The organism is Noviherbaspirillum aridicola, assembly GCF_019656455.1.
In the GTDB taxonomy this organism is placed as follows: Bacteria; Pseudomonadota; Gammaproteobacteria; order Burkholderiales; family Burkholderiaceae_D; genus Noviherbaspirillum; species Noviherbaspirillum aridicola.
In genome coordinates, this window is sequence record NZ_BPMK01000015.1 from 1 (window position 1) to 55850 (window position 55850).

The following is a 55850-nucleotide window of genomic DNA, read 5'->3' on the forward strand; positions in this document are numbered from 1 at the left end:
TCAGGCCGGTGCCGGTGGCCTTCTTGTATTCCTCGGCCCACTTCGCATAGATCGGGTACGGGAAGGTCGCGCCGGCGCCGGTGATGTCGGCGGCGATCGCGTTGTTGATGAAGCTTGCTCCGGCGGCGATGGCCATCGTGGCAAAGAATTTGTTCAGTCGCATTTTCACTCCAGCAGGGTCAAGAAAAGAGTGAGCGAACTGTAATGCCCGATTGTTACGTGCGCATGACGCCTGGAACAGGCGGCAAACAAAAAAGGCCTGCGAAAACGCAGGCCTTGCAGGAACGCTCAGACGCCCGTCGGTCAATAGGCGATATCGGCGCGGCGGTTCTCGGCCCAGGAAGCCTCGTCGTGGCCGGTGGCCTTCGGCTTTTCCTTGCCGAAGGACACGGCTTCCATCTGCGACTCCGCGACGCCCATCAGCGCCAGCGACTTGCGCACCGCTTCGGCACGCTTCTGGCCGAGCGCCAGGTTGTACTCGCTGCCGCCGCGCTCGTCGGTGTTGCCCTGGATGACGATCTTGCGGCCCTTGTTGGCATTCAGGTACTTGGCGTGGTTATCCACGACCGGACGGCCATCCTCGCGGACGACATAGCTGTCGTAGTCGAAATAGACGCTGCGCTTGGCCAGCGCGCCCTTCGGATCGTTCAGCGGATCGGAAGCGACGTTGAGCGGGGCGACGGAACGGGAATCGGCGGTCGCGGAAGCCGCGGCGGCGCCGGCATTGGCATCCTTGGTTTCGCTCAGCGGGGTGGAAGAACAGGCAGACAGCAGAATTGCCCCGGCGGCGACGCCGGTCAACAACAGAGAACGCATGGTTTTTTTCCTTGAGACAGTACGAAGATGAAGGCAAGGCGGGCGAATCATCCAGCCCCGACGGTGCCAACAGGCAATGATGACGCGAATGGCCGGCTCATGCAAGATTTTGCACGCCTCGCGTTGACAATCCGTCCACTCGCGCCATGCGTGGCCATCGCCGTGGCAGAACCGGATCAGCGTCTTTCATATAATATGTTTTGATTAAATGATTCGCGCCGCGACACCCGAGAACATGCCATCCACCGAATTCGATATCTCCGACCTGCAGCAAGCCGCCGGCAAGGCGAGTGGCTTGCTGAAAGTCCTGGCGAACCCGGACCGCCTGATGCTGCTGTGCCAGATGACGCAGGGCGAATTTTCCGTCGCCGAACTCGAGGCGCTGACCGGGATCCGGCAGCCCACACTTTCGCAACAGCTGACCGTCCTCCGTGAGGAAGAAATGGTCCATACGCGGCGGGAAGGCAAGCAGATCTTCTACAGCATCGCCAGCAAGGAAGCGATGGCGGTCATGCAGGTGCTCTACGAGCTGTATTGCGGCGGCAAGGGAAGCCGCAAGGGGCGCGCGAAGTAGGGTCTGCCGGCGCCCCTTCGTCAGGCGGCGCCGGCGCCTGACGATCGGGAAAGCATCCGCTTTCGCTCACTTCCTCTCGCAAGTCCGCAAGCCGAACGGCAGATACGCCGGGCAAAACCGGAACACCCCGGTCAGCAAGGGAACGACTCCCAGCCACCCCCATGCGCCGATCTGCCCCGACAAAGCGGCGAGGATCAGGCCCGCGCCCAGCACGATCCGCAACACGCGGTCGACACCACCCACATTGGCTTTCATATCTTTTCTCCACAAGCGTGACGCCGGCGTTGCATGTATCCGTCCGGCCCCCGGCGCTTCAGCCAAACGATCTATTGATTTATATATTCAATGCTTATATATTGTAAGCGTTGCCGGGATCCGGGGCGCCGCGTTCTCGCCGGCGCGAGGAGCAACGGATTCTTATCGTATCGACGCGCCGGGGACGAAAGCGGCGCAAGCCATCGGGGAGGCCGGACATGACCATCGACTGGACACACTTCACGCCATGGACCTCGCTCGCGGGAGGCCTGATGATCGGCCTCGCGGCGGCGATGTTCCTGCTCTTTAACGGACGCATCGCGGGCATCAGCGGCGTGATCGGCGGACTGTTGCGGCCCGCCGCCGGCGATGTCGGCTGGCGCCTGGCCTTCCTGGGCGGCCTGGTTGCGGCACCCCTTTTCTTTGCGCTGCTTGCGCCACTGCCGGATGCGCGGGTCGATGCGGACACGGCGACACTCGTCGTCGCCGGCCTGCTGGTCGGCATCGGGACCCGCTACGGATCGGGCTGCACCAGCGGCCACGGCGTCTGCGGGCTCTCCCGCCGCTCTCCGCGCTCGCTGGCCGCCACCGCCGCCTTCATGTCCGCGGGTTTCGTGACGGTCTATGTCACGCGCCACCTTCTTGCACAAGCCGGATAAGGGGCCGCGCATGCACATCCTGATGTCTTTTGCCGCCGGACTGGTTTTCGGGCTCGGCCTGATCCTGTCGGGAATGACCGATCCGGCCAAGGTGATCGGATTTCTCGACCTCGCCGGCGAGTGGGATCCATCGCTTGCCTTCGTCATGGGCGGCGCGGTCCTGGTCGGCGCCTTCGCATTCCATCGCGCCGGCCGCCTCACCCGCGCATGGCTGGGCGATGCCTTCCGCATGCCGGGCGCGACCAGGATCGACCGTCGCCTCGTACTCGGAAGCCTGACCTTCGGCGTCGGCTGGGGCCTGGCCGGCTACTGTCCCGGTCCGGCGCTCGTATCCGTGTCGCTGGGGGGAAAGCCACTGATCTTCCTTGCCGCGATGCTGGCGGGGATGCTGATTCACGACATCCAGGACAGGCTGGTCTCGGCCCGTTCACGCAGCATCAGCGGGTAATCGGGAAGGAGCGGATCGATGTCCACCATGCTTGCACTCGGCGCCACGGTCGGCCTGATCATGGCGCTCACGGGCGCCGGCGGCGGAATTCTTGCGGTGCCGCTGCTGGTCTTCGGCACCGGGCTCGCCATGCCGGCCGCGGCGCCGGTGGCGCTGCTCGCGGTGGGCCTGGCGGCGGCGCTTGGCGCTGTCCTCGGCCTCGGAGCGGGCATCGTGCGCTACCGCGCCGCCTTTCTGATCGCCGCCGCGGGTGCGGCATGCGCACCGCTCGGCGTGTGGCTTGCGGGCCGCGTGGACGGGACCTGGCTCGGGTTTCTGTTTGCGTTCGTGCTGTTCTTCGTCGCGTTACGCGCGTGGCGCCAGGCGTCGGCCTCGCCGGACCGGGAACCGCGGGCCGGTGCCGGCGCGCCGCCATGCGTGACAAGCGCCGCCACAGGACGTTTCCTCTGGTCGATGCGCTGCACCCGCGCGCTCGCCGGCGCGGGCTCTCTCGCGGGCCTGCTTTCCGGTCTCCTCGGTGTCGGCGGCGGCTTCGTCGTCGTGCCCGCGATGGGCCGGTACACCAGCCTTGCCATGGAATCCATCGTGGCCACATCGCTCGCCGTGATCGCGCTGGTATCCGTCAGCGGCGTGGCCTCCAGCATGGTCGCCGGCAGACTGGACTGGGGGGTCGCCCTGCCCTTCTCCGCCGGCGCGCTGGCAGGCATGCTCGCCGGGCGCCGCGCGGCCGCTCGCCTGGCCGGAGCATGGCTGCAGAAGGGTTTCGCCGCGGTGTCGGCGGTGGTGGCTGCCCGCATGCTGTTCGATGCATTCGCCTGGCGCGTGTCCAATTTTCCGACCTGACCTGAAGGAGCAAACATGCAACCGATCCAGCTTTTCGACCCGGAGTCGTCAACCTGCACCTACATCCTGCGCGCCGCGCGCGGCAACGAAGCGGTGATCATCGACCCCGTCGACCGGCAGTGGGAGCGCGACCTGCAGCAATTGCAGCGCCTCGGACTGACGCTCGTGGCGATACTGGAAACCCATGCACATGCCGATCACATCACCTCGGCCGGACAACTGCGGCAGGTCACCGGCGCGCGCGCGGCCGCGCCGGCCGCCTGCGGGATTGCGCCGGCCGACCTTCAGCTGCAGGACGGGGATGTGATTCGCTTCGGCGACGGCGAAGAAATCAGGGTGCTGCATACGCCCGGACATACCGCCGGGAGCATGTCCTATGTCTGGCGCGGCAATGCATTCACCGGCGATGCGCTGCTGATCGACGGCTGCGGACGCACCGACTTCCAGGGCGGCAGTGCCGAGGCATTGTACGACAGCGTGACCGGCAAGCTTTTCACGCTGCCGCCCGAGACCCTTGTCTGGCCGGCCCACGACTACAAGGGACGCGCAGCCTCGACCATCGGCTGGGAGCGTGAGCACAATAGCCGCCTGGCCCACCGGGACCGCGCGGATTTTGTCGACCTGATGGGCCGGCTTGACCTGCCGAAGCCCAGGCTGCTGGAGGTGGCCGTGCCGGCCAACCGGAATCTCGGCCTTCCTCAGGGCTGAGCAGGGCTGAGCGCGCCGCTCACACGCGATGCGTGAACATCGGCTGCGACACCGAGGGCGGCAGCGGACGCGATATGTAGAAACCCTGCGCCTCGTCGCAGCGCAGGGCCTTCAGCGTCTGCAGCTGCTCGCGCGACTCCACCCCTTCGGCGACCACCCTCATGCCGAGCGCATGGGCCATGGTGATGATGGCGGTGAAAAGCACCCTGCCCTCGTTCGACCGGTTCAGCTCGCGGGTGAAGGCCCGGTCGACCTTGAGCACATCGAATTCGAGCCGCTGCAGCTGCGCCAGCGACGAATAGCCGGTGCCGAAGTCGTCCACCAGCAGCGCGATCCCCATCTTCTGCAGCGCATGCATGGCGTGGATGACTTCTTCGCCGCCATCAATCACCGACGCCTCGGTGATCTCCAGCTCGACGAGGTGGGGCGGCACGCCGTGGCGGTCGATGGCTTCCTTCAGCACGCGCAGGATTCTGCTGTCGCGGAAGTGCTTGCCCGAGACATTGATCGAAACCGGCACCACCGCCTGCCCGGTGGTGGCCCAGAACGCGAGCTGGGCGCAGACCTTGTCGAGGACGAGTTCCCCCAGCTCGACGATCAGGTCCCTTTCCTCGGCAAGAGGAATGAACTCGTCCGGGCCGACGATGCCCCGGGTGGGATGCGCCCACCGGACGAGCGCCTCGAAACTGCAGGTCGTACCCGTCGCGACCTCCACCCGCGGCTGATAGTAGACGACGAACTGGTCATGCTCGATCGCGTGAACGAGTTCGAGTTCGCGGCGGTGCCTGTCGCGGATCGCGTCGGAGAAGCGCTGGTCGAAGAAGCGGTAACCGTTCTTGCCGCTGGTCTTGGCCATGTACATCGCCGCGTCCGCCGCCGCAAGCAGCGTTTCCGCGTCCCCGCCATCCTGCGGGTACATGCTGATGCCGATCGAGGCGCCGATGGTGCGCGAGCCCTTGATGGTCCTGAACGGCCGCCTGAAGGCGTCGAGCGCACGTTCGGCGACGGCGGCCGCTTCGGCGGGGCCGCCTATCCTCTCGAGCAGGACGAGGAACTCGTCGCCCCCTATCCTCGCGACCGGGTCGCGCGGGCGAACCGCATCCCTCAGGCGCCGGGCCACGTGGCGCAGCATGTCGTCTCCCGCGTCATGACCCATGGTGTCGTTGACGGCCTTGAAACCGTCGAGGTCGATGAACAGCAACGCCAGGCGCAGGCCGTGTGATGCGCAGTCCTCCGCCGCCTGCGGCAGGTAGGTATTGGCCCAATGGCGGTTGTGCAGGCCGGTGAGCACGTCCTCGTTGCCGCGCCGCTCAAGTTCCTGCAGGTGTAGCCGGGCATCGGTGACGTCGCGCATCGTGACCGCGAGGTCGCCGTCGGGCCGCACCACCCGCAAGTGGAACCACCGCTTCGCGCGCAGTCCGAGCTGCGAGGTATCGAGGTCTTCCTCGTACAGGCCGCGCTCATGCGCCGTCGTCAGCAGGGCCGTGAGCTGTTGCGCCGCGCGGGTGTGAAACAGGTCGCCGATATGGAAGCCGACGAGTTCCTCGCGGCGCAAGCCCAGCATGTCGGCGGCGCGCGCGTTGCAGTCCTCGATGCGGAAATCGCTCTGGCCGCCGGCATGCACCCGGGGACGGGCGATGAAGAAGCCGTCGGCTCCGCTTTCGGTAGCGGTGCGATAGGTGGCGCGCACCCGGTCCAGTTCGCGCTTGCGCGTATGCAGCCGCCTGCTGGCGATGCCGCCGCCGATGCCGAGCAGCATGAACGCCGCCGTCAGCGCGATCGCATTGTTGATGGCAGCGCGACGATAAGAGACGAAGCCGGCGAGCGCGGTCTCGCGGTCGAGACCCGCGACGATCGTCATGTCATAGCCGGCGGTCCGCTGCCAGCTGACGAAACGGGCACGGCCATCGGAAAACCAGCCGCCGCTTTCGACCGCGGATCCGCTGTTCTCGGAGAAGACGCGCACCGGACCGACCAGGGGCCTGTCTTCGGGAAGGAATACCTTGTCGCCGACCCGGGCGAGCCGGGTCTCGTTATCCGGCCCAAGGATGCCGAGAAACCCGTATTTTCCGAGAGCGACGTCGTCGTAGCCGGCCATGAAGTATTCCGGTTTCGCCGACAGCAGCACGACGCCCGCGAAGCGCCCGTCGGGGTCCGCGAGGCGCCGGCTGAAGGGAATCACGTGCTGGCCCGAAAAATGTCCTTCCGTCGCCAGGCCGACGAACAGTCCGCGACCGCCGGGACTCTCCGCGTGGACACGAAAGAACGGCTCGGTGCGGACATTGGCATCGCGCGGATCGGGAATGGTGCTGGTCAGGAGGCGGCCGTTGCGGCCGACGATGGTGCCGTAGAACGCCGCTTCATGCCCGCGGCCGGCCTCGAGCCCGAAACGCTCGAGCCTGAACTCCGCCGGCGACGATTCCCATCCATGCTTGATGTAGAGGGTCATCTGATCCAGCGCCTCGAGCGAGCGGTAGAGCTGGCCGGCGTAAGACCGGGCATGCAGGGCGACTTCCTGCAGCGCCACCCCGCGCGCGCGCTTCTCTTCGTCCTGCAGGTGCACTTGCAGCAGTCCCCACAGCAGGAGGCTCAGCACAAGTGCCAGCACAGGCCAGGCCAGATACGGCGTCCATGATTTCCACGCGTAACGCATGCTTCGGATGTTCCGGTGTCGGATAGAGCATTGACACCGGCATCGCCGCGAAGTTGAACGCCGGCCGCGCGTCCCTGTCGGGCGTCAAGCCTGGGCGCGGTCGCGGCCGCGTCCCGCCACCACGGCCAGCGGGCGGCTTTCGAGCGGCGGCGCGGGCGGCAGGCCGGTCACTTCCAGGATTTCCCGCTCGTCCAGCGTTTCCCGCTGCAGCAGCGCGTCCACCAGCGCGTCGAGTGCGGGCCGGTGGGTCGCGAGCAGGCGGGTTGCGTCGCGGTGGCATGCCTCGATGATGCGCTGCACTTCGAGATCGATCAGGCGCGCGGTCTCGTCGCTGAACGGCTTGTCGCCGCCGAAGCCGCCACCGCCGCCGAGGAAGGGGTTCTGGCGCGACGCCAGCTGCACCATGCCGAGCTTGTCGCTCATGCCCCAGCGGGTGACCATGCTGCGTGCGAGACCGGTGGCCTGCTCGATGTCGTTTTCGGCGCCGGTGGTACGCGTGCCGTAGACGATTTCCTCCGCCACGCGCCCGCCCAGCATGCCGACGATGCGCGCACGCAGATAGGCTTCCGGATAGTTGTAGCGGTCGGTCTGCGGTCGCTGGTAGGTGACGCCGAGCGCCTGTCCGCGCGGCACGATGGTCACGCGGTGCACCGGGTCGGCGCCCGGCACCAGCAGGCCGAGGATCGCGTGCCCGCTCTCGTGATAGGCGATGCGCTCGCGGTCCGCCTCGGACAGCAGGATCGGCCGCTCCGGACCGAGCACGATCTTTTCGAGCGCGTCGACGAAGTCCTTGTGCCGGACCTGGTCCTGCTCCCGGCGCGCGGCCAGCAGTGCGGCTTCGTTCACCAGATTGCGGAGGTCGGCGCCGGCCAGCCCGGGCGTGGCCGAGGCCAGCTCCGTCAGCCGCACGTCCGGCGCCAGCGGCACCTTGCGGGTATGGACCTTGAGGATGGCTTCGCGGCCGGTCTTGTCCGGCAGGTTGACCACCACCCTGCGGTCGAAGCGGCCGGGGCGCAGCAGGGCCTTGTCGAGCACGTCGGGCTGGTTGGTCGCGGCCAGTACGATGATGCCCTCGCGGCTGGAAAAACCGTCCATCTCGGTCAGGATCTGGTTGAGCGTCTGCTCCTGCTCGCTGGAGCCGCCGATGGCGACCTGTCCGCGCGCGCGGCCGATCGAGTCGAGCTCGTCGATGAAAATGATGGCCGGAGCGCTTTCGCGCGCCTGCCTGAACAGGTCGCGCACCCGCGCGGCGCCCACGCCCACGATCATCTCGACGAACTCGGCCGCGCTCATCGAGAAGAACGGCACCCCCGCCTCGCCCGCCACCGCGCGCGCCAGCAGCGTCTTGCCGGTGCCGGGCGAACCGACCAGCAGCACGCCCTTGGGCGCGGCGCCGCCGAGCCGGGTGTACTTGTGCGGATCCTTGAGGAAGTCGACCACTTCCACCAGTTCGTTCTCGGCCTCGTCGATGCCGGCGACGTCGTTGAAAGTTACGCGCGAGTCCTGCTCCTGGTCGTAGCGGCGCGCCTTGCTCTTGCCGATGCCGAACAGTCCGCCACCCATCGCGCCGCCGCTCTGCTGCGCCGCGCGCCGGTACAGCCAGACGTAGAAGGCGATGATCAGGATGGCCGGACCGAAGCCGAACAGCAGCGTGCCGAGCGCGCTGCCCTCCTGTATCGGCGTGGCGCTGATTTCCACCTTGTTGTCGATGAGGAATTGCTCCAGTCCCGGATCGACGAAAGCCGGCAGCGTGGTGGTAAAGGTGTTCGAGGTGCGGCTCGGCGGCGTGGCAAGCAGGCCCTTCTGCTGCGCGGGCGGCTGCGCGTCCTTGGCCTCGCCCTGCTGCTGCGGCGGCCAGGTGACCGCGTTGTTGAAGCGGCCTTCGATGCTGTCGCCCTGGCTGTAGATGGACTTGACGTTGCCCTTGGCCGCTTCCTGCTTGAAGACGGTGTACGGCACGGTCACCGGCGCGTCGGCGCCGGGAAAGAAGGTCTTCATCAACACATAGTTGACGAACAGGATGATCACGAAGATCAGCCAGGCCTTGCGGGGCGGCATCCGGCTTTGCCCGGCTTTGCCGCCGGGCAGGGCAGTCTTGTTTTGCGGCTTGGCCGCGCTGGGTCTGGTCTCGCGTTTCATCACAGTCATCCGGGGAACAAGGGTGAGACCTCGCACCGGGAGGGCTGGTTTCCGCCCTCTTGCTCGTTCGGCAAGGCATTGCCGGAACTTAAGGCGCCGGCGCCGGAAAGAACATGACCTGAGTCAAAACCCGCACAAGCGGCCGGTCGCCTTCAAGCCGCCCGCAGCTCCACGCGCGCCTGGCCGATCACGGATTTCGCCGCGCTCAGTCCGAGCAGGGCCATGATGCTCGCCACCACGATATCGGGCCAGCCGGCGCCGGTGCCGAATACGCCGAGCGCCGCCAGCATCACCGCGACGTTGCCGATCGCATCGTTGCGCGTGCATAGCCAGACCGAGCGCATGTTGGCATCGCCGTTGCGACGGCTGAAAAGCAGCACCGCCACCAGCAGATTGGCGCACAGCGCCAGGAACCCGGTGGCGCCCATGGTCACATGCTCCGGCACCGTGCCGCTGACGGCATGCCAGATTGCGGCGCCCAGCACGAACAGGCCGTAAGCGCCCATGGTGACGCCCTTCCACAACGCGGTGCGCGAACGCCAGACCGCCGCCATGCCGAGCACGAACAGCGATACCGCGTAGTTGGCCGCGTCGCCGAGGAAATCCACGGCGTCGGCCAGCAGCGAGACCGAGCCGGCCGCGACGCCGCTCACGATTTCGATGCCGAACATGGCGGCATTCACCACCAGGGCGATCCACAGGATGCGGCGATAGGCCGGGTCGACCGGCGGACGGCTGGAGGCGCAGCCCCCGGAACAGCAATCCGACATCTTTTCCTCCTTCTTCAGATACCGGCATTGGAAACCCTGTAGCCGCTACAGAGTCAAGTCCCGTCCAGCCGCAGCACCTGCACCGGGCCGCCGAGACCGGACCGGCCCAGCCAGGCGAACACCGATTCCACCGTCACCGTCTCGATCCGGTCGGTGAAGCGTTGCGCATCAGGATGGTCGTCGAAGGCGACATTGGCCGCGGCCACGCGCCCGCCGAGCCGGGTCAGCGCGCCGATCCTCAGCATCGCCGGCTGAAAATCCTGCCACTGCAGCCATGCCTGGGCGCGCTGCCGGGTGGCGCCATCCGTCATCGCCGCGGCCAGGGTCTCCGCCGCCCACTGGTTGGATTGCTGGTACTTGCGGCCCCAGGCAAAGCTGACGATGCTGTAGGGTTTGTGATGCAGCGCCAGGGCGCGCGGCTCGTCCAGCAGCAGCGCGTACAGCTTGTCCTGCACCGGCGCGGCCGGCGCCACCCAGGCCGCCTCGAATCGCCACAGGTCGTCGAGGAAGAACTCGGCCAGTCCCTGGCGATACATCGCCGACTCGGCGCTGCCGCAGTGGTTGAGCTTGTGCAGCACCCGCCAGACATGACCGCCATGCCCGTCCGGCTGCCGATACGCGAAACCGAGATGGGAATACCTCAGCCCGTAGCGGGACAGGTCCTGCCCGGCGCGTGCCAGCAGCACCACCTTGTGGCCGCTGGCATCGAGCGCATGCAGGGTGCGCTCCGCCAGCCTCAGGCCGCGCACCACCGTCTCGACCGCCGGCTTTTTCTCTTCGCAAGACCTTCCGGCGTGGGCCGGCGGCGTGCCGAGTGCGGCGAGCGCTAACATGGCGACGCCCAGAATCGAAGTGAGTCTCATCGCGGCCTCAGTCGGTCAGTCGTTCGTTATGCACCAGCGCCCGGCCGATCGCATTGGGCAGGAAGGCAATCGCTTCGCCGGCCACCGACAGCACGGTGCCGGCGCCGATCACGCTCACCGTCACCGTGCCGCCCACCGCGATCGCGGACGCGCCCACGCCCTTGCCGACGATTTCCACGCTGGCGCGGGCGCCGTCCGATGCACGCTCCAGCACCAGCACCACGCCGCGTGCGCTGCTCTCCACCGCCTTCACCACCAGGACCGCCCCGGAGACCGACAGCGCGGCCGGGACGGCGATCACGGCGCCGGCGGCGCTGGCGCCGACGACGACCGAGGCCAGCGGCAGTGCTGAGAGCGCGCTCAGCGCCGATGCGTCGCCATGTGCGGCCGCGTTGCCGGAACCGAGCAGGTGCAGGGCCAGCACCGATGCGATGAGGGATTTCTTCATGATGTCTCCTTTGCGTGAACGGCGGGCTTACAGCGTGGCGGCCGCTTCGGCGCGGTCGGCTTCATGCTTGTCGCGCAGGGTCTTGGCCAGGGTGAAGGCGGAGCTGACCAGGTAGAGCCACGCCACGCCGAGATAGGCCTTGTAGGTCTCGTTGATCGCCATGCGCATCAGTCCCCAGGCGGTCAGGGCCATGGCAAGGAAGAAGCCGGCCCAGACCACGTACTTGAACAGCGGCGTATCGCTCGTCCGGCCCTCGATGCGCGCCTGCTCGTTGTCGCGCACCAGCTTGGCCAGCACGAAGACCTTGGTCAGGCAGAAGAGGTAACCCATGATCATGAACACCCGGTCCAGGTCGGTGCCGGGCAGCCAGGCGAGTCCGGTCCCGCACATCAGGGCCGCCAGGCCGAAGGAAATCCAGACCTGCAGCTGCCAGGCACGGCTGTCGCGGTGAATCAGGGTGGTTTTCATGTTGCTCCTCACAAGAAGTGGATGAGTCTTCATTGTGAGGAGAGGGCGCGTAAAAAGCACAGGAATACTATGCCGGTCGCGCTCCGAAAGCTTATCGGTATCGTTTTGCGATACTACTTCCCGTCCAGCAAGGCGGCCACGCGCTGCTGAAGCAGTTCCGGCCGGGCCTCACCCGCGGCGACCGGGCCGCCGATATTAAGTCCGACCCGGCTGAAGATGCCGCGCCGGAACGGCCGCACCATCGCCACCCGCTCGCCGTTGACCTGTTCGATGCGGCTGAAGAAGGAGCCCCAGAGATTGGTCAGCGCCATCGGCACCACCGGCGGGTCGATGCCGTCGGCGCGCGCGCGCTCGAGGATCTTCACCACCCCGCCCTTGAACGGCTGCAACTTGCCGTCGCGGGTGATGCCGCCTTCGGGGAAGATCGCCAGCAGGTCGCCTTCCCTCAGCACCCGCGCCGCTTCCTCGAACGCACGCTCGTATGCCGCCGGGTCGTCGCCGCGCGGCGCGATCGGGATCGCCCTGGCCAGCCGGAACAGCGCGCCCAGGACCGGGATGCGGAAGATGCGGTGGTCCATGATGAAATAGATCGGCCGCGGACTGGCCGCCTTCATCAGTATCGCGTCGACGAAGCTGACATGGTTGCAGACCAGCACCGCCGGCCCGGACGCCGGGATGTTCTCGTCGCCCTGCACTTTGAAGCGGTACATGAAATGCGACATCACCCAGGCCACGAAACGGAGCAGGTATTCCGGCACCAGCAGGAAGATGTAGCCGGCGACCACCGCGTTGGCGAGGGCGACGAACAGGAACACCTGCGGAATCGTCATCCCGGCCTTGATCAGGGCGCCGACGATGACCGAGCTGGCCACCATGAACAGCGCATTGACGATATTGTTGGCGGCGATGATGCGGGCGCGGTGCGTCGGCTGGGAGCGAAGCTGGATCAGCGCATACATCGGCACGCTGTAGAGCCCGGCCGACAGGCTCAGCAGCGCCAGGTCCGCCATCACCCGCCAGTGCGCCGGCTCCGCGACGAAGCGCGCGATACCCATCACCTCGGAGGCGGGCAGGCTGCGCGAGGCGAAATACAGGTCGGTGCCGAACACGCTCATGCCGATCGCGCCGAGCGGCACCAGGCCGATTTCCACGTGGCGCCGGCCCAGGCTTTCGCACAGCAGCGAGCCGGACGCGATCCCGATCGAGAACACCACCAGCAGAAGCGACGCCACCTGCTCGTCGCCATGCAGCACCTCCTTGGCGAAGCTCGGGAACTGGCTGAGGAAGACCGCCCCGAAGAACCACATCCAGGAGATGCCGAGCACCGAGCGGAACACCACCAGGTTCTGCCGCGCCATCATCAGGTTGCGCCAGGTTTCGCTGACCGGATTCCAGTTGATTTTCAGGTCCGGGTCGGTGGCAGGCGCCTTCGGGATGAACTGCGCGGCGAGGCGGCCGAGCACCGCCACCAGCACGCAGGCCACGGCCACCTGGAGGCGGCCGATCTCCGGCACGGCGATCAGCAGGCCGCCGGCGATATTGCCGAGCAGGATGGCGACGAAGGTCCCCATCTCCACCATGCCGTTGCCCCCGGTGAGTTCGCGCTCGTTGAGCGCCTGCGGCAGATAGGCGAACTTGACCGGCCCGAACACGGTCGAGTGCAGGCCCATCAGGAACACGCAGGCCAGCAGCACCGGCACGTTCCCGGCGAGGAAGCCGTAGGCCGCCAGCGCCATGATCAGGATCTCCACATTCTTCACCAGCCGGATGATCGCGGTCTTCTCATACTTGTCGGTGATCTGGCCGCTGGTGGCCGAGAACAGCAGGAAGGGCAGGATGAACAGCGCGCCGATCGCCAGCCCGGCCAGCGCCGGCGGCAGCCAGGCGACCTGCAGCTGGTAGGTCACCATGACGGTGAAGGCGAACTTGAAGAGATTGTCGTTGGCCGCATTGGAAAACTGCGTCCAGAAGAAAGGGGCGAAGCGGCGCTGCCTCAGCAGGGCAAACTGATTCGGGTGGCCGGCTTCCGTCTCCCTGTGCTGCACGGTCTGATTCATGGTCTTTCCCGGTTCGTGGAATTGCAGCGAATATACCTTCTGTCATCCGGGCGGGAAACAATTTCTGTACCATTGGTATCCGCGGCTACCCGCAGTAGCAGGAAACGATACCAATGACCACCAGCGCCCACCTGATCGCCGCCCTGAAGGAAGAACTCAAGGACGCCCGGCTCACCTATGCCGGCCTCGCCAGAAAACTCGGCATGGCCGAGTCGAGCATCAAGCGCATGTTCGCCCGCGGCGACATGCCGCTGTCGCGCGTGGATGAGATCTGCGTCGCGCTGAAGATAGACTTCGCCGATCTCGCGCGCCGCGTCGCCGATGCGCAGCCGCTGCTGGCCGAGCTGACGCTGGCGCAGGAGAAGGCGGTGGTGGCCGACAAGAAGCTGTTGCTGGTCGCGATCTGCGTGCTCAGCCAGTGGACGCTGGAGCAGATCGTCGCGAGTTACCGCCTGGACGAAGCCGAGGCCATCAAGTATCTGGCGCAGCTCGACCGCATCGGCATCATCGAGCTGCGTCCGCTCAACCGCTACCGGCTCAAGCTGGCCAAGACCTTCAGCTGGCGTCCGCACGGGCCGGTGATGAACTTCTTCCGCGAGCACGCGCTGCATGATTATTTTTCGGGCGGCTTCGATCGCGAGGATGAAGCCCTGGTGCTGGTGCACGGATCGATCGGCAAGAGCCAGGCGCCCGCCTTCGTCGAACGCCTGCAGCGGGTCGCGCAGGACTTCGCGCAGCAGCACCAGACCGACCAGAAGCTCGCCATGCAGCACCGCGAGGGTTATACCCTGCTGCTGGCGATGCGTTCCTGGGAATTCGAAGCCTTTACCCGTTTACGCCGCTGACGGCGCCATCAGCACCCGCGGTTCGATCTGCACGCTGCGGCTGCCGTCGCCCAGCCACACCTGGCCGTCCTGTATCGTGCATTGCAGGCGCATCGTGCGCTGGGCGAGCTGCGCCAGCTCCTGGGTCGACGCCGACGGCAGGCTGACGACGGTGAGATTGCGCGCCCGCTCCAGCTTCGGCCCCGCCTGGTTCCACCACACATGGCTGGCGCCGCCATAGCAGTACACCATGACCCGCTCGGCGCGGCCGCAGGCCTTGAGAATGCGTTTTTCATCCGGCTGCCCGACCTCGATCCACAGGGAGATGGCGCCCGTCAGATCCTTCTGCCACAGGTCGGGTTCGTCATCGGTGGACAGCCCGCGCCCGAAGGCAAGTGCTTCGTCGGCATGGAGCGCGAAACAGAGCAGGCGCACCATCATCCGTTCGTCTGTCTCCGACGGATGGCGCGCGAGCGTCAGTGCGTGGTCGCCGTAGTGGTGACGGTCCATGTCGGCTACCTGGAGGTCGGCCTTGAAGATAGTCGCTTTGAGTGCCATCGTTGCTTGCGGTTTTGCGGGAGCGGCAAATGTACAGCAAAGCCCGGCGATCGGGGCGATAATCGCTGCTTTGCCCACGCGGGTCATGGCCATTCTCGAAGACAGCAAGGACACCGCCGCCATCGTCGCCGCCACCCGGCACTGGCTGGAAGCGGCGGTCATCGGACTCAATCTCTGCCCGTTCGCGAAGTCGGTGCACATCAAGGGACAGGCGCGGCACGCCGTCAGCGACGCGCGCACGCCCGAGGAATTGCTCGGCGATCTCGTCGCCGAACTGCAGCGGCTGCACGCCACGCCGGCAGAGGAGACCGACACCACGCTGTTGATTCATCCCTGGGTGCTCGGCGACTTCCTCGACTACAACGCGTTTCTCGATGTCGCCGAAGCGGCGGTGGACGAGCTGGGGCTGAGCGGCGAATTGCAGGTGGCCAGTTTCCATCCCGACTATCAGTTCGCCGACGCCGGCGCCGACGATATCGGCAATTTCACCAACCGCTCGCCGTATCCGATCCTGCACCTGCTGCGCGAAGCCAGCATCGACCGGGCGGTCGCGGCCTTTCCCGATGCCGAGGAAATCTACAGCCGCAATATCGAGACGATGCAAAGGCTCGGCCTCGATGGCTGGAAGGCCCTGATGGCGGCGCCGAAAGACGAAAAATAACTTTTCCGCAACTCAGGAACCGCCTGTCGCCACTTATGTCTGGAAGCGATGGGCAGCGTCGGGCCTGGCATCAACAAAAATGTTGCCCCGTTGGAATTTTTTAACTATATTGCAGTTGTGTAATTTGCCATTGTCGCACGGACATGTTTCGTTACATAAATGAAACATTTTTCCGGCGGCAGATGGGTTAAGCTGTACAGCAATCTTGCAATGTGGAATTATTAAGACTCTGACTATTCTTTCAGGCAATATCGACACCATGGACCAGAACGAGACAAGCCCCCGCCCCAGCACACGCCTGGCAGACCAGGTCAACTACGATCCGAACAACCTGCTCGACGCGCTGATCGAGAAGCTGAACCTGAAGAACGATGCCGCACTGTCGCGGGCGCTGGAAGTGGCGCCGCCGGTGATCAGCAAGATTCGTCACCGCCGCCTGCCGGTCGGGGCTTCGCTGCTGATCCGCATGCACGAGGTGAGCGACCTCAGCATCAAGGAACTGCGCAACCTGATGGGCGACCGCCGCGACAAGTTCCGCATCAGCGACAAGCAGTTCAAGCCCAAGGATCTGCCGGCATCCCGGCAGGACGAAGAGTAAGACGTCGCCGCACTTCCCTGTTCAGGCAGGGAAGACGCCGGTAGACAGATAGCGGTCGCCACGGTCGCAGACGATGAAGACGATCGTCGCGTTTTCGACCGTGCGCGAAATCCGCAGCGCGACTTCGCAGGCGCCGGCCGCCGAAATGCCGCAGAAAATCCCCTCTTCCACCGCCATCCGGCGCGCCATGTGCTCCGCCGTCGCCTGGCTGACGTACTCCAGCTGATCCACCGCCGACTTGTCGTAGATCTTGGGCAGGTAGGCTTCCGGCCACTTGCGGATGCCGGGAATCTGCGATCCCTCTTCCGGCTGCGCGCCGATGATGCGCACCTCGGGGTTTTTCTCCCGCAGATACTTCGACACGCCCATGATGGTCCCGGTGGTGCCCATCGCGCTCACGAAGTGCGTGACCCTTCCTTCGGTGTCGCGCCAGATCTCCGGTCCCGTCGTCTCGTAATGCGCGAGGGGATTGTCGGGATTAGCGAACTGGTCGAGGATGATGCCGCGGCCTTCGCGCTGCATCTGCTCGGCCAGGTCGCGCGCATATTCCATGCCGCCGGTCTTCGGGGTGAGAATGATCTGCGCGCCGTAGGCGGCCATGCTTTGCCGCCTTTCCTCGCTCAGGTTCTCCGGCATCAGCAGAACCATTTTGTAACCGCGCATGGCTGCCGCCATGGCGAGGGCGATGCCGGTATTGCCGCTGGTGGCTTCGATCAGGGTATCGCCGGGCTTGATCTCGCCGCGCGCTTCCGCGTGCTTGATCATCGACAGCGCCGGCCGGTCCTTGACGGAGCCGGCGGGATTGTTGCCTTCCAGCTTGCCGAGGATGACATTGTTGCGGCGCGCCGCGTCCTCGCCGGGCAGGCGCCTCAATTGCACGAGAGGCGTATTGCCGATGGTGTCTTCGATAGTCAGGTAAGGCATGTGGATCCGGCTGCGTGAGATTCAAAAAAAATACATTCTAATCGCAGTCGGCGCACCACGTACGCCACCGGAACCGTCGCTTCAGCCTTCCAGCTCTTCGCGGGTGACGGTGGCGGTTCCCAGCTTGCCGACCACGACGCCGCCGGCCCGGTTGGCGACCTCCACCGCGCGTACCATCGGCATGCCGGCGGCAAGCATGACGGCCAGGGTGGCGATCACGGTATCGCCCGCGCCGGACACATCGAACACCTCGCGCGCGAGCGTGGGAATATGCAGGGTCTCGCTGGCGGTGTAGAGAGACATGCCCTCTTCCGAGCGCGTGAGCAGCAATGCTTCCAGCCCCAGTTCTTCGCGCAGCGCATGCGCCTTGCGGCTGAGATCGTCCTCGTTCTTCCAGCCGCCCACCGCGAGCCGCAATTCGGACTTGTTGGGGGTCAGGACGCTGGCGCCGCGATAGCGGCTGAAATCCTCGCCCTTGGGATCGACCAGCACGCGCTTGCCGGCCGCACGCGCGGCATCGATCATCTGCGCCACGTTGACCAGGCTGCCCTTCGCATAATCGGACAGCACCACGAGGTCACTCGCCGGCAGCAGTGCGTTGTACTGCGTGAGCTTGTCGCGCAGGATCTCATCCGTGGGCGGCGCTTCGAAATCGACACGCAGCAACTGCTGCTGGCGCCCGATCACGCGCAGCTTGACGATGGTGGCGATGCTGGGATCGCGGTTCAGGTTTCCCTGTATGCCGGTCTCCGCCAGCAGGCGCTGCAGCGCATCGCCCGCCTCGTCCTGCCCGACCACGCCGAGCAGGCTGACCCGGGCGCCGAGCGCGACCGAGTTGCGCGCCACGTTGGCGGCGCCGCCAAGCCGGTCTTCCCGGCGCACCACCCGCACCACCGGCACGGGCGCCTCGGGCGAGATGCGATTCACATCGCCGAACCAGTAGCGGTCGAGCATGACGTCGCCGGCGATCAGCAGGCGTGGAGAGACTTCCGGCAGTTTCAGCATGGGGCGTATATATCCTTGCGAGGCGGCGGCAACCGCTCAGTTCATCACGTTGAGTTCTTCGGTGCGGCGCGGCGGGTAGGATTCCCAGCGGCTGCAGCCGGGACACTGCCAGTAGAACTGGCGCGCCTTGAAGCCGCAGTGGCTGCACTGGTAGCGCGCGAGCTTCTGCGCATAGCCATGCACCAGGTTCTTGACCAGCGACAGCTCCGAGCGCATCTCGGGCGGCGCTTCCATCAGCCGCGCCTCCAGCAGCTTGTCGAGGCCGAGCAGGGTCGGCGTGCGCCGCAATTCGTCGCTGACGAGCTGATTCGCCGCTTCCACGCCGTCAAGGTCGAGCACGGCCTTGAACACCACCTCGAGCAGGTCGATGGACGGCGCTTCGGCGAGGTAGTTCTTGAGCAGGTTGACGCCCTCCTGCGGCCGGCCGATGGCGCGGTAGCCGTCCATGAGCCGCTGCGCGACCAGCGCCGCATGCGGCAGGCTCTGCTGCTCCACCTTGCGCCAGGACGCGAGCGCGGTCTCGACATCGCCCTTGGCCAGATGCGCGTCGCCGGCCAGAATCGCGGCGCGCACATTGCTGCGGTCGGCGGCAAGCGCCTTGTCCAGCAGCGCGAGGGCGGCGTCGGGACGCGTCTGCACCAGTTCGTCCTGCGCCAGCTCGCAATAGAACTGCGCGATTTCCTTCTGGCGGGCGCCGGCGCCCGATTCCTGCAGCCCGCGCGCGGCGTCGATCGCGCGCGTCCATTCCTTCTCGCGCTGATAGATTTCCAGCAGCATGCGGCGGGCCTGGGCGCCGTACTGGGTGTCGGTGAGCAGGTTGAACGTCTCTTCGGCGCGGTCGAGCAGGCCGGCCTTCAGGTAATCCTGGCCAAGCTCGTACTGCGACTGCAGCTTGTATTCCTGCGGCAGGTCGGGGCGCGCCAGCAGGCTCTGGTGGACGCGGATCGCGCGCTCGATCTCGCCCCGGCGGCGGAACAGGTTGCCGAGCGCGAAATGCAGTTCGATGGTTTCAGGATCGAGGGTGACGATCTCGATGAAGGCGTCGAGTGCCTTGTCCGGCTGGTCGTTGAGCAGGAAATTCAGCCCGCGGAAATACCCGCGCGGCAGGCTGCGCGACTCCGACACCACGTGGCGAATGTCCACGCGGGCGGCCAGCCAGCCCAGGCCGAAGAAGAAGGGGATGGCCAGCAGCCACCAGGTTTCGAATTCCATGCGCTGTTCGTTTTATGGTCTTGTTATGAATTGATGACGCTGTCCGGCTGCGGCGGCCGGACGCGGACCTGCATCTGTGCGGCGCGCTCCTGCTCCAGGCCGGAGACCTGTCGGCGCAGGCCGGCAAGCTCGCGCCGCAGACGCACCAGGGTGGGCATGATCGCCAGGATGCCGAGCGCCGCGCCGGCGCAGAAGAACCCAAGCAGCAGCAGCACCAGCGGGCCGCGCATTTCGTAACCGAGGAAGTAGCGTAGCGCAACCTCCTGCGTGTTCTTTAGCGCAAATCCAAAGAAAAGAACGAAGAGTATGACCGCGACAATCCGGAAGACGATTTTCATTGAGCGGGTCCCAGGTCCATGCGTGCTGCGGGAAAGAATGAACCGGAATTGTACGTGAAAAGAAACGCCCGACCCGGCGGCCGGGCGTGGCGAGGCCGAAAAAAAAACGGCATCCGAAGATGCCGTTTTCGTGTCCGCAAACGATCTCAGTCGTCGCTCAAAGGCTGGCCGACCATGGCGTCGACCCGCTCCCGCAACTCCTTGCCGGGCTTGAAGTGGGGCACCCGCTTTTCGGGCACCATCACCTTGTCGCCGGACTTCGGATTGCGGCCGATGCGCGGCGGACGCCAGTTCAGGGCGAAGCTGCCAAAGCCCCGGATCTCGATGCGCTGCCCGTTGGACAGCGCATCCGCCATCGCGTCGAGTATCGTCTTGACCACGAAATCCGCATCCTTGGCTACCAGATGCGGAAAGCGCTCGGCAAGACGTGCAATCAGCTCCGACTTGGTCATTTACGGTGCCGTGCCTTATTGCTTGTTGTCGAGCTTGGCCTTCAGCAGAGCGCCCAGGCTGGTGGTGCCGGAAGCTGCGCTGGAGTCCGCGGACATCTTCTGCATGGCTTCCTGGGTCTCGGCGTTGTCCTTGGCCTTGATCGACAGCTGGATGCTGCGCGACTTGCGATCGATGTTGATGATCATCGCTTCGACCTTGTCGCCGACCTTCAGGTGGGTACCCGCATCTTCCACGCGGTCGCGGGAGATTTCGGATGCACGCAGATAGCCTTCGACTTCATCAGACAGCTGGATCACGGCGCCCTTCGGCTCGACCGACTTGACGGTGCCGGTCACGACCGCGCCCTTGTCGTTCATCGCAACGAAGTTGTTGAACGGGTCGCCTTCGAGCTGCTTGACGCCCAGCGAGACACGCTCGCGCTCGACGTCGATCGCCAGCACGACGGCTTCCAGCTCGTCGCCCTTCTTGAACTTGCGCACGGCTTCTTCGCCGGCTTCGGTCCAGGACAGGTCGGACAGGTGAACCAGGCCGTCGATGTTGCCCGGCAGGCCGATGAACACGCCGAAGTCGGTGATCGACTTGATCGCGCCGCGGACCTTGTCGCCCTTCTTGTGGTTCATCGCGAAGTCTTCCCACGGATTCGGCTTGCACTGCTTCATGCCAAGGGAGATACGGCGACGCTCTTCGTCGATTTCCAGGACCATGACTTCGACTTCGTCGCCCAGCTGGACGACCTTGTTCGGCGCCACGTTCTTGTTGGTCCAGTCCATCTCGGACACGTGCACCAGGCCTTCGATGCCCTGCTCGACTTCCACGAACGCACCGTAGTCGGTCAGGTTGGTGACCTTGCCGAACAGGCGGGTGCCCTGCGGGTAGCGACGGGACAGGCCGGTCCACGGATCGTCGCCGAGCTGCTTGACGCCCAGCGAGACGCGGTTCTTTTCCTGATCGTACTTGAGGACCTTGGCGGTGATTTCCTGGCCGACGGACAGCACTTCCGACGGGTGACGCACACGGCGCCATGCGAGGTCGGTGATGTGCAGCAGGCCGTCGATGCCGCCGAGGTCAACGAACGCGCCGTAGTCGGTGATGTTCTTGACGATACCGGTGACGATGGTGCCTTCCTTCAGGGTTTCCATCAGCTTCGCACGCTCTTCGCCCATCGATGCCTCGATGACTGCGCGGCGCGACAGCACGACGTTGTTGCGCTTGCGATCCAGCTTGATGACCTTGAATTCCAGGGTCTTGCCTTCGTACGGGGTGGTGTCCTTGACCGGACGGGTGTCGACGAGCGAACCCGGCAGGAAGGCGCGGATGCCGTTGGTCAGAACGGTCAGGCCGCCCTTGACCTTGCCGTTGACGGTACCGGTGACCAGCTCGCCGGATTCCATGGCCTTTTCGAGCGCCAGCCAGGATGCCAGGCGCTTGGCCTTGTCGCGCGACAGGATGGTGTCGCCGAAACCGTTTTCCAGCGATTCGATCGCAACGGTGACGAAGTCGCCGATCTGGACTTCGACTTCACCGTTGTCGTTCTTGAATTCTTCGATGGGGATGAATGCTTCGGACTTCAGGCCGGCGTTCACGACGACGAAGTTGTAGTCGACGCGGACGACTTCAGCCGAAATCACTTCACCGTTCCGCATGTCCTGACGAGTCAGCGACTCCTCGAACAGGGCTGCAAAGCTTTCGGAACCAGTGGATTGTTGTTGCGCAATAGACATAGATAAGAGAAGGTTTTGGCCAGCAGTGATGGTGTCTGTTCAAATCACCGGCTGGGTCAGGTTAATCAACACCCGCACAGGCTTTGCGCCGGGGCGGGCACCAATCGGACTACATCACGCCACGCTCATGCGTGCCGTTTTACTGCCGCGTACCATTTGAGCACCTGCTCGACGGCTTCATCAGCAGTCATCCGCGAAGTCTCCAAGATGTGCGCTCCTTCCGCCGGTTTCAATGGGGCGACGGCGCGTTGCGAATCACGCTCGTCACGCTCCCTCAAATCCTTGAGAAGGTTGGCCATATTAGCAGCAAAACCCTTGCCAATCAATTGCTTATAGCGTCTTTCGGCGCGCGCCTCGACGCTGGCGGTCAGAAATACCTTGAGGCTGGCGTTGGGAAAGATCACGGTGCCCATGTCGCGCCCGTCGGCGACCAGTCCGGGCGCCTGGCGGAAGCCGAGCTGCAGTCCGACCAGCGCCCGGCGCACATAGGGCAGCGCGGCGATTTTCGATGCCGTGTTGCCAACTTCCTCGGCCCGGATGGCATTGGTGACGTTTTCATTGGCCAGCCATACCTGGTCGCCGGTGAAGCGGCACGGCAGTTTCTCCGCCAGTTTCGACAGCGCATGCTCATCGTTGAGCGGCACCTCGTGGCGCAGCGCGGACAGCGCCGTCAGCCGGTACAGGGCGCCGGAATCGAGGTAATGGAAGCCGAGCTGTTCGGCCACGCGCTGGGCGACGGTGCCCTTGCCGGAAGCGGTGGGGCCGTCGATGGCGATCACGGGTATCGGGTGGTTCTGGGTCATGTCTGCATCAGGGCGGCTCGCCTACAACAGGTCGTTGCGGGCGATGCGGGTGAATGCCTCGAAGTAATCGGGGAAAGTCTTGGCGACGCACTTGGGGTCGTTGATGCGCAGCGGCGCGCCGCGGCGCAGCGCGCCATCCAGCGACGCCAGCGAAAAACACATCGCCATGCGGTGATCGTCGTAGGTATCGATTGCCGCCGGCTGGATTTGTTCTGGCGGCGTCACGCGCAGGTAGTCCGCGCCCTCCTCGACATCGGCGCCGAGCTTGCGCAGCTCGGTCGCCATCGCCGCGATGCGGTCGGTTTCCTTGACCCGCCAGCTGCCGATGTTGCGCAGCATGCTCGTGCCCTGCGCATGCAGCGCCAGCACCGCGACGGTCATCGCCGCATCGGGGATGTGGTTGAAGTCGGCGTCGATCGCCCTGAGAGGACCGTCGGCGCGCGCTTCTATCCAGTTGTCGCCCAGGGTGACGGCCGCGCCCATGGCCTGCAGCGCGTCGACGAAGCGCACGTCGCCCTGGATGCTGTCGCGCCCCACGCCCTCGACCCGCACCGGGCCGCCCGCGATCGCACCGGCCGCGAGGAAATACGACGCCGACGAGGCATCCCCTTCGACATGGATGACGCCCGGGCTGCGATAGTGCTGTCCGGCGGCGATGGTGAAGGATTGCCAGCCCTTGCGCTGCACCTCCACGCCGAAACGCTGCATCAGGTTGAGCGTGATCTCGATGTAGGGCTTGGAGATCAGCTCTCCGACCACGTCGATGCGCACCGGCTCGCGCGCGGCCATCAGCGGCGCCGCCATCAGCAATGCAGTCAGGAACTGGCTCGAGACATTGCCCCGCACCTGCAGCCGGTGCGAGTGGATGTGCCCGCGCCGGATGTGCAATGGCGGAAAGCCCGGTTCGCCGGTGTATTCGATGTCGGCGCCGATGCCATTGAGCGCATCGACGAGGTCGCCGATCGGACGCTCGTGCATGCGCGCCACGCCATGCAGGCTGAAGTCGCCGCCGAGCACTGCCAGCGCGGCCGTCAGCGGCCGTATCGCGGTGCCCGCGTTGCCCATGAACAGGTCGGCCTGATGCACCGGCAGGACGCCGGCAATGCCTTGCACTTCGTAATCCCGCGACTCGCCCCGCTGCGTCCAGTGCACGCCCAGCTTCTGCAGTGCCATCAGCATGACATGGGTATCGTCGGAGGCGAGCAGCGCGCGGATATCGGTCTTGCCCTCGGCCAGCGCGGCGAGCAGGAGCGTGCGATTGGAAATGCTTTTCGAGCCCGGCAGCTGCACGGTGCCCTGCGCATGCATGGCCGGCTGCAGGTCGAGATGATGAGGATAGTGTTTCATGGACGCATACGGCGCTCAGTCGCCGCCCTGTCTGTTCTGTTTCTCGGCCGCTTCGATGGTGCGTACCCAGTTCTGCCGCGCATGCTGGGCATTCGCGTACACCGCCTCCAGTGCCGCGCCGTCCGCGGCCGCCAGCCGCTCCCGCACGGCTCCCAGCTGAAGCATATAGGCATCCAGCTCGGCCAGCAGCGCGGCGCGGTTGGCGAGCGAGATGTCGCGCCACATTTCCGGGGACGAACCGGCGATGCGGGTGAAGTCGCGGAAGCCGCTGGCGGCATACTGGAACAGCAGGTCGGCGTGGGGCTTGCGCGCGATGTCGTCCACCAGCGCGTAGGCCAGCAGATGGGGGAGGTGGCTCACGGCGGCGAACACCTTGTCGTGCTCTTCCGCCGTGAGACGGTGAATGATGGCGCCGCAGGCGCGCCAGGCGGCGCCCACCCGTTCGACGTCTTCCGTCCGGTTTTCGGGCAGCGGCGTGAGCACCGCTTTCTTGCCGATGTACAGGTCGTCGAGCGCGGCGTCCGGTCCGTTCTGCTCCCGTCCCGCGATCGGATGGCCGGGCACGAATTGCGCGATGCGTTCGCCCAGCGCCTCGCGCGCGGCCGCCACCACGTCGCACTTGGTGCTGCCGGCATCCGTGACGACGGTGCCGGCCTCGAGGTGCGGCAGGATCGAGGACAGGATGGCTCCCGTCTGCGCCACCGGCGCCGCGATCAGCACCAGGTCGGCGCCGGCCACTGCTTCCGCGGCCGAGCCGCAGGCGCGGTCGATGATGCCGAGCGCCCGGGCCCGCGCCAGCACCGGCGCGCTGCGGCCGACACCCGCGACCTCGCGCACCGCCCCGGCCTTCTTCAGCGCGAGGGCAAAGGAGCCGCCGATCAGGCCGACACCGAAAATCGCGATCTTGTCGAACACGGTCAGGACAGCACTTTTTTCAGTGCGGCGATGAAGGCCTCGTTCTCTTCCGGCAGGCCGATGGAGATGCGCAACCACTGCGGCAGGCCGTAGCTGGCGACCGGCCGCACGATCACGCCCTGCTTGAGCAGGGCCAGATTGACGCGCGCGCCCGCGCCGTCGTCGTCGCCGACGCGCACCAGCACGAAGTTGCCGAACGACGGCACATACTCCAGGCCCATCGCTTCGAATGCCGCCGTCAGCTGGCGGTAGCCATCGGCATTGAGCCTGGCGCTGCGGGCAAGGAATTCCGTATCGTTGAGAGCGGCCACGGCCGCCGCCTGGGCCAGCGAGTTGACGTTGAAGGGCTGGCGGATGCGGTTGAGGAGGTCGGTCAGCGGCGGCTGCGCGATGGCGAAACCGACGCGCAGGCCCGCCAGGCCGTAGGCCTTGGACAGCGTGCGGGAGACGATCAGGTTCGGGTACTCGCGCACCCAGGCGATGGAGTCGTACTGCAGTTCGGGCGCCAGGTACTCGTTATAGGCCTCGTCCAGCACCACGACGACGTTCGCCGGCACGCGCGCGAGGAAGGCCGCGATCTTTTCGGCCGGCAGGAAGGTGCCGGTCGGATTGTTCGGATTGGCGATGTACACAAGGCGCGTATCGGCGGCGATCGCAGCAGCCATCGCGTCGAGGTCGTGACCGTAGTCCTTCGCCGCCACCACGATGCCGCGGCCGCCCACCGCCTGGGTCGCGAGCGGATAGACCGCAAACGAATACTGCGCGTACACCACCGATTCCCCCGGCTGCACCAGTGCATGCGCGGCGAGTTCGAGGATATCGTTGCTGCCGTTGCCAAGCGTGATCCAGTCCTGCGGCACGCCGTACCTGGCGCTGATCGCCTGCTTCAGCTCGAAGCCGTTGGCGTCCGGGTAGCGCGCCAGCTCGTCGAATGCAGCCTGCATCGCCCGCCTCGCCGATTCCGGCATGCCCAGCGGGTTCTCGTTCGACGCGAGCTTGACGATCTTCGCCTCATCGAGGCCGAACTCGCGCGCCACTTCCGAAATCGGCTTGCCAGCCTGATAGGGAGCGATTGCACGGACGTAATCGGGACCGAGTTGAATAGACATGGGCGCTTTCCAAAAAGAGTGGCGCGGGACGACGCCCGCGCGGTTTTCAATTCAGGCTGAGGGGATAGGAACCGAGGATCTTGAAGAAGGCGGAGTTCTGCCGCAGCTCGGCGAACGCGCGATCGACCTTTTCATCCTGCTGATGCCCTTCCACATCCACGTAGAAGTAGTAATCCCAGGTGCCGGTCCGGGCCGGACGCGACTCGAAACGGGTCATCGACACGCCGTGCGTGGCCAGCGGCGCCAGCAGGTTGTAGACGGCGCCGGCCTTGTTGGGTACCGCCAGCGCGAGCGACGTCTTGTCCTTGCCGCTCGCCCCCGGCTGCAGCCGGCCGATCACGACGAATCGCGTGCGGTTGTGCGGATCGTCCTGCACGTGCGCCTTGACCACGCCGAGGTTGTAGCGCTGCCCGGCGATCTCGCCGGCGATCGCGGCGGTGGTCGGATCGTCCGCCGCCATGCGCGCAGCTTCGCCGTTCGAGGCCACGGCGACGCGCTCGATGCCCGGGCAATTGAGATTGAGCCAGACCTGGCACTGGGCCAGCGTCTGTGAATGCGCGCAGATGCGCCGGATGCCGTCCATCGTGCCGCTCTTCGTCATCAGGCTGTGATGGACGGGAATCGACACCTCGCCACTGATCGACAGCGTCGTCTGCAGCAGCAGATCGAGCGTGCGGTTGATCGCGCCTTCGCTTGAATTCTCGACCGGCACCACGCCGAAATCGGCGGTGCCCGCCTCGGTCGCGCGGAACACTTCATCGATCGATGCGCAGGGCAGTCCCTCGATCGCGTGGCCGAACTGCTGGTACACCGCCTGTTCGCTGAAGGTGCCCGGCGGCCCGAGATAGGCCACCACCACGCGGCGCTCCAGCGCACGGCAGGAAGACATGATCTCGCGGAAGATGGTCTGCACGTCGGCGGCAACCAGCGGGCCGGGATTCATGTCCGCGACCTTGCGCAGGACCTGCGCCTCGCGCTCCGGCCGGAACACCGGCGCGTTGGTTTCGGCCTTCACATGTCCGACCTGCTCCGCGACCCGCGCGCGCCGGTTCAGCAGCTCGAGAATCTGCGCGTCGATCGAATCGATCTGTTCGCGCAGCGGTTTGAGTTTATCGTCGCTCATATGTCCACTGGGCCGCCTAGCCGTGCTGCTTCTCGAAATCCTTCATGTAATCGACCAGCGCCTGCACGCCTTCGATGGGCATCGCGTTGTAGATCGACGCGCGCATGCCGCCGACCGACTTGTGGCCCTTGAGCTGCAGCAGGCCGCGCGCCCTGGCGCTGGCGAGGAAGGCATCGTTGAGGCTTTCATCGGCGAGGAAGAACGGTATGTTCATCCGGGAGCGGCAATCGACGGCGACCTGGTTGCTGTAGAAACCGGTGGCATCGAGATAGTCGTACAGCAGCGCCGCCTTGGCGATGTTGCGCTTTTCCATCTCGGCCACGCCGCCCTGGCGCTTGAGCCACTGAAACACGAGGCCGGCGATATAGATCGCATAGGTCGGCGGGGTGTTGTACATCGAATTGTTGTCGGCAACCGTCTTCCAGTCGAAGGCGGACGGACAGATCGACAGCGCCTGGCCGAGCAGGTCCTCGCGCACGATCACCAGCGTCAGGCCGGCCGGCCCGATGTTCTTCTGCGCACCGCCGAATATCACGCCGTAGCGGGAGACGTCGATCTGGCGCGACAGGATGTGCGAGGACATGTCGGCCACCAGCGGCGCGCCGCCGGTTTCCCCCGCCACGTCGGGCGTGAAATGAAACTCGACGCCATGGATCGTTTCATTAGTGCAGACGTGCACATAGGCGGCGTCGCGCGAGAGCTTCCAGCTGTCCCGCGGCGGGATCGTGTGGAACTGATCGCCTTCCGACGAGGCGGCCACGTTGACGTTGCAGTATTTCTTCGCCTCCTTGATCGACTTGCCCGACCAGGAACCGGTATGGATGAAATCCACGGTGGCCGGCTGCGGCTTGCGTCCCACCAGGTTCATCGGCACCACGGCGTTTTCGCCGATGCCGCCTCCCTGCAGGAACAGGATGCGGTAATTCGCCGGGACCGCCAGCAACTCGCGCAGGTCGCGCTCGGCGGCGTCGAAGATGGACTGGAATTCCTTGCCGCGGTGGCTCATCTCCATCACCGACATGCCGCTGCCCTGCCAGTCCAGCATCTCTTCCGCCGCCTGCTTCAGGACTTCCTGCGGCAGCATGGCCGGTCCGGCCGAGAAGTTATAGACACGCGTCATTCCGCCTCCGCCACGCCGGCGTCATCGTCCACATCGGACTCGACGATGCGCTGCAGTCCGCTGAGCTTGGTGCCGTCCTCGACCGCGATCAGGGTCACGCCCTGGGTCGCCCTGCCCATCTCGCGAATTTCCGCGACACGGGTACGAATGAGCACGCCGCCCGTCGTGATCAGCATGATTTCGTCGCTCGGCTCGACGAGCGTCGCGGCGACCACCTTGCCGTTGCGTTCCGAGGTCTGGATGGCGATCATGCCCTTGGTGCCGCGGCCGTGGCGGGTGTACTCGGTGATCGGGGTGCGCTTGCCGAAGCCGTTCTCGGTCGCGGTCAGCACCGACTGCTGTTCGTTCTCCGCCACCAGCAGCGCGATCACCTGCTGCCCTTCCTCCAGGCTCATGCCGCGCACGCCGCGCGCCAGACGGCCCATCGGGCGCACATCGTTTTCATCGAAACGCACGGCCTTGCCCGCATCGGAGAACAGCATCACGTCGTGCTTGCCGTCGGTCAGCGCGGCGCCGATCAGGAAATCGCCCTCGTCGAGGTCGACCGCGATGATGCCGGCCTTGCGGGGATTGGAAAACTCCTGCAGCGGGGTCTTCTTCACGGTGCCGAGGCTGGTCGACATGAACACGTAGCGGTCTTCCGGGAAGCTGCGGTTCTCGCCCGACAGCGGCAGCACCACCGTGATCTTCTCGCCGTCCTGCAGCGGGAACATGTTGACGATCGGCTTGCCGCGCGACGCCCGCGAGCCCTGCGGCACTTCCCACACCTTCAGCCAGTACAGGCGGCCGCGGTTGGAGAAGCACAGGATGTAGTCATGCGTGTTGGCGATGAACAGCTGGTCGATCCAGTCGTCTTCCTTGGTCGCCATCGCCTGCTTGCCGCGCCCGCCGCGCTTCTGCGCACGATATTCGGACACCGGCTGCGATTTCATGTAGCCGCTGTGGGACAGCGTCACCACCATGTCCTGCGGCGTGATCAGATCTTCGGTGCCGAGGTCGGTGGCGTTGAGTTCGATCTGGGAGCGGCGCACATCCTTCGCGCCTTCGCCGTATTCGTTCTTGGCGCTGTTGAGTTCGTCCGAGATGATGGCGGTCACGCGCTCCGGCTTGGCCAGGATGTCGAGCAGGTCGGCGATCTGCGCCATCACTTCCTTGTACTCGTTGACGATCTTGTCCTGCTCGAGTCCGGTCAGCCGCTGCAGGCGCATCTGCAGGATTTCCTGGGCCTGCTCGTCGGACAGCTTGTACAGGCCGTCGGTCTGGATGCCGTAATGCTTGGGCAGGTTCTCCGGCCGGAAGGCGTCGATGCCGCCGGCATTCTCGCCGCCGGCACGCGCCAGCATCTCGCGCACCAGCGAGGAATCCCAGGCGCGCGCCATCAGCTCGGACTTCGCGATCGGCGGCGTCGGCGCCGCCTTGATGATGGCGATGAAGTCGTCGATGTTGGCGAGCGCGACAGCCAGGCCTTCCAGCACATGCCCGCGCTCCCGCGCCTTGCGCAGTTCGAACACGGTACGGCGTGTCACCACCTCGCGGCGGTGCGACAGGAAGCACTGCAGCATCTCCTTGAGGTTGAGCAGCTTGGGCTGGCCATCGACCAGCGCCACCATGTTCATGCCGAAGGTGTCCTGCAGCTGGGTCTGCTTGTAGAGATTGTTGAGCACGACTTCCGGGACTTCGCCGCGCTTGAGCTCGATCACCACGCGCATGCCCGATTTGTCGGATTCGTCGCGGATATCGGAAATGCCTTCTAGCTTCTTGTCGCGCACCAGCTCCGCGATGCGCTCGAGCAGCGACTTCTTGTTGACCTGGTATGGCAGCTCGTCGACGATGATCGCCGTCCGGTTCTCCTTGCCGAACTCCTCGAAATGGGTGCGCGCACGCATCACCACGCGTCCGCGGCCCGTGCGGTAACCGTCGCGCACGCCCGAGATGCCGTAGATGATGCCGGCGGTCGGGAAGTCCGGTGCGGGAATGATCTCGATCAGTTCGTCGATCGTGCATTCCGGGTTGCGCAGCACATGCAGCGCACCGTTGACCACCTCGGTCAGGTTGTGGGGCGGGATGTTGGTGGCCATGCCGACCGCGATGCCCGAGGAGCCGTTGATCAGCAGGTTGGGAATGCGGGTCGGCAGCACCGACGGTTCCTTCTCCTTGCCGTCGTAGTTCGGCACGAAGTCCACCGTCTCTTTTTCGATGTCGGCCAGCAGCTCGCTCGAGATCTTGTCCAGTCGGCACTCGGTGTAACGCATCGCCGCGGCGTTGTCGCCGTCGATGGAGCCGAAGTTGCCCTGCCCGTCCACCAGCGTGTAGCGCAGCGAGAAATCCTGCGCCATCCGCACCAGGGTGTCGTAGATGGCCTGGTCGCCGTGCGGGTGGTACTTACCCATCACTTCGCCGACCACGCGCGCGCACTTTACGTAGGGACGATTCCAGACGTTGTTCGTCTCGTGCATCGCATAGAGTACCCGCCGATGCACGGGCTTGAGGCCGTCGCGCACGTCGGGAAGAGCGCGTCCCACGATCACGCTCATGGCGTAATCGAGGTAACTCTTTCGCATCTCTTCTTCAAGCGAAATCGGGATAGTCTCTTTTGCGAATTGATCCATTGCGAGTCGGCTCTTCTCGGATGTCGTTGACAGGAGGGCGGGGCGCGCATATAGCAGAAAGGCGCCGCCAAACATTGGATTCTAGCATGCAGCCCCTCGCCTCCCCTCATTGGAGATCGGGCAAGGACGCCTCAACAAAAATGGGGCAAGATTCGCCGAATTATGCTTAAATAAACATTTCGCTGCGTCAATTTTTTGCGCGCCCAGTTCTCATACTCGATGAGTAAAGTTCTCGCCCTTGCGCTGCTGGCCGTTACCACAGCGCATGCACAAGAAGCATTGACCGACATTCCGGCCAGATCGCCGGCCAGCGCCTATCTGCAGGACGGGCGCGGCATCGTCGCGCGCAGCGGCACCGGCCTGTGCTGGCGAAGCGGCACGTGGACGCCTGCGGATGCCGTTCCTGGCTGCGACGGCGAACTGCTGCCGCCGATCGCCAACCCGATCGCACCGCCACTGGTCACGGCGCCGCCCGCCCCGGCCGCGCCCGTCCCGGTGGCTCCGGTGCCTTGCGATTTCTCCTACACACTGGCCGGCGACGGCGCATTCGCCTCCGGCCAAGCCAGCCTGAATGCCGCCGCCCGCGCCAGGCTCGACCGCGAGCTGATGCCGCGGCTCGCGGAATGCGGCAAGATCGCCGCCATTCTCGTTACCGGCCATACGGACAGACTGGGCAAGCGTGCGGCCAACCAGGCACTCTCCGAGCGCCGCGCCGCGGCAGTGGCCGACTATCTGAAGGCCAGCGGAGTGACTGCGCCGATCGAGCGTCGCGGGGCCGGTTCGTCGGCAGAGGTCCAGACCTGCAGCGCCCGCCAGCCATCGGCGAAGTTGCGGCAGTGCCTCGCGCCAAACCGCCGGGTCGTCATCGAGGTCCGGGGAACAAGTAAATAAACGACAAGATTGCGTCAAAACAGGGTTCTTGCAAAAACGCCAGAAATTTTTCAGGCAACGTTGCAAAAACGAGACGAAGGGCTAAAAACGCCCCACGATTGATTAGGCAGTAATAGATGTAGCACAAGCGTATGGCAAAATGTAGTTAATGAAAAGATCATTGCAGATGAACAACCTGCGAAAAAATGATCTAATAACAGTTGAAGTCATCTGTTGCGCAGTTTATCTGCGGATATATCAACCAAGAGGAAAAATATGAATAAATTAGCAAAACTCGTCTTTGCTGCGTCCGCAGTGGTGTCGTTCTCGGCTTCGGCCCAGCAGGATATCCAGGCCAGGACCCCGAACAGCGCATACCTGCAGGATTCCCGCGGTGTCGTCGCCCGCAGCCCGTTCGGCCTGTGCTGGAGGACCGGCACCTGGACCCCGGCTGACGCGGTCGGCGGCTGCGACGGCGAGATCGCCAAGCCGGTCGCTGCTCCGGTTGCCGCTCCGGCCCCGGCTCCGGCACCCGCACCGGCTCCGGCACCTGCGCCGACTTCCGAAAAAGTCACCTTCGCTGCCGACACCTTCTTCGACTTCGACAAGGCTGTGCTGAAGCCGGACGGCAAGGCCAAGCTGGATGACCTGGCATCGAAGCTGCAAGGCATGAACCTGGAAGTCGTGATCGCCGTTGGCCACACCGACTCCATCGGTTCCGACTCCTACAACCAGAAGCTGTCGGTCCGCCGCGCTGAAGCCGTCAAGGCCTACCTGGTTTCCAAGGGCGTCGAAGCCAACCGTGTCTACACCGAAGGCAAGGGCGAGAAGCAGCCGGTCGCCGACAACAAGACCGCTGCTGGCCGCGCCAAGAACCGTCGCGTGGAAATCGAAGTGGTGGGTACCCGTACCCGCTAATCGCACCACGCTGCGAACAACCCCGCTTCGGCGGGGTTTTTTTATGCGCCGCTTCGGAGCAGGGAGGCGGCAATCCTCCATTCACGCTATCATCACGGCCATGAACGCCGATCCGATCGAACTCCAGAAATTCAGCGAACTCGCCCACCGGTGGTGGGACCCCACCTCCGAATTCCGTCCTCTGCACGAAATCAATCCGCTCCGTCTCGAGTGGATCAATGCCCGTGCGCCGCTTGCGGGCAGGAACGTGCTCGACATTGGTTGCGGCGGCGGCATTCTTGCCGAATCGATGGCGAAGAAAGGGGCCAACGTCACCGGCATCGACCTGTCGGAGAAGGCGCTCAAGGTTGCCGACCTCCACAGCCTCGAGTCCGGCGTGCAGGTTCGTTACGAGCTTGTGTCCGCCGAAGACATGGCGGCGCGCGAGCCCGGCAGCTTTGATGTCGTGACCTGCATGGAGATGCTGGAGCATGTCCCCGACCCCGCCGCGGTGGTGGCCGCATGCGCCCGCCTGGTCAAACCCGGCGGCCATGTATTTTTCTCGACCATCAACCGCAATCCCAAGGCTTACCTGTTCGCGGTGATCGGTGCGGAATATCTGCTGCGGCTGCTGCCCAAGGGGACGCACGACTACGCCAAGTTCATCACCCCCGCCGAACTCTCCGGCTACGCGCGCCGCGCCGGGCTGCAGGTCGACGGGCTCAAGGGAATGACCTACAACCCCCTGACCAAGATCTATTCGCTCAACCAGGACACCGACGTCAACTACCTGGTTGCCTGCTCCCTTCCACGCTGATCGTTTCCATCAAGTGACCCTCGCATTGTCCGCGCCGCGCGCGATTCTTTTCGACCTTGACGGCACGCTCGCCGATACCGCCCCCGACCTGGGCGGCGCCATCAACCGTGTGCGCCGGGCGCGCGGCCTCGAGCCCACACCCTACGAGCGGCTGCGCCCGGTCGCGTCGGCCGGTGCACGAGGCCTGATCGGGGCCGCCTTCGGCCTGCGTCCGGAGGATGAGGGCTATGAGCTCCTGCGTACCGAATTCCTGGCGGCGTATGAGAAGGACATCGCCCTTGAGTCGCGCCTTTTCGATGGCGTCGAAGCCCTGCTTGCGCGCCTCGAGGCACTCGGCATTGCCTGGGGCATCGTGACCAACAAGGCTGCCCGACTGACGGACCGGCTGACACCGCTGATCGGACTCGGGCATGCCGCATGCACGGTGTCCGGAGATACCACGCCGCATGCGAAACCGCATCCCGCCCCTCTGCTGGAAGCAGCGCGACGGATAGCCGTGCGTCCCGAGGACTGCTGGTACGTCGGCGACGACTTGCGCGACATACAGGCCGGCAAGGCTGCAGGCATGGCGACCTTCGCCGCCGGCTGGGGTTACTGCGGCAATGTCGAGCCGGCGACCTGGGAGGCGGATGCGATTATCGCTAGTCCGCTAGATCTGCTCGAATTTATTCGTCCGGGTACTTGAAGGACTGACGAAGGGCCCTATATCGGGAGTACAATAGCGTCAGCTTTGGGGACGACCTGGTTTCGACAGGGGTTGCAAAGCAGCGCAGGGCATACCGAGGACTGGTCACCTCGTAAATCCATCCAGATAGCAATAAATGCTAACGACGAAAATTACGCTCTCGCAGCGTAAACCACTAGAAACTTAATAACTTTCTAGCTCTACACCGTCTCGTCCCTGGGGCGGGCTGGCAACAGCAGTAGAGTCATTTACAGGGAATCGCGTTACTTCGGGTCACTTGGAGTAGCGTTAAATTTAGGTGACTCGCTGTGTCGAAGCGTGTGCGTCCGCGTCGGCATGGTTAAAACCAATTGGCAGCACTAAGTATGTAGAACTGTCTGTAGAGGGCTTCTGGACGCGGGTTCGATTCCCGCCGTCTCCACCAGAATTCACATAAGCCTCCGGCAACGGAGGCTTATCCATTTGATGCCTGGCCTCCCGCAACGGAGGCTTACCTGTCTGACATCAGGCCTCCGGAAGCGGAGGCCTGTTCATTTCCACTTCAGACCTGGCGCAGTGCCTGCTCGAGGTCTTCCAGCAGATCGTCGATGTGTTCGATGCCGATGGACAGCCGCACGGTGTCTTCGGTGACGCCTGCCTTCGCCAGTTCTTCGGGATTGAGCTGACGATGGGTGGTCGATGCCGGATGGCAGGCGAGGGATTTTGCGTCGCCGATGTTGACCAGTCGCGTGAAAAGCTGGAGTGCGTCCTGGAGACGCGCCCCGCCCTCGCGGCCCCCGGTGACGCCGAAGGTCAGCACGCCTGAAGGGCGGCCGCCGAGATATTTTTGTGCGAGCGCATGGTCGCGGTGCTCGGGCAGGCCTGCATAGTTGACCCACTTCACCTTTTCATGTCCCTCCAGGAAGCGGGCAACGCGCAACGCATTCTCGGTGATGCGTTCCATGCGCAGCGCCAGCGTTTCCACGCCCTGCAGGATCAGGAAGGCGTTGAACGGCGAGATGGCGCCGCCGGTATTGCGCAAGGGGACGACCCGGGCGCGTCCGATGTAGGCGGCCGCGCCGAGCGCTTCGGTGTAGACCACGCCGTGGTACGAGACGTCGGGCTCGTTGAGGCGCGGGAAGCGCTGCTTGTGATCGGCCCAGGGGAATTTGCCGGAGTCGACGATGGCGCCGCCGATGGAGTTGCCATGGCCGCCCAGGTATTTGGTGAGCGAGTGGACGACGATGTCGGCGCCGTGCTCGAAGGGGCGCAGCAGATAGGGCGTGGCGACCGTGTTGTCGACGATCAGGGGCACACCGTGGCGGTGCGCGATGTCGGCGATGGCCTGGATGTCGGTGATGTTGCCGAGCGGGTTGCCGATGGATTCCACGTACACGGCCTTGGTGCGCTCGTCGATCAGCCGCTCGAAGGATGCGGGCTCGCGATAGTCGGCGAAGCGGGTCGTGATGCCGAACTGCGGCAGGGTATGGGCGAAGAGATTGTAGGTGCCGCCGTAGAGGGTGGCGGCGGAGACGATATTGTCGCCGGCCTCGGCGATGGTCAGGATCGCATAGGTGATCGCGGTCTGGCCGGAGGCCAGCGCAAGCGCGCCCACGCCGCCCTCGAGCGCGGCGATGCGCTGCTCGAGCACGTCCTGCGTCGGGTTCATGATGCGCGTGTAAATGTTGCCGGGCACCTTCAGGTCGAACAGGTCGGCGCCATGCTGGGTATTGTCGAAAGCATAGGACACCGTCTGATAGATCGGCACCGCGACCGCGCGCGTCGTTGGGTCGGGCTTGTAGCCCCCGTGTACTGCTATCGTCTCAAGCTTCATGCTTCCTCCCGTTTAACGCGTCGAGCATAGAGAGCCCGCCGCGAGCTGCGAAACGAATATTTTGGCATATCGCCAACTGGCCAGGCGTTATCGCGGCCGATGGAAACGGCGGCCATTACCCTCTTTCGCATCCTGCCTGGACGGCCCCCTGCATGGCACCCGCAATTCGCCATTGCTTATTGCTTCGGCGGATAAGCATCGGGACGAGTGTCAGCGACGGTCGTCGTCCGGATGCGGCAAGGGGCGCAGCAGGGCGAGGACCACGACCAGACCCGCGCCGATGGTTGTGATGATGTCGATCAGGTCCATGTCACACCTCCCTGCGCTCAGACCTGCCGCTGCATGCCCCAGCGCGCGACGGTCAGCCGCTCGAGCGTTCTGAAGACGAGTCCTTCGACCAGCAGGCCGATCAGGATGACGGCTGCCAGCCCGGCGAACACCTTGTCCGTGTACAGCTCGTTGCGGTTCTGGAAGATATACCAGCCCAGTCCGCCCTTGCCCGACGTGGCGCCGAACACCAGCTCGGCCGCGATCAGGGTGCGCCATGCGAAGGCCCATCCTATTTTTAGTCCGGATACGATGGATGGCAAGGCCGCCGGCACCAGAATCTGCAGCACGAAGCGCAGCCCGGTGAGGCCGTAGTTGCGCCCGGCCATGCGCAGGGTTTCCGGCACCGCCTGAAAGCCTGCATAGGTATTGAGCGCGAGCGGCCACAGGACGGAATGCAGCAGGACGAATACCAGGCTGCCCTTGCCGAGGCCGAACCACAGCAGCGCCAGCGGCAGCAGCGCGATCGCCGGCAAGGGATTGAACATCGACGTCAGCACTTCGAGCAGATCGCGGCCGGTGCGGGTGGCCACGGCAAGCGAAGTCAGCACGAAGGCGGCAACGACACCCGCGGCATAGCCCTGCAACAGCACGCCGAGCGACACCGCGATATTGGAGAGCAGCTCGCCGCTGCCGAGGCCCTCGATCAGTGCGAGCGCGGACTGGCTGAAACGCGGCAGCAGCAGCTCATTGTCCTGCCACCGTGCAAGCACTTCCCACAGCAGGGCGAACACGGCGAGCAGCAGCAGCTTGCGCAGCCAGGCGGCATCCGCCAGCCTGGCCCGGGCGGGAGCGGAGGCCTGTGCCGCAAAGTCGACCTCGACCGGCGGCCTTTCGAACTCCGGCCGCAGCGGTGGATGGAGCGCGCTCATCCCTCCCTCCTCATTGCCTGGGGCAACAGCTCTTCCGTTGCCTGCGCAGGGGGCTGCTCGAACAGCAGCCGGTGAATGCGTGCGGTGCTCGCCTGGAATTCATCGCTGCCCGCGCTGTGCAGTCCGAACTGGTGGCTGTTGAGTTCGGCGCGCACGCGGCCGGGATGGGGCGACAGCAGCAGGATGCGGTTGCCCACCACCAGCGCCTCCTCGATCGAATGCGTGACGAACAGCAGCGTGAAACGCACCTCTTCCCACAAGGCCTGCAATTCTTCCTGCATCTTGCGCCGGGTGAGCGCGTCGAGCGCCGCGAAGGGCTCGTCCATCAGCAGGATGTCGGGCTGCATCGCGAGCGCGCGGGCGATTGCCACGCGCTGCTTCATGCCGCCGGAGAGCGTGTGCGGATAGGCGCCGGCAAAACGGTCGAGGCCGACCTTGTCGAGCCAGTAGCGGGCACGCTCCTCCGCCTCGCGCCGGCTCGCCCTGCGGCTGGCCAGCAGCGGAAACATGACGTTTTCGCGCACGGTTTTCCAGGGCGGCAGCTGGTCGAATTCCTGGAACACGACGACGCGGTCCGGCCCCGGCCCGCGCACGGCCTGCCCGTTGAGGCTGATGCTTCCCGCCGCCGGCTTCACGAAGCCGCCTACCGCCTTGAGCAGCGTCGACTTGCCACAGCCGGACGGCCCCAGCAGCACGAAGCGGTCGGCCCGGTGCACATCGAAGCTGACTTCATGCGTGGCGCGCACCAGGCGCCGCGAGGCGCGATATTCCAGGGTCAGATCGCGCACCTGCAGCAGCGGCCGGTCGGCCGTGCCCGTCGGCAGCGGAAAGGGATGGACGTTCATGTTCAGCTTCCGTTGGCCGTGGCGGCGTCGTCGAAGAAATAGTCGCGCCAGCTCTTCGGCTGATTCTTGATGGCGCCGATGCGGTGCAGGAACTGGGCGAGCGTGAAGGTGTTCTGCGGCGCGATCTTGAACTGCACCTGCGGATCCCTGAGTATCTTGAGCAGCAGCGCGCGGTCGATATTGCTCTTGTTCACCCGCAGATAAATGTCGGCCGCCGCCTCGGGATTGGCGCCGATGAATTGCGCGGCCTCGGCGAGCGCATCGACAAAGGCGGCGTAGGTCTTCGGATTCTCGCTGCGGAATTTCTCGGTCGCGTAGAGCACGGTCGCCGAACTCGGTCCGCCCAGCACGTCGTAGGAATTCAGCACGATCTTCGCCCGCCGATTCTGCGCCAGTTCCTGGTCCTGGAAAGGCGGGTTGCCGAAGTGCGCGCTGATCTCGGTCTTGCCGGCGATGATCGCGGCCGCGGCATCCGGATGCGGAAGCGCCTGCGTCAGCTTGTCCAGACGCGCGAATTCCCTGTCGCCCCACTGTCTGGCCGCGGCCATCTGCAGGATGCGAGCCTGCACCGAGACGGTGACGGCGGGCAGCGCGATCCGGTCCTTGTCGGTGAAGTCGGCAATGGTGTTGACCGAGGGATTGTTGGTGACGAGGTAGTAAGGGAAGTTGCCGAGCGAAGCGACACCCCTGACGTTTTGCTTGCCGACCGTGCGGTCCCAGATGGTCAGCAGCGGACCGACGCCGGCGCCGGCGATGTCGATGGAGCCGGACAGCAGCGCATCGTTGACCGAGGCACCGCCGGACAGCTTGGTCCACTCGACCTGGATATCGACGCCGCGCTTCTTGCCGTGCTTTTCGATCAGCTTCTGGTCCTGTGCGACGTTGAGCAGCAGATAGACGACGCCGAACTGCTCGGCGATGCGCAGCCTGCCCTCCGCATGTGCGGTGGCGGCGCCGGCCAGCAGGCTCAGGCCGAGCGCGAGCGCAAGCAGGCGGCGCGCCGCCCCCTGTAAACGGTTGTGCATGTAATCTCCCTTGTCTTGAATCAGTAAGGCGTGTCGCCCTCGATGGTGGTGCGGTAGAGCTTGCGGCACTGATCGTCCGGGCACCCGGTGGCCAGGTGCATCAGCGAGCGGTTGTCCCAGAACACCATGTCATGCGGTTGCCAGACATGGCGATAGACATGCTCCGGACGCGTGCTGTGCTCGAACAGCTGCTGCAGCAGGTCGCGGCTTTCATCCTCCGGCAGGCCGACGATGCGGGTGGTGAAATGCTCGCTCACGAACAGGGCGGGGCGTCCGGTCTCTGGATGGATGCGCACCACCGGATGCACCACCGGCCTGACCTTGTCCACCTGCTCCTGGCTGAGCTTGGGTCGCCACGGGCTGCGTTCGCGCAGGGCTTCGTACTTGCACAGATAGCTGTGTTCCGCCCTGAGCGACCCGACCTGTTTCTTCAGGTGATCGGGCAGCGTGTCCCAGGCCAGGTGCATGTTTGCAAACAGCGTGTCGCCGCCGGTCGCCGGCAGTTCCTGCGCATGCAGCATGGAGCCCAGGCTCGGCTTGTCGACGTAGGACAGATCGGAATGCCAGTACACGCCGGCGTCGCCGAGGCCGATCGGCTGGCCGTTCTCCCGGATGTTGGAGACGATCAGAATCTCCGGGTGGCCGGGAAGCTGAAACTGGTGCAGCACATGGATCTGCAGCGGACCGAAGCGGCGGCTGAAATCGATCTGCTGCTGGGGGGTGATGCGCTGGTCGCGGAACACCAGCACATGATGGTCGAGATGCGCCCGGTGGATGCGGGCGAAATCCCGGGCGGAGAGCGGCGCCGCGAGATCGAGGCCGATCACTTCGGCACCGAGCGGCGCGTCGAGCGGACGGATCTCCAGGGCTTGTCCAGGCGCCGGAATCGCTTCAGCTGAAGGCAGGGGAACGGCCAGGGTCGTCATGATGCTTATGCGTTGTTGTCATGACGATGAGCTTAATGAATCGATATGGCGCGGAGAACGAATGATTCCGCATTTCCTTATGCGCGCGCTGATGCCGAAAGCGAACGGCACCTCATGCTTTGGAAAGCGTAGCCAGTCATGCACGCGCCCGGCGCGCCGGACGGCGTGTGCGAGAGTAAGTACTTCGCACCGCACCGTAAACAGAAACTGCGGGCCGGTGGGTTTGCCAAAGCGCATTGCTTGAAGTAATCTCAGCGAAACTACAAGCAGGTCGTATCTGGGCTACCGATAGCTTCGCCAGCGCTGCTTCGCGTGTAAGCAGTCACCCACGTGCAAGTGTCTCATTGATTGGACGGCAACCATGAATGAGCCTTTTCATTTGCTGGATCGCGTCTGCGTCACCACAGGGTCGCAGCTCTATCGCGCGAACTCCCTTGCGGACCACGCGGAGGTCCTGGTCAAGCTGTACGGCGACAGCACGCTTGCCCCGCATCCGCTGCGGGAATTTGAAACCCTGAAGAAGCTGGACCTTCCCGGCGTGGCCAAGCCGCGCACGATGGCAAAGCAGGCGGACCGCATCCTGATGGTGCTCGATCCCCTGGAGGGCACACCGCTCGAGTCGGTACTTGGCCAGGAACGCCTGCAGACATCGCTGGCATTGAATATGGCGTGCCAGCTGGCCGCCGTTCTCGGCGGCCTTCACGCCGCACACGTCGTTCATCGCGACTTCCGCCCCGCCAATCTGCTCGTCAGGGAGAACGGAACTCTGGTCCTGCTGGACGTCAGCCTCGCCGTGTCCGACGAACCGGGCACGCACGCCGACAAGAACGCGCCGCCGTGCGACTGGGCGTATGCATCGCCCGAGCAGACCGGCAGGATGCATCGCGCGGTCGACCACCGGACGGATTTCTATTCGCTTGGCGTGATGATGTACCGGATGTTGACCGGCCAGCTGCCCTTCCGGGCCGCCGATCCGCTTGAATGGTCGCACTGCCACGTGGCGCGCGTTCCGATCCCTCCGCATGCCTTGTGCCCCGACATTCCGCCGGCGCTTTCGGGCATTGTCATGAAGCTGCTGGAGAAGATGCCGGAAGACCGGTATCAGAGCGCGAAGGCACTCCTGGCCGATCTCGCACGGTGCGAGAAGCAATGGCAGACGTGGGCGCGGATTCCTCTCTTCGCCCTCGGTTCCGGCGATGCCTCGCGGCGCTTCCAGTTCCCCGCGGGGCTGTACGGGCGCGAGCGCGAAACGGCACTGCTCAAGGATGCGTACGGCAGCATGAAGCAGAAAGGGAATACCTCGCTGCTGCTCGTGTCCGGCTATTCCGGCGCGGGGAAATCGACGCTCATGATGCAGCTGCGCGAATCCGTCCTGCAGGACGGCGGCATTTATCTCTTCGGGAAATGCGAGACTCATCAGCAGCACGTCCCCTTCGCGCCCCTGGCGAGCGCCTTCCGGGAGCTGGTACAGAAAATCCTCGCGGAGAGCCAGGCGAGGGTCGCCGCCTGGAGCGAGAGCATCCTGCACGCCGTCGGCGGGAACGGCCAGCTCATCATCGACATCATTCCCCAGCTCGAACACGTGATCGGACCGCAGCACCCCCCTCCCGCGCTGCCCCCGACGGAGGCACATCACCGGCTCCTCCATGTGTTCCGGCACTTCATCGGTGCTTTCGCAGGCAAGAGCCATCCGCTGGTCCTGTGCCTGGACGATCTGCAGTGGGCGGACGCCATCACGCTCAGCCTTCTCGAATCGCTCCTGGTCGAGCCGGAAGTCGACTACCTTCTTCTCGCCGGCACCTACCGCAGCAATGAAGTGGGGCCGCTGCATGCGCTCACGGTCACGCTGGAGGCCATCCGGCGCGCGGAAACAAGGTTTCTCAACATCGAGCTTGCGCCGCTTACATCGAAGGACATGGGCGATCTCATCGCCGACGGCTTGCGCTGCGACGATGCCGAACTCATCCGCCCCCTCGCCGCCCTGGTGCATGAAAAGACCGCCGGCAACCCGTTCTTCGCCATCCAGTTCATCCGCGCGCTGGACGACGAGGGTCTGCTCAGCTTCGAGCCGGGCACCGCGACATGGGACTGGGATATCGGGGGAATCCGCGCCAGGGGTTTTACCGACAACGTGGTCGAACTCCTGGCCCTCAGGTTGGGCTGCCTCGCCGCGCCCACGCGGACAGCCCTGAATCGTCTCGCCCTGCTGGGTAGCCAGGCCAGCCTTCGGAAGCTGGCGCTGGCCTGCGACCAGTCCGAGGAGGACACGCAGGCCGCTTTGGAAGAAGCGATCCGCCTCGGCCTGGTATCCGCAAGCGGGAGCACTTACACGTTTCATCACGACAGATTTCAGGAAGCAGCGGCCAGCCTCGTGCCCGACGAGGAGCACGCACGCATTCACCTCGGCATCGCCCGGCGGCTATTCAACGGTCTGCCCGGCGCAGAGCAGAAGGATCAGGTTTTCGACCTGGTGAACCAGTTCAACCGCGCATTGATGCTCGTCGAGTCGCGTGAGGAGCGCAAGCGTGTCGCCCTCCTGAATCTCGAGGCCGGCAAGCGTGCCAGGCGCTCCACCGCATATGAAGCGGCGCTGGCCTACTTCGAACATGGCGCGGCGATCCTGCCGGCCGGGTCGTGGGCGCGGCACTATTCGCTGGCCTTCGAGCTGGCGCTCAACCGGGCGGAGTGCGCGCTGATAACCGGCAAGACAGACACGCTGCAATCGCAGCTCGCCGTGCTGTCGGAGAAGGCGGCGCGCCTGTCCGACCGCGCCGCCGTCACACGCCTCTGGGTCGCCTTCCATACCGCGCACGGCCGCCTCGACAGCGCGGTCCAGGCATGCCTGACCTATCTCGGGCAGCTCGGCATCGAGTGGTCGGCGCGCCCCTCCGATGCGGAGGTCGCCAGCGAGTATGCGTTGCTGCGCGAGCAGATGCGCAACCGGCGCATCAGCGACCTGGTTCATCTGCCGCTGCTCGCCGATCCGGACCAGCAGGCGACGATGGAAGTCCTGACCGAGCTGCTGCCGATGACGATGTCGACGCCGAACCTGGCCGCCGCGACGTCCCTTCGCATGGTCAACCTCAGCATCAGGCACGGAAACTGCGACGGTTCCTGTTTCGCATATGTGCTGATGACGACGTTCATGGGACCGCGCTTCGGCGACTACCGGGCCGGTTACGAGTTCGGCGAACTCAGCGTCGACCTCGTGGAACGGCGCGGGCTGGTGCTCTTCAAGGCGCGCGTTTTTCTGTGCTACGCAACGCTCATCATCCCGTGGGGCCGCGACATGCACGACGGCTTCGAATGGATTCGGCTCGCCGCCGACGCCGGGCGGGAATCGGGCGACTTCCGCTTTTATTCTTTCTGCGACAGCAATCTCGTGACCCTGCAACTGGCCACAGGAGAGCCACTCGACAAGGTCCAGCACGAGGCCGAGCGCGGCGTGGCCTTCGCCAGGTCGGTGCGCTTCGACTACAACGTGCTCATTCTTCAGGGCCAGCTCGCCATGATCCGCAGGCTGCGCGGCCTTGCGCCCGACTTCAGCGCAGTCACCGACGAGCCATTCGACGCACAGGATTTCGAGCAGCTGTTGGAAGGCAATGAGCAGCTTGTGATGCCCGCCTGCTGGTACTGGGTGCGCAAGCTGCAGGCCTGCTTCCTGGAGCATGACTACGCGGCCGCCCTGCATGCCGCGGGCATCGCGGGCGCGCTTCTCTGGTGTTCGCAAAGTTTCCTCGAAAGCGCGGAGTTTCACTATTATTCGGCGCTCTCCCACGCGGGCGCCTGGAACGGCGCCGGCAGCGAACAGCGGCAGCAGCATCTCGATGCAATCCACCGTCACCTGAAACAGCTCGAGACCTGGTCGCAATGCTGCGCCGACAATTTCGAGAACCGCAGGGCGCTGGTGGCGGCGGAAGCGGCGCGCATCGAAGGCCGGGAATTCGATGCGGTGCGACTGTACGAGCAGGCGATCGAGTCCGCCCGCACGAACCGCCTGATCCACAACGAGGCCATCGCGCATGAACTTGCGGCTGCCTTCTACCTCGACCGCGGCTGCACCACGGCGGCAAGAGCGCACTGGAGGGAGGCGCATCATCGCTTCGCATGCTGGAGAGCCGATGGCAAGGTCAGGCAACTGGAGGCACGCTATGCGCCGCTTCGCATCATCCCCGACCAGTCCGAAGCGACTCCCCTCGAGGGAACGGCCGTCCAGTTCGACGCCATGACGGTCGCCAAGGCGGCGCAGGCGATCTCGGGCGAGATCGTACTCCATGAACTGGTCGATACACTCCTGCGCATCATGATGGAGCATGCGGGAGCGCAGAAGGGGTATCTGCTCCTGTCGAAGAAACAGACGCTGCATCTCGCCGCCGAAGCGAATGTCGACCTCGCCACGGTGCGGGTGCATGTGTACGACGACATGCGCGACGCCACCGCACTCTTGCCCGTCGGCGTGCTCAATTATGTGATGCACAGCCACGAACCGCTCCTGCTGACCGATACCGGCGTCCCGTCTCCGTTTTCATCCGATCCCTACTTTTCCACGCGCCGTCCCAAGTCCGCGCTCTGCCTTCCCATCCTGAGGCGGAACCTCCTGATCGGATTGCTGTATCTGGAGAATGAAGACGTGTCCCATGCATTCATTCCGGAATCCGTCACGGTACTCAAACTGCTGGCATCACAGGCCGCGATCTCTCTGGAGAATGCCCGGCTTTATGACGACCTGCTGGCCGAGAGAGCGAAGACGCGCCGCCTGGCGGACGCCAACATCATCGGCGTCTGCTTCTGGGACGTCGCCACGGGCATTACCGAGGCCAACGGTGCGCTTGCGCAGTTGCTCGGATATTCGAGGCAGCAGTTGTGCGCGATGCGATGGACCGACATCACGCCGCCGGAATACCGGAGTACCGACGACGCGGCCATGACCGAGGTGCAGGAAACCGGCGTATTCGCGCCCTACGAAAAGGAGTTGCTGCGCCGGGACGGCAGCCGGGTGCCGGTCCTCGTCGGCGGTGCCGCGTTCGCGGATTCGCCGAGGCAGGGCGTGGCGTTCGTGCTGGATCTGAGCGAACGCAAGCGCGCGGCGTCGGCATTGCGCCGGGCCTATGACGAGCTTGAATCGCGCGTGCGGGAGCGCACCGACGAACTGAACAGACTCATCGAGCAACTGCAATCGGAGGTCGCCGCGCGCCGCCGCGCCGAGGAAGAGCTGGAGAAACTTTGCGCCGGTCCTGGCCGCAAGCCCATGTCCGCCGCAGACGATTGACCTGCACCTGTCGCACGGGAACGCCGCCACTGCCTTCGTTGCCCGGCATTACCGCGAACCGGGCGAAACGGATGCCCTCTGCATTGCCCTGTTTCATTGCTCCCTGCCCGAATTTCGCTTCGCACGACCTCCCCGCGCTGCGGCGGCGGGCCGGCGCAATACGGGACGCGCGCGCCTTTGCGCCGACTCAACGGCGACTCCCGCTGCTTGCGGCCAAATACGGTGTAACCATCTTTCAAAAAGGACAAGCCGTGACAGAGAGCGGGATCATGAAAATGATCAGGATGAGCGAGGTCAATCTCGACACCTCCTGGTCCAGCGTTACGCGCGAACTCGCGCGGCGCCTTGCGGCGGTCGGCGACAGGCTGACCGATGAAGAGCTGACTTCGCTGATTGAACTGGCGGCGCTGTCGTACCAGAAGGCACGCGCGGAGTACCAGGCCAGCGTCGCCTACGACCTGCTGCTGCTGCGCCTGCAGGGCAAGGCGCAGAAGAAGGATTAGCCGGACCTCATTCAGGGCCAGGGCATGGGCGCGACGTCACGGTACTGCCCGCCGCCGGCATCGCCGTCCTGGTCGGGCCGCCGGGTTTCCCCTGCGGCCAGCTTTGGTCCGAGTATGTCGGACAGCTCCTCCCGCGAGCGGTCGAAATCCGAAGCCAGCAACGGAAAATCCTTGTTCGGCCAGTTTGCGATGGCCCATTTCGTGTATTCCTCGAAACGCTGCGCAAGCTGCGCGGCGTAGCGGTCGCATTCCTCCTTGCTGGCCATGACATTCACCCCCGTCTGAGTCGTCGTCAAAATTAGAGACGGCGTCCCGGCCTTGGTTCTCCGGCCGGTCCATCGCCTACAATGCGGCTTTTCGCTCTCAACGGTGCCCGCATGGCCATTCTTCGCGTTTCGATACTTGTCCTGTCCCTGGCCGGCTGCGTGTCGGAAAGCAGGCAGCAGGAAGCGCCGGCGCAGGACGTGTTTCTCAAGGGGACGGGCGTGAGCGTCTTCGCGGCGGGCGACATTGCCGACTGCAGAAAGGCAACCCCGGCGGCAAGCGGCGCGGCGAAGACCGCGGCGCTGATGGCGCCGCTGCTGGAGGCCGACCCGAACGCGCTGGTGCTCGGCTTGGGCGACCATACCTACCCGGTGGGCTTGCCGGCGGAATTCCGGGACTGCTATGAGCCGACGTGGGGCCGCTTCAAGTCCCGCACCTGGCCGGTGCCGGGCAACCACGAATACTACAGTCCGCACGCCGCCGGCTACTACAGCTATTTCGGGGAACGCGCCGGCCCGCCGCAGCGCGGCTATTACAGCCTGCGCGCGGGCAACTGGCTGCTGATCGCGATGAACAGCTATCTCAAGCCGGAAGACCATGCGAAGCAGCTGGCATGGCTGAAGGCGGAGCTGGAAGCCAATCCAGCCCGCTGCACGCTCGCCTTCTGGCATCACCCGGTGTACAGCTCCGGCGGCCACGGCAGCGACAAGCGCATGCAGGAAGCCTGGCGCATCCTGCACGAGGCCGGCGCGGAACTGGTACTGTCCGCGCACGATCATGACTATGAGCGCTTCGCGCCGCAGGACAGTGCGGGCAGGCGCGACGACGCGCGCGGCATGCGGCAGTTCGTGGTCGGCACCGGCGGCGCCACGCTGACGCCGGTCCGCTTTCCGAAACCGAACAGCGAATACCGCAACAATCTCTCGCTGGGTGTGCTCAAACTGGTACTCAAGGACGGCGGGTATGAATGGGAATTCCTGCCGGTCGACGCGGACGGCGAGCGCGACCGCGGCGCCGCGCCCTGCCACTGAAGCCCACTCTTTGCACCCTTTGCAATGGAAGACTCATGAGCACCACATCCTCCGAAAACATGCGGCTGTTCCTCGCGCTCTGGCCGGACGACACGACGCGCAATGCGCTGACGCAACTGCAACTGCCGCTGGCTGGAAGAAAGGTGCCCTACGAGAACCTGCATCTGACGCTCGCCTTTCTCGGCCCGCAACCGCAGGGCGTGGCGGAAGCCTGCAAGGACATTCTAGCGCGGCTGCAGTCGCCGGCGATCGAGCTCAGGCTCGACAAGGTGGGGTATTTCGCGCGCAACCGGATCGCATGGGTGGGCGCGCATGCGTCTCCGCCGGACTTGCTGGCCCTGCATGAAGAACTCGGGCAGGCCCTCGCCCATCACGGCATCGAACGCGAACGGCAGCAGTTCAAACCCCACGTGACCCTGGCAAGGGATGCATCGATGCCGGTGGACATGACGTTCTCGCCGATCGTCTGGCGGGCCTCTCTGGTGACGCTGGTGCGTTCGCGGCCCACCCCGGCCGGCTCCGTCTACGAGGTCCTGGCCCAGCGCTCGCTGGACGAAGCGCTGCGGATGCCGGACGCGGGCTAGGCGGACGGCCCGTCGGCGAGCTTGCGCAGCACCTGGGCGGCGGCCGCCAGGCCGAAACTGGCGGTGACCACCATGGCCGAGCCGAAGCCGGCGCAGTTGAGGCCGGTGACGCCGGCGTCGACCGCGCAGCTGTCCCCGGTTTCGGGAAAGCGCAGCGGCTCGGTGGAGAACACGGCATCGATGCCGAACTTGCTTTTCTCGCCGCGGGGGAAGCCGTACTGCCGGCGCAGGACCTTGCGCACCTTGGCCAGCAGCGGTTCCTGCTCGGTACGGGCGAGGTCGCGGATTTCGATGCGGGTGGGATCGGTCTGGCCGCCGGCGCCGCCGATGGTGATCAGCCTGATGGACTTGTCGCGGCAATAGGCGATCAGGGCGGCCTTGGCCTGCACGCTGTCGATGGCGTCGATGACGTAGTCATACTTGCCGGCGCCGATCATCTCGCCCAGGTTGTCGGGCGTGATGAAATCCTCGACCTCGGTCACGCGGCAGTAGGGATTGATCTGCGCGATGCGTTCGGCCATGGCGCTGACCTTCGCCTTGCCGAGCGTGTCGGTGAGGGCGTGGATCTGGCGGTTGACGTTGGACTCGGCGACATTGTCGAGGTCGATCATCGTGATCGCGCCGACCGCGCTGCGCGCGAGCGCCTCCACGATCCAGGAGCCGACGCCGCCGACGCCCACCACGCACACGCGGGCGGCGCGGAGGCGCGCCAGGCCCTCGGCCCCGTACAGGCGCGCGATGCCGCCGAAGCGGCGTTCGAAATCGATGTCGTGCTCGAGAGCGGGCTGAAGCGGAAATTCCAGGATGGCGTTCATCCCGGCATTTTAACGGAGAGCAAGCGCAAAGTTTTCCGTGCGGCGCTTTTTTGCGGCAAGAGGACGACAGCTTGCCGATGCGTCAAATGCATGTCCGGCAAGGGCGCCGGCGATCCTGTGCCCGGTTGATTCAGAACAAGGAAATCGCTGCGGGCGCGGGCGTATGTTCTATACTTCAAGGCACGCCCGCCGAGCGACGGCGGGGCGACGAACAACAGCAATGCCGGGGACGGCAGGAAATACAGGGAAGAACATGTCGATCGCGGATATACGCAAGGAATACAGCCGGGCCAGCCTTTCCGAGGAGGACGTGGCCGCGGATCCGGTCGAACAGTTTTCCAAGTGGTTCGCCGAGGCCGTGGCCGCCCAGGTGCCCGAACCGAACGCCATGACGGTGGCGACCGTCAATGCCGAAGGCCGCCCATCCTCGCGCATCCTCCTGATCAAGGAATTCGACCAGCGCGGGTTCACCTTCTTCACCAATTACGAAAGCCGCAAGGGGCAGGAACTGCAGGCCAATCCACATGCCGCCCTGCTGTTCTTCTGGAGCGAGCTCGAGCGCCAGGTGCGCATCGAGGGCCGGGTGGAGCAGATCACGGCCGCGGAGAACGACGCGTATTTCAACAGCCGTCCGCTCAACAGCCGGCTGGGCGCCCTGGCCTCCGACCAGAGCCGACCGGCCGGAAGCCGCGGCGAGCTCGAAGCCCGTTTTGCCAGGGTCGCCGCGCAGTTCGGCGAGCAGCCGCCCCGGCCGGCGCACTGGGGCGGTTACCGGCTGGTACCCGACTACATCGAATTCTGGCAGGGGCGCCCGTCGCGCTTCCATGATCGCATTGCCTACAGCCGGCATCCCGACGGCGGCTGGCGGCGCCAAAGACTGCAACCGTAAGACGTTCTTTCTGCAACACGCTGAAATCGCATTACCCGATCAATCCGTCTTTCCGGAGGGACTATCGTGTTTTGGGAAAAGAAGCTTGGAAGCTGGGTCGACTCCGTGCGTGCGCACTCCGCGCTGCCCTTGCGCCTGGAATTGTGGGACGGGCAGCGCTTTGACTTCAGCCAGAAATCGACGCCGGAAGTCACGATCAAGGTACCGGATCGCTCGGCGCTGCCCTACCTGCTGACCCCTTCGCTCTCCAACCTCGGCAAGGCCTATGTCGAGGGCAAGATCGAGGTCGAGGGGCGGGTCAGGGAAGTGATCTCGGTGGGCAGCGCTCTCGCGCAGCGCTCGCTCCGGCCCGAGGGCAGGTTCGGACGCATCGTGCGCAACGTCACGCACACCCGCAAGCGCGACGAGGAAGCGATCCGCTATCACTACGACGTGTCCAATGCCTTCTACCAGGCCTGGCTGGACGAGAACATGGTCTACTCCTGCGCCTATTTCGAGAACGGCGACGAAGACCTCGGCACCGCCCAGCTCAAGAAGATCGATCACATCCTCACCAAGATCCGCCTGCAGCCGGGCCAGACCCTGCTCGACATCGGCTGCGGCTGGGGCGCGCTCGTCTTGCGGGCGGCGCAGAAGTACGGGGCGCGCTGCGTCGGCGTGACGCTGTCGGAGAACCAGTACGCGCTGGCGCGCGAGCGGGTGGAGAAGGCCGGCCTGGCGGACCGGGTCGACATCCGGCTGCAGGACTACCGCGACGTCAGGGGGCGGTTCGACCGCATCACCAGCGTGGGCATGTTCGAGCATGTCGGCGCGCGCCACCTGGTGGAGTATTTCGCCAGGATGCGCGCGCTGCTGGCCGACGACGGGGTGGCGATGAACCACGGCATCACCAGCACCGACGCCAACGATGGCCAGACGCCCTACGGCGGCGGCGACTTCATCGGGCAGTATGTTTTCCCGCACGGCGAACTCGAACACATCGGCACCGTGCTCAAGGCCATGCAGGAAGGCGGTCTCGAAGCCTGGGACGTGGAAAGCCTGAGGCGGCACTATGCGCGCACCTGCGCCGCATGGGCCGATAATTTCGAAGCCCGCGCCGACCATATCAAGACACTGGTGGATCCGAAGCGCTTCCGCATCTGGCGTGTCTACCTGGCGGGCTGCGCCTATGCGTTCGCCAACGACTGGGTGTCGATCTACCAGGTGGTGTGCCGGCGGGCGGGGGCCGATGCCGCCACCCTGCCCTGGTCGCGCCGCTACATCTACGCGCCCAACTGAGTCAGGCGCCGGCGGCGTTCAGCCTGTCGGCGTAGGTCTTGCGGAACTTGGCGACCTTGGGCGCCACCACGAACGCGCAATAGCCCTGCAGCGGATGCTGGCGGAAGTAGTTCTGGTGATAGTCCTCGGCCTTGTAGTACGCCTGAGCCGGGCTGAGTTCGGTGACGATGGGCGCATCCCAGACGCTCGCCATGCACGCAATGACCTGCTTCGCGGTCTCGTGCTGCTCGGGCGAGTGGTAATAGATCACCGACCGGTATTGCGTGCCGACGTCGTTGCCCTGGCGGTTGAGCGTGGTGGGATCGTGGATCGTGAAAAAGATCTCGAGGATTTCGCGGTAGCTGACCACCTCGTTGTCGAACTCCAGCCGCACGACTTCGGCATGCCCGGTGGTGCCTTCGCACACCTGCTCATAGGTCGGGTTCGGTACGCTGCCGCCGGTATAGCCGGACTCCACCCTGGTCACGCCCCGCAATTCCTGAAAGACGGCTTCGGTACACCAGAAGCATCCACCGCCGAGGGTCGCTGTTTCGATTGCCATGTTCAACTCCGTTCGCTGCCTGTCATGACTGTAGCGCAAAGTGCCCGCGCCTGCCTATCGGTGCGGCTTGCGTCTCGACAAGCCGGCATGCCCGACCGCTTAAGCGGCGTCGCACTTCGGGTGCGCCGCCGCCGGCCCGCGCGCTTTTTCGGCATAATGAGCAAAATTTTACGGGTTGCAGATGTCCACACAGTTACGCGGCGCCGATCCGCCCGAGTTCGATTCGCGCCATTTCCGCCAGGCCTTGTCCCAGTTCGCCACCGGCGTCACCATCATCACGACGCGGCTGGCCGACGGCAGCTTTCTCGGCCTCACCGCCAGTTCATTCAATTCGGTCTCGCTCGATCCGCCGCTGGTGCTGTGGAGCCTGTCGCAGACCGCGAGCAGCATGCCGGTCTTCAGCGGCAACTCCCACTATGTGATCAACGTGCTGTCGGGCGAGCAGGCGGCGCTCGCGGAACGGTTTTCAAAACGCATCGAGAACCGGTTCGAGGGTGTGGATTTCGAGCTGTCGCACACTGGCCTGCCGATCCTGAAAGGGGTGTCGGCCTGGTTCGAATGTCATAACCGCAGCCGGTATCCGGAAGGCGATCATGTGATCTTCGTCGGCGAGGTCGAACGCTGCGGCGTGACGCCGAAGTCGGCGCTGGTCTTCCATGGCGGGAAGTTCGCCGCCACCACGCCGCGCTGAACTTTCCCGCTAGCCTTCCTGGCGCTGCAGCAGCCGGGCGAGCACGCCGTTGGAGTCGTGCGCGGCGCGCCGCAGCCTGTCGTTGACGCCCTGCCAGGCTTCGTCGGCGGGCGGCGCTTCCACCAGGATGATGTCGGCGTGAACAGCGTCCATCGCGCGCAGTGCGGCATACAGGTCATGCGCATAGCCCTGCGCGTCCATGGCGATCGCGAATTCAGCCGGCGCCTGTCCCGCCGCGACCGTACGCCGGATCAGTGCGGACCGCTTGCCGGCGGCCGCGAGCCGGCGCACGACTTCGGCAACCGTCTCGGCCGGCAGCAGCGCCACCGGCGCGGCCGGCGCATAGTGGGATTCGAGCGTGCCCGAGGCGCGCGGCGCGGCGGCATCGGGCAGCGCCGGTTGCCGCCCGATCACGGCCGCGATGTCGGACGCGGTGATCCGGCCGGGGCGCAGCAGCACCGGGCCGTGGGTGGCCATGCGGGACAGGTCGAGGATGGTCGATTCGATGCCGACCTCGCTCTGGCCGCCGTCGAGCACATGCCGCACCGGCGCGTCCGGTCCGTCGCCGAATTCATCCCGCACATGGCGCGCGGTGGTCGGGCTGACATGGCCGAAGCGGTTGGCCGACGGCGCCGCCACGCCACCGCTGCCCTGCCGGAAGGCGCGCAGCAGCGCCTGCGCGACCGGGTGAGCGGGACAGCGCAGGCCGATGGTGTCCTGGCCGCCGGACACGGCGGCGGGAATGCGCGACGCGCGCCTGAGGATGAGCGTCAGCGGGCCGGGCCAGAAGGCATGCATCAACTGGCGTGCCTCCGGCGGAATGTCGTCCGCCCAGTAGCCGGGATCGGCGCCGGGCGCGAGGTGGACGATGACCGGATGATTCTGCGGCCTGCCCTTGGCGGCATAGATACGGGCCACGGCGTCGGGATTCTCGGCATCGGCGCCGAGACCGTAGACGGTCTCGGTCGGGAAGGCGACGAGTTCGCCCGCTTCGAGCGCGCGGGCGGCGGCGACGACCGGATCGTTGGCTTCCATGATGCTCAGGGGTCGATGCCGAGTATCGCGCAGGCCTGCCTCATGTTCGCCTGCGCCTGTTCGAGCGTGGGCGCGATGAAGGTGACATGACCCATCTTGCGCGCGCGGCGCGGCTCTTCCTTGCCGTACAGGTGGAGATTGGCGCCGGGCAGCGCCAGCACCTTGTCCCAGGCGGGCTCGCGCGGCGTGTCGCTGCCGGCCTCGAACCAGACATCGCCGAGGATGTTGAGCATCACCGCCGGCGAGTGCTGACGCACCTCGCCCAGCGGCAGGCGCGCCATCGCGCGCGCCTGCTGCGCGAACTGGCTGGTGACGCAGGCGTCGATGGTGTAATGGCCGCTGTTATGGGGACGCGGCGCCATCTCGTTGACGACGACCGAGCCGTCCTGCAGCACGAAGAACTCGATGCAGAGCACGCCGACATAGCCGATCCGTGCGGCGATGGTCAGCGCGGCCTGCTGGGCACGTTCCGCCGAGGCCGGCGCCACGTTGGGGCCGGGAACGGTGGTGGTGAACAGGATGCCGTCGCGATGCACGTTTTCGGCGATCGGATAGACGACCGCCCGGCCGTCCGCGCCGCGCGCGGTCAGCACCGAGATTTCATAGGCCAGCGGCAGCATTTTCTCGAGCACGCAGACCACCCCGTTCATGCCCGCCAGCGCCTCCCTGGCCTGCTCGCGGTCGCGCACCCTGACCTGGCCCTTGCCGTCATAGCCGAGGCGGGCGGTTTTCAGGATGCCGGGGAAAAGTTCGTCGGGCGCACTGTCGAGGTCGGCGGCGGTCGCGATCACGCGGTAGGGCGCGGGCAGCACGCCGGACTCGGAAGCGCAGTCGGTGAAGAAGCGCTTCTCCTCCACCCGGTCCTGGGCCACCGAAACGCAGGCGGCGGCGGGCGCGACGAAACAGCGCTCGGCGAGGAAGGCCAGGCTCGGCGCCGGCACGTTTTCGAACTCGGTGGTGACGGCGGCGCAGCGCTGCGCCAGCTGCGCCAGCGCTTCGTCGTCGTCATAGGCGCCCTGGATCAGCAGGTCGGCCGCGTGGCCGGCGGGACAATCGGCGGCGGGCTCCAGCACCGCGACCCTGAATCCCATCTTTTGCGCGGCATGCACGAACATGCGGCCGAGCTGGCCGCCGCCCATGACGCCCAGCCAGGCGGAGGCGGAAGGCAGCAGCGTGTCCTTGGTATCGCTCATACGGGAAGCTTCATGTCGAACGCCGCCTGGGTCTGCTTCGCGCGGAAGGCGTCGAGGCGGGCAGCCAGCGCATCGTCGGTGGTGGCGAGAATGGCGATCGCGGTCAGTGCGGCATTGGCGGCGCCCGCCTCGCCGATGGCGAAGGTGGACACCGGCACGCCCTTGGGCATCTGCACGATGGACAGCAGCGAGTCTTCGCCGCGCAGATATTTGGACGGCACCGGCACGCCGAGCACCGGCACGATGGTCTTGGCCGCCACCATGCCCGGCAGGTGGGCCGCGCCGCCGGCGCCGGCGATGATCGCGCGCAGGCCGCGGCTGCGGGCGCTGGACGCGTAGGCGAACATCTCGTCCGGCATGCGGTGCGCGGAAATCACGCGCGCCTCGAACGGCACGCCGAAATCCTTGAGCATGGCCACCGCATGCTGCATCACGTCCCAGTCGGACGAGGACCCCATGATGACGCCGACCAGCGGCGACGCTGCCTTGGCTTCGCTCATGTCAGTCCTTCAGTGTCTGGCCGGTCAGGCGTTCCAGCGCTTCGCGGTACTTGGCGCCGGTCTTTTCGATGACGTCGGCCGGCAGCGGCGGCGCCGGCGGCGTCTTGTTCCAGTCCTTCAGGGTCTCGAGGTAGTCGCGCACGAACTGCTTGTCGAACGACGGCGGCGACATGCCCGGCGCGTAGGAGTCGGCCGGCCAGAAGCGGGACGAATCGGCGGTCAGCACTTCATCCATCAGGTGCAGCACGCCGTTGTCGTCGAGGCCGAACTCGAACTTGGTGTCGGCGATGATGATGCCGCGGGTCGCCGCATAGTCGGCCGCGGTGGTGTAGAGGCGGATGCTGATGTCGCGGATCTTCGCGGCCAGTTCCTTGCCGATCCGGTTTTCCATGTCGGCGAAGCTGATGTTCTCGTCATGTTCGCCGAGATCGGCCTTGGCGGCCGGCGTGAACAGCGGCTCGGCCAGCTTGTCGGCCTGACGCAGGCCGGGCGGCAGCGCAATGCCGCAGACCGAGCCGGTGGCCTGGTAATCCTTCCAGCCCGAACCGATGATGTAGCCGCGCACCACGGCCTCTACCAGGATGGGCTTGAGCCGCTTGGCGACGACCGCCCTGCCACGCACCTGGTCAGCCTCCTCGGGACGCACGACGGACTCGGGCGCGACGCCGGTCAGGTGGTTGGGCACGATGTCCCTGAGCTTGTCGAACCAGAAATCCGACATCTGGTTGAGTACCTTGCCCTTGCCCGGAATCGGCTCGTTCATCACGACGTCGAAGGCGGACAGGCGGTCGGTGGTGACGATCAGGAGCTTGTCGTCGCCGACCGCATAGTTGTCGCGCACCTTGCCGCGGCCGAGCAGCGGCAGCGACTGGATGCTGGATTGGTAGAGGCTGTGGTTGTTCATGGGATTCCAGAAAAGCTAAAAACCGGCGGGTGTCTCCACACCGCCGGTCGTTGGCGCAATTTGACGCGCGTAATTTTACTGCACGATCTGGGCGAGTTCGCCTTTCTTGTACTTTTCGGCCATCTTTTCGAGCGGGATGGCCTTGATCTTGTCGGCCTGGCCTTCGCAGCCGAAAGCGATGAAGCGCGATTTGACGACTTTCTTGGCGGCTTCGCGGGCCGGCTTCAGGTATTCGCGCGGGTCGAACTTGGACGG

Annotated in this window: 55 protein-coding genes, 1 other RNA gene and 1 pseudogene (1 of these 57 running past the window's edge); 20 read left to right on the forward strand and 37 right to left on the reverse strand. The window is 65.3% G+C overall.

The window, feature by feature from the left end; genetic code table 11:
- Both NCCP691_RS21420 and pal read right to left on the reverse strand, forming a co-directional pair.
- Positions 1-163: pseudogene (locus NCCP691_RS21420) on the reverse strand (phosphate ABC transporter substrate-binding protein PstS); the annotation flags it as partial.
- A 140-nt stretch (positions 164-303) separates the two neighbouring features.
- Positions 304-816, reverse strand: coding sequence for a peptidoglycan-associated lipoprotein Pal (gene pal, locus NCCP691_RS16025; protein WP_220809566.1), 513 nt, complete (start codon positions 814-816; stop codon positions 304-306).
- Positions 817-1051: 235 nt separating this feature from the next.
- Between pal and NCCP691_RS16030 the strand changes: the two genes are divergently transcribed.
- On the forward strand, positions 1052-1390 hold the full coding sequence (locus NCCP691_RS16030; protein ID WP_220809567.1) for an ArsR/SmtB family transcription factor: 339 nt from the start codon (positions 1052-1054) through the stop codon (positions 1388-1390).
- Positions 1391-1456: 66 nt separating this feature from the next.
- Here the strand turns inward: NCCP691_RS16030 and NCCP691_RS16035 are convergent, their stop codons facing one another.
- Positions 1457-1645 carry a YgaP family membrane protein gene (locus NCCP691_RS16035; protein ID WP_220809568.1) on the reverse strand — a complete coding sequence of 63 codons (189 nt, stop codon included), beginning with the start codon at positions 1643-1645 and terminating at the stop codon, positions 1457-1459.
- A gap of 164 nt (positions 1646-1809) precedes the next feature.
- Here NCCP691_RS16035 and NCCP691_RS16040 point away from each other — a divergent pair, with 164 nt between their 5' ends.
- Genes NCCP691_RS16040 through NCCP691_RS16055 form a run of 4 tightly spaced genes read left to right on the forward strand, consistent with a single transcriptional unit; the run spans position 1810 to position 4303 of the window.
- Positions 1810-2304 carry a YeeE/YedE family protein gene (locus NCCP691_RS16040; protein WP_373870368.1) on the forward strand — a complete coding sequence of 165 codons (495 nt, stop codon included), beginning with the start codon at positions 1810-1812 and terminating at the stop codon, positions 2302-2304.
- 10 nt (positions 2305-2314) lie between these two features.
- The gene (locus tag NCCP691_RS16045) at positions 2315-2752 is read left to right on the forward strand and encodes a YeeE/YedE family protein (protein ID WP_220809570.1); all 438 of its coding nucleotides are present in this window, start codon (positions 2315-2317) and stop codon (positions 2750-2752) included.
- 18 nt (positions 2753-2770) lie between these two features.
- Positions 2771-3595: a sulfite exporter TauE/SafE family protein gene (locus tag NCCP691_RS16050; protein WP_220809571.1), complete on the forward strand. Its 825-nt coding sequence runs from the start codon at positions 2771-2773 to the stop codon at positions 3593-3595.
- 15 nt (positions 3596-3610) lie between these two features.
- Positions 3611-4303: an MBL fold metallo-hydrolase gene (locus NCCP691_RS16055; protein WP_220809572.1), complete on the forward strand. Its 693-nt coding sequence runs from the start codon at positions 3611-3613 to the stop codon at positions 4301-4303.
- A gap of 19 nt (positions 4304-4322) precedes the next feature.
- Here NCCP691_RS16055 and NCCP691_RS16060 read toward each other — a convergent pair whose 3' ends face one another.
- From NCCP691_RS16060 to NCCP691_RS16090, 7 genes are all read right to left on the reverse strand, one after another.
- A complete protein-coding gene (locus NCCP691_RS16060; protein WP_220809573.1) occupies positions 4323-6956 on the reverse strand; it encodes a bifunctional diguanylate cyclase/phosphodiesterase in 2634 nt (877 codons plus the stop codon).
- 84 nt (positions 6957-7040) lie between these two features.
- Positions 7041-9095 (reverse strand): ATP-dependent zinc metalloprotease FtsH, encoded by a 2055-nt coding sequence (gene ftsH / locus NCCP691_RS16065; protein WP_220809574.1) that lies wholly within the window; start codon positions 9093-9095, stop codon positions 7041-7043.
- Between the two features lie 152 nt (positions 9096-9247).
- Complete coding sequence (locus NCCP691_RS16070) at positions 9248-9865, reverse strand: cation efflux transmembrane domain-containing protein (RefSeq protein WP_220809575.1); 618 nt, start codon at positions 9863-9865, stop codon at positions 9248-9250.
- 53 nt (positions 9866-9918) lie between these two features.
- The gene (locus NCCP691_RS16075; protein ID WP_238482468.1) at positions 9919-10698 is read right to left on the reverse strand and encodes a DUF2145 domain-containing protein; all 780 of its coding nucleotides are present in this window, start codon (positions 10696-10698) and stop codon (positions 9919-9921) included.
- A gap of 37 nt (positions 10699-10735) precedes the next feature.
- Positions 10736-11176 carry a hypothetical protein gene (locus tag NCCP691_RS16080; RefSeq protein WP_220809577.1) on the reverse strand — a complete coding sequence of 147 codons (441 nt, stop codon included), beginning with the start codon at positions 11174-11176 and terminating at the stop codon, positions 10736-10738.
- 27 nt (positions 11177-11203) lie between these two features.
- Positions 11204-11644 (reverse strand): YiaA/YiaB family inner membrane protein, encoded by a 441-nt coding sequence (locus tag NCCP691_RS16085; protein WP_309295123.1) that lies wholly within the window; start codon positions 11642-11644, stop codon positions 11204-11206.
- 113 nt (positions 11645-11757) lie between these two features.
- Positions 11758-13701, reverse strand: a complete 1944-nt coding sequence (locus tag NCCP691_RS16090) for an MFS transporter (RefSeq protein WP_220809579.1) — start codon at positions 13699-13701, stop codon at positions 11758-11760.
- Between the two features lie 113 nt (positions 13702-13814).
- Between NCCP691_RS16090 and NCCP691_RS16095 the strand changes: the two genes are divergently transcribed.
- Complete coding sequence (locus tag NCCP691_RS16095) at positions 13815-14546, forward strand: helix-turn-helix domain-containing protein (protein WP_220809580.1); 732 nt, start codon at positions 13815-13817, stop codon at positions 14544-14546.
- On the opposite strand, the gene NCCP691_RS16100 is transcribed toward NCCP691_RS16095, so the two are convergent.
- Positions 14535-15083: a YaeQ family protein gene (locus NCCP691_RS16100; protein WP_220809581.1), complete on the reverse strand. Its 549-nt coding sequence runs from the start codon at positions 15081-15083 to the stop codon at positions 14535-14537. The two genes, NCCP691_RS16095 and NCCP691_RS16100, sit on opposite strands and share 12 nt — an antisense overlap.
- A gap of 85 nt (positions 15084-15168) precedes the next feature.
- Here NCCP691_RS16100 and NCCP691_RS16105 point away from each other — a divergent pair, with 85 nt between their 5' ends.
- Positions 15169-15744, forward strand: a complete 576-nt coding sequence (locus tag NCCP691_RS16105; protein WP_220809582.1) for a DUF1415 domain-containing protein — start codon at positions 15169-15171, stop codon at positions 15742-15744.
- A gap of 259 nt (positions 15745-16003) precedes the next feature.
- Positions 16004-16342: a hypothetical protein gene (locus NCCP691_RS16110; RefSeq protein ID WP_220809583.1), complete on the forward strand. Its 339-nt coding sequence runs from the start codon at positions 16004-16006 to the stop codon at positions 16340-16342.
- A gap of 21 nt (positions 16343-16363) precedes the next feature.
- Here the strand turns inward: NCCP691_RS16110 and cysM are convergent, their stop codons facing one another.
- The 13 genes from cysM to gyrA all read right to left on the reverse strand — a co-directional run bounded on the left by cysM (position 16364) and on the right by gyrA (position 31021).
- On the reverse strand, positions 16364-17266 hold the full coding sequence (cysM, locus tag NCCP691_RS16115) for a cysteine synthase CysM (RefSeq protein ID WP_220809584.1): 903 nt from the start codon (positions 17264-17266) through the stop codon (positions 16364-16366).
- An 81-nt stretch (positions 17267-17347) separates the two neighbouring features.
- Complete coding sequence (gene rfaE1, locus NCCP691_RS16120) at positions 17348-18271, reverse strand: D-glycero-beta-D-manno-heptose-7-phosphate kinase (RefSeq protein WP_220809585.1); 924 nt, start codon at positions 18269-18271, stop codon at positions 17348-17350.
- 36 nt (positions 18272-18307) lie between these two features.
- Entirely contained in the window at positions 18308-19483 is a 1176-nt protein-coding gene (lapB, locus tag NCCP691_RS16125; protein WP_220809586.1) for a lipopolysaccharide assembly protein LapB, read from the reverse strand.
- A 23-nt stretch (positions 19484-19506) separates the two neighbouring features.
- Positions 19507-19821, reverse strand: a complete 315-nt coding sequence (locus NCCP691_RS16130) for a LapA family protein (RefSeq protein ID WP_220809587.1) — start codon at positions 19819-19821, stop codon at positions 19507-19509.
- A gap of 146 nt (positions 19822-19967) precedes the next feature.
- Complete coding sequence (locus tag NCCP691_RS16135; RefSeq protein WP_220809588.1) at positions 19968-20273, reverse strand: integration host factor subunit beta; 306 nt, start codon at positions 20271-20273, stop codon at positions 19968-19970.
- 15 nt (positions 20274-20288) lie between these two features.
- Positions 20289-21995 (reverse strand): 30S ribosomal protein S1, encoded by a 1707-nt coding sequence (gene rpsA, locus NCCP691_RS16140; protein ID WP_220809589.1) that lies wholly within the window; start codon positions 21993-21995, stop codon positions 20289-20291.
- A gap of 125 nt (positions 21996-22120) precedes the next feature.
- On the reverse strand, positions 22121-22798 hold the full coding sequence (gene cmk / locus NCCP691_RS16145; protein ID WP_220809590.1) for a (d)CMP kinase: 678 nt from the start codon (positions 22796-22798) through the stop codon (positions 22121-22123).
- Positions 22799-22819: 21 nt separating this feature from the next.
- Positions 22820-24145 (reverse strand): 3-phosphoshikimate 1-carboxyvinyltransferase, encoded by a 1326-nt coding sequence (aroA, locus tag NCCP691_RS16150; RefSeq protein WP_220809591.1) that lies wholly within the window; start codon positions 24143-24145, stop codon positions 22820-22822.
- 15 nt (positions 24146-24160) lie between these two features.
- Positions 24161-25060 (reverse strand): prephenate dehydrogenase, encoded by a 900-nt coding sequence (locus tag NCCP691_RS16155; RefSeq protein ID WP_220809592.1) that lies wholly within the window; start codon positions 25058-25060, stop codon positions 24161-24163.
- A gap of 2 nt (positions 25061-25062) precedes the next feature.
- On the reverse strand, positions 25063-26169 hold the full coding sequence (gene hisC, locus NCCP691_RS16160) for a histidinol-phosphate transaminase (protein WP_220809593.1): 1107 nt from the start codon (positions 26167-26169) through the stop codon (positions 25063-25065).
- A 46-nt stretch (positions 26170-26215) separates the two neighbouring features.
- Entirely contained in the window at positions 26216-27292 is a 1077-nt protein-coding gene (gene pheA, locus NCCP691_RS16165) for a prephenate dehydratase (protein WP_220809594.1), read from the reverse strand.
- A 16-nt stretch (positions 27293-27308) separates the two neighbouring features.
- On the reverse strand, positions 27309-28412 hold the full coding sequence (gene serC / locus NCCP691_RS16170) for a 3-phosphoserine/phosphohydroxythreonine transaminase (protein WP_220809595.1): 1104 nt from the start codon (positions 28410-28412) through the stop codon (positions 27309-27311).
- The gene (gyrA, locus tag NCCP691_RS16175; RefSeq protein ID WP_220809596.1) at positions 28409-31021 is read right to left on the reverse strand and encodes a DNA gyrase subunit A; all 2613 of its coding nucleotides are present in this window, start codon (positions 31019-31021) and stop codon (positions 28409-28411) included. The genes serC and gyrA overlap by 4 nt, the downstream gene beginning before the upstream one ends.
- A gap of 219 nt (positions 31022-31240) precedes the next feature.
- Between gyrA and NCCP691_RS16180 the strand changes: the two genes are divergently transcribed.
- The 5 genes from NCCP691_RS16180 (at position 31241) to ssrA (ending at position 34714) form a co-directional block, all read left to right on the forward strand.
- The gene (locus NCCP691_RS16180; protein ID WP_220809597.1) at positions 31241-31912 is read left to right on the forward strand and encodes an OmpA family protein; all 672 of its coding nucleotides are present in this window, start codon (positions 31241-31243) and stop codon (positions 31910-31912) included.
- A 255-nt stretch (positions 31913-32167) separates the two neighbouring features.
- Positions 32168-32809, forward strand: a complete 642-nt coding sequence (gene ompA / locus NCCP691_RS16185) for an outer membrane protein OmpA (protein ID WP_220809598.1) — start codon at positions 32168-32170, stop codon at positions 32807-32809.
- Between the two features lie 100 nt (positions 32810-32909).
- Complete coding sequence (gene ubiG, locus NCCP691_RS16190; protein ID WP_220809599.1) at positions 32910-33605, forward strand: bifunctional 2-polyprenyl-6-hydroxyphenol methylase/3-demethylubiquinol 3-O-methyltransferase UbiG; 696 nt, start codon at positions 32910-32912, stop codon at positions 33603-33605.
- Positions 33606-33618: 13 nt separating this feature from the next.
- Complete coding sequence (locus tag NCCP691_RS16195) at positions 33619-34290, forward strand: HAD family hydrolase (RefSeq protein ID WP_220809600.1); 672 nt, start codon at positions 33619-33621, stop codon at positions 34288-34290.
- A gap of 47 nt (positions 34291-34337) precedes the next feature.
- Positions 34338-34714: a transfer-messenger RNA gene (gene ssrA / locus NCCP691_RS16200) on the forward strand.
- Between the two features lie 117 nt (positions 34715-34831).
- Here the strand turns inward: ssrA and NCCP691_RS16205 are convergent.
- From NCCP691_RS16205 to NCCP691_RS16225, 5 genes are all read right to left on the reverse strand, one after another.
- The gene (locus NCCP691_RS16205; protein ID WP_220809601.1) at positions 34832-36103 is read right to left on the reverse strand and encodes an O-acetylhomoserine aminocarboxypropyltransferase/cysteine synthase family protein; all 1272 of its coding nucleotides are present in this window, start codon (positions 36101-36103) and stop codon (positions 34832-34834) included.
- 326 nt (positions 36104-36429) lie between these two features.
- The gene (locus NCCP691_RS16210; protein ID WP_220809602.1) at positions 36430-37302 is read right to left on the reverse strand and encodes an ABC transporter permease; all 873 of its coding nucleotides are present in this window, start codon (positions 37300-37302) and stop codon (positions 36430-36432) included.
- A complete protein-coding gene (locus NCCP691_RS16215; protein WP_220809603.1) occupies positions 37299-38147 on the reverse strand; it encodes an ABC transporter ATP-binding protein in 849 nt (282 codons plus the stop codon). Before NCCP691_RS16215 ends, NCCP691_RS16210 begins: the two co-directional genes overlap by 4 nt.
- A 2-nt stretch (positions 38148-38149) precedes the next feature.
- The gene (locus tag NCCP691_RS16220) at positions 38150-39172 is read right to left on the reverse strand and encodes an ABC transporter substrate-binding protein (RefSeq protein WP_220809604.1); all 1023 of its coding nucleotides are present in this window, start codon (positions 39170-39172) and stop codon (positions 38150-38152) included.
- A 20-nt stretch (positions 39173-39192) separates the two neighbouring features.
- Positions 39193-40098, reverse strand: a complete 906-nt coding sequence (locus NCCP691_RS16225; RefSeq protein ID WP_220809605.1) for a TauD/TfdA dioxygenase family protein — start codon at positions 40096-40098, stop codon at positions 39193-39195.
- Positions 40099-40459: 361 nt separating this feature from the next.
- On the opposite strand from NCCP691_RS16225, the gene NCCP691_RS16230 reads away from it, so the two are divergent.
- Together NCCP691_RS16230 and NCCP691_RS16235 are read left to right on the forward strand one after the other, a co-directional pair.
- Positions 40460-45367 carry an AAA family ATPase gene (locus tag NCCP691_RS16230; RefSeq protein WP_220809606.1) on the forward strand — a complete coding sequence of 1636 codons (4908 nt, stop codon included), beginning with the start codon at positions 40460-40462 and terminating at the stop codon, positions 45365-45367.
- 269 nt (positions 45368-45636) lie between these two features.
- On the forward strand, positions 45637-45870 hold the full coding sequence (locus NCCP691_RS16235; protein WP_220809607.1) for a hypothetical protein: 234 nt from the start codon (positions 45637-45639) through the stop codon (positions 45868-45870).
- An 11-nt stretch (positions 45871-45881) separates the two neighbouring features.
- Here the strand turns inward: NCCP691_RS16235 and NCCP691_RS16240 are convergent, their stop codons facing one another.
- A complete protein-coding gene (locus NCCP691_RS16240) occupies positions 45882-46136 on the reverse strand; it encodes a hypothetical protein (RefSeq protein ID WP_220809608.1) in 255 nt (84 codons plus the stop codon).
- A 111-nt stretch (positions 46137-46247) separates the two neighbouring features.
- On the opposite strand from NCCP691_RS16240, the gene NCCP691_RS16245 reads away from it, so the two are divergent.
- On the forward strand, positions 46248-47165 hold the full coding sequence (locus NCCP691_RS16245; protein ID WP_238482469.1) for a metallophosphoesterase family protein: 918 nt from the start codon (positions 46248-46250) through the stop codon (positions 47163-47165).
- 35 nt (positions 47166-47200) lie between these two features.
- Positions 47201-47749: an RNA 2',3'-cyclic phosphodiesterase gene (thpR, locus tag NCCP691_RS16250; RefSeq protein ID WP_220809610.1), complete on the forward strand. Its 549-nt coding sequence runs from the start codon at positions 47201-47203 to the stop codon at positions 47747-47749.
- On the opposite strand, the gene tcdA is transcribed toward thpR, so the two are convergent.
- Complete coding sequence (gene tcdA, locus NCCP691_RS16255; protein ID WP_220809611.1) at positions 47746-48564, reverse strand: tRNA cyclic N6-threonylcarbamoyladenosine(37) synthase TcdA; 819 nt, start codon at positions 48562-48564, stop codon at positions 47746-47748. The genes thpR and tcdA overlap by 4 nt on opposite strands.
- A 253-nt stretch (positions 48565-48817) precedes the next feature.
- Here tcdA and pdxH point away from each other — a divergent pair, with 253 nt between their 5' ends.
- Together pdxH and NCCP691_RS16265 are read left to right on the forward strand one after the other, a co-directional pair.
- Positions 48818-49453: a pyridoxamine 5'-phosphate oxidase gene (gene pdxH, locus NCCP691_RS16260; RefSeq protein ID WP_220809612.1), complete on the forward strand. Its 636-nt coding sequence runs from the start codon at positions 48818-48820 to the stop codon at positions 49451-49453.
- Between the two features lie 66 nt (positions 49454-49519).
- A complete protein-coding gene (locus NCCP691_RS16265; protein ID WP_220809613.1) occupies positions 49520-50731 on the forward strand; it encodes a class I SAM-dependent methyltransferase in 1212 nt (403 codons plus the stop codon).
- A 1-nt stretch (position 50732) separates the two neighbouring features.
- Here the strand turns inward: NCCP691_RS16265 and msrA are convergent, their stop codons facing one another.
- Positions 50733-51272 carry a peptide-methionine (S)-S-oxide reductase MsrA gene (msrA, locus tag NCCP691_RS16270; protein ID WP_220809614.1) on the reverse strand — a complete coding sequence of 180 codons (540 nt, stop codon included), beginning with the start codon at positions 51270-51272 and terminating at the stop codon, positions 50733-50735.
- 181 nt (positions 51273-51453) lie between these two features.
- Between msrA and NCCP691_RS16275 the strand changes: the two genes are divergently transcribed.
- Positions 51454-51963: a flavin reductase family protein gene (locus NCCP691_RS16275; RefSeq protein WP_220809615.1), complete on the forward strand. Its 510-nt coding sequence runs from the start codon at positions 51454-51456 to the stop codon at positions 51961-51963.
- Between the two features lie 9 nt (positions 51964-51972).
- On the opposite strand, the gene NCCP691_RS16280 is transcribed toward NCCP691_RS16275, so the two are convergent.
- The 5 genes from NCCP691_RS16280 to fba all read right to left on the reverse strand — a co-directional run.
- The gene (locus tag NCCP691_RS16280) at positions 51973-52998 is read right to left on the reverse strand and encodes an L-threonylcarbamoyladenylate synthase (protein WP_220809616.1); all 1026 of its coding nucleotides are present in this window, start codon (positions 52996-52998) and stop codon (positions 51973-51975) included.
- Between the two features lie 5 nt (positions 52999-53003).
- Entirely contained in the window at positions 53004-54191 is a 1188-nt protein-coding gene (locus tag NCCP691_RS16285) for a 5-(carboxyamino)imidazole ribonucleotide synthase (RefSeq protein WP_220809617.1), read from the reverse strand.
- On the reverse strand, positions 54188-54691 hold the full coding sequence (gene purE, locus NCCP691_RS16290; RefSeq protein WP_220809618.1) for a 5-(carboxyamino)imidazole ribonucleotide mutase: 504 nt from the start codon (positions 54689-54691) through the stop codon (positions 54188-54190). The genes NCCP691_RS16285 and purE overlap by 4 nt, the downstream gene beginning before the upstream one ends.
- Position 54692: 1 nt before the next feature.
- Entirely contained in the window at positions 54693-55595 is a 903-nt protein-coding gene (locus NCCP691_RS16295) for a phosphoribosylaminoimidazolesuccinocarboxamide synthase (protein WP_220809619.1), read from the reverse strand.
- Positions 55596-55670: 75 nt separating this feature from the next.
- A protein-coding gene (fba, locus tag NCCP691_RS16300) for a class II fructose-bisphosphate aldolase (RefSeq protein ID WP_220809620.1) crosses the window boundary here: on the reverse strand, positions 55671-55850 show its 3' portion. Its footprint extends 885 nt past the window's final position; only the last 180 of its 1065 coding nucleotides appear in the window; its start codon lies beyond the right edge, outside the window; it ends in the stop codon at positions 55671-55673.

Bases quoted from the DNA above. Each gene is read 5' to 3' on its own strand.
- tcdA (WP_220809611.1), bottom strand. From the start codon at position 48,564: ATGAACGCCATCCTGGAATTTCCGCTTCAGCCCGCTCTCGAGCACGAC.
- NCCP691_RS16060 (WP_220809573.1), bottom strand. From the start codon at position 6,956: ATGCGTTACGCGTGGAAATCATGGACGCCGTATCTGGCCTGGCCTGTG.
- NCCP691_RS16045 (WP_220809570.1), top strand. From the start codon at position 2,315: ATGCACATCCTGATGTCTTTTGCCGCCGGACTGGTTTTCGGGCTCGGC.
- NCCP691_RS16215 (WP_220809603.1), bottom strand. From the start codon at position 38,147: ATGAACGTCCATCCCTTTCCGCTGCCGACGGGCACGGCCGACCGGCCG.
- NCCP691_RS16295 (WP_220809619.1), bottom strand. From the start codon at position 55,595: ATGAACAACCACAGCCTCTACCAATCCAGCATCCAGTCGCTGCCGCTG.
- NCCP691_RS16210 (WP_220809602.1), bottom strand. From the start codon at position 37,302: ATGAGCGCGCTCCATCCACCGCTGCGGCCGGAGTTCGAAAGGCCGCCG.
- NCCP691_RS16105 (WP_220809582.1), top strand. From the start codon at position 15,169: ATGGCCATTCTCGAAGACAGCAAGGACACCGCCGCCATCGTCGCCGCC.
- NCCP691_RS16130 (WP_220809587.1), bottom strand. From the start codon at position 19,821: ATGAAAATCGTCTTCCGGATTGTCGCGGTCATACTCTTCGTTCTTTTC.
- NCCP691_RS16240 (WP_220809608.1), bottom strand. From the start codon at position 46,136: ATGGCCAGCAAGGAGGAATGCGACCGCTACGCCGCGCAGCTTGCGCAG.
- aroA (WP_220809591.1), bottom strand. From the start codon at position 24,145: ATGAAACACTATCCTCATCATCTCGACCTGCAGCCGGCCATGCATGCG.
- lapB (WP_220809586.1), bottom strand. From the start codon at position 19,483: ATGGAATTCGAAACCTGGTGGCTGCTGGCCATCCCCTTCTTCTTCGGC.
- rfaE1 (WP_220809585.1), bottom strand. From the start codon at position 18,271: ATGCTGAAACTGCCGGAAGTCTCTCCACGCCTGCTGATCGCCGGCGAC.
- NCCP691_RS16205 (WP_220809601.1), bottom strand. From the start codon at position 36,103: ATGAAGCTTGAGACGATAGCAGTACACGGGGGCTACAAGCCCGACCCA.
- cysM (WP_220809584.1), bottom strand. From the start codon at position 17,266: ATGCCTTACCTGACTATCGAAGACACCATCGGCAATACGCCTCTCGTG.
- thpR (WP_220809610.1), top strand. From the start codon at position 47,201: ATGAGCACCACATCCTCCGAAAACATGCGGCTGTTCCTCGCGCTCTGG.
- NCCP691_RS16230 (WP_220809606.1), top strand. From the start codon at position 40,460: ATGAATGAGCCTTTTCATTTGCTGGATCGCGTCTGCGTCACCACAGGG.
- ftsH (WP_220809574.1), bottom strand. From the start codon at position 9,095: ATGAAACGCGAGACCAGACCCAGCGCGGCCAAGCCGCAAAACAAGACT.
- NCCP691_RS16275 (WP_220809615.1), top strand. From the start codon at position 51,454: ATGTCCACACAGTTACGCGGCGCCGATCCGCCCGAGTTCGATTCGCGC.
- NCCP691_RS16080 (WP_220809577.1), bottom strand. From the start codon at position 11,176: ATGAAGAAATCCCTCATCGCATCGGTGCTGGCCCTGCACCTGCTCGGT.
- pheA (WP_220809594.1), bottom strand. From the start codon at position 27,292: ATGAGCGACGATAAACTCAAACCGCTGCGCGAACAGATCGATTCGATC.
- NCCP691_RS16085 (WP_309295123.1), bottom strand. From the start codon at position 11,644: ATGAAAACCACCCTGATTCACCGCGACAGCCGTGCCTGGCAGCTGCAG.
- NCCP691_RS16245 (WP_238482469.1), top strand. From the start codon at position 46,248: ATGGCCATTCTTCGCGTTTCGATACTTGTCCTGTCCCTGGCCGGCTGC.
- NCCP691_RS16035 (WP_220809568.1), bottom strand. From the start codon at position 1,645: ATGAAAGCCAATGTGGGTGGTGTCGACCGCGTGTTGCGGATCGTGCTG.
- NCCP691_RS16135 (WP_220809588.1), bottom strand. From the start codon at position 20,273: ATGACCAAGTCGGAGCTGATTGCACGTCTTGCCGAGCGCTTTCCGCAT.
- msrA (WP_220809614.1), bottom strand. From the start codon at position 51,272: ATGGCAATCGAAACAGCGACCCTCGGCGGTGGATGCTTCTGGTGTACC.
- ubiG (WP_220809599.1), top strand. From the start codon at position 32,910: ATGAACGCCGATCCGATCGAACTCCAGAAATTCAGCGAACTCGCCCAC.
- NCCP691_RS16075 (WP_238482468.1), bottom strand. From the start codon at position 10,698: ATGTTAGCGCTCGCCGCACTCGGCACGCCGCCGGCCCACGCCGGAAGG.
- NCCP691_RS16235 (WP_220809607.1), top strand. From the start codon at position 45,637: ATGAAAATGATCAGGATGAGCGAGGTCAATCTCGACACCTCCTGGTCC.
- NCCP691_RS16055 (WP_220809572.1), top strand. From the start codon at position 3,611: ATGCAACCGATCCAGCTTTTCGACCCGGAGTCGTCAACCTGCACCTAC.
- hisC (WP_220809593.1), bottom strand. From the start codon at position 26,169: ATGTCTATTCAACTCGGTCCCGATTACGTCCGTGCAATCGCTCCCTAT.
- NCCP691_RS16100 (WP_220809581.1), bottom strand. From the start codon at position 15,083: ATGGCACTCAAAGCGACTATCTTCAAGGCCGACCTCCAGGTAGCCGAC.
- cmk (WP_220809590.1), bottom strand. From the start codon at position 22,798: ATGACCCAGAACCACCCGATACCCGTGATCGCCATCGACGGCCCCACC.
- NCCP691_RS16095 (WP_220809580.1), top strand. From the start codon at position 13,815: ATGACCACCAGCGCCCACCTGATCGCCGCCCTGAAGGAAGAACTCAAG.
- NCCP691_RS16050 (WP_220809571.1), top strand. From the start codon at position 2,771: ATGTCCACCATGCTTGCACTCGGCGCCACGGTCGGCCTGATCATGGCG.
- NCCP691_RS16225 (WP_220809605.1), bottom strand. From the start codon at position 40,098: ATGACGACCCTGGCCGTTCCCCTGCCTTCAGCTGAAGCGATTCCGGCG.
- NCCP691_RS16070 (WP_220809575.1), bottom strand. From the start codon at position 9,865: ATGTCGGATTGCTGTTCCGGGGGCTGCGCCTCCAGCCGTCCGCCGGTC.
- ompA (WP_220809598.1), top strand. From the start codon at position 32,168: ATGAATAAATTAGCAAAACTCGTCTTTGCTGCGTCCGCAGTGGTGTCG.
- NCCP691_RS16280 (WP_220809616.1), bottom strand. From the start codon at position 52,998: ATGGAAGCCAACGATCCGGTCGTCGCCGCCGCCCGCGCGCTCGAAGCG.
- NCCP691_RS16030 (WP_220809567.1), top strand. From the start codon at position 1,052: ATGCCATCCACCGAATTCGATATCTCCGACCTGCAGCAAGCCGCCGGC.
- gyrA (WP_220809596.1), bottom strand. From the start codon at position 31,021: ATGGATCAATTCGCAAAAGAGACTATCCCGATTTCGCTTGAAGAAGAG.
- rpsA (WP_220809589.1), bottom strand. From the start codon at position 21,995: ATGTCTATTGCGCAACAACAATCCACTGGTTCCGAAAGCTTTGCAGCC.
- NCCP691_RS16220 (WP_220809604.1), bottom strand. From the start codon at position 39,172: ATGCACAACCGTTTACAGGGGGCGGCGCGCCGCCTGCTTGCGCTCGCG.
- NCCP691_RS16180 (WP_220809597.1), top strand. From the start codon at position 31,241: ATGAGTAAAGTTCTCGCCCTTGCGCTGCTGGCCGTTACCACAGCGCAT.
- NCCP691_RS16090 (WP_220809579.1), bottom strand. From the start codon at position 13,701: ATGAATCAGACCGTGCAGCACAGGGAGACGGAAGCCGGCCACCCGAAT.
- serC (WP_220809595.1), bottom strand. From the start codon at position 28,412: ATGACGCGTGTCTATAACTTCTCGGCCGGACCGGCCATGCTGCCGCAG.
- purE (WP_220809618.1), bottom strand. From the start codon at position 54,691: ATGAGCGAAGCCAAGGCAGCGTCGCCGCTGGTCGGCGTCATCATGGGG.
- pal (WP_220809566.1), bottom strand. From the start codon at position 816: ATGCGTTCTCTGTTGTTGACCGGCGTCGCCGCCGGGGCAATTCTGCTG.
- pdxH (WP_220809612.1), top strand. From the start codon at position 48,818: ATGTCGATCGCGGATATACGCAAGGAATACAGCCGGGCCAGCCTTTCC.
- NCCP691_RS16110 (WP_220809583.1), top strand. From the start codon at position 16,004: ATGGACCAGAACGAGACAAGCCCCCGCCCCAGCACACGCCTGGCAGAC.
- NCCP691_RS16285 (WP_220809617.1), bottom strand. From the start codon at position 54,191: ATGAGCGATACCAAGGACACGCTGCTGCCTTCCGCCTCCGCCTGGCTG.